At 70.7% G+C, this 55,006-nt stretch carries 54 protein-coding genes, 4 tRNA genes and 2 pseudogenes (1 of these 60 cut by a window edge); 30 read left to right on the top strand and 30 right to left on the bottom strand.

Annotated elements, in window-relative coordinates; translation table 11 throughout:
- A protein-coding gene (locus AB0J58_RS12990) for a helix-turn-helix domain-containing protein (RefSeq protein WP_364214242.1) crosses the window boundary here: on the top strand, positions 1-487 show its 3' portion. Its footprint begins 152 nt before the window's first position; the window shows 487 of its 639 coding nt (coding positions 153-639); the start codon falls outside the window, past its left edge; its stop codon occupies positions 485-487.
- A 62-nt stretch (positions 488-549) separates the two neighbouring features.
- On the opposite strand, the gene AB0J58_RS12985 is transcribed toward AB0J58_RS12990, so the two are convergent.
- On the bottom strand, positions 550-1,242 hold the full coding sequence (locus AB0J58_RS12985) for a TetR/AcrR family transcriptional regulator (protein WP_364214239.1): 693 nt from the start codon (positions 1,240-1,242) through the stop codon (positions 550-552).
- 53 nt (positions 1,243-1,295) lie between these two features.
- Between AB0J58_RS12985 and AB0J58_RS12980 the strand changes: the two genes are divergently transcribed.
- The 3 genes from AB0J58_RS12980 to AB0J58_RS12970 all read left to right on the top strand — a co-directional run bounded on the left by AB0J58_RS12980 (position 1,296) and on the right by AB0J58_RS12970 (position 4,405).
- Positions 1,296-2,450, top strand: coding sequence for an NAD(P)/FAD-dependent oxidoreductase (locus tag AB0J58_RS12980; RefSeq protein WP_364214236.1), 1,155 nt, complete (start codon positions 1,296-1,298; stop codon positions 2,448-2,450).
- A 309-nt stretch (positions 2,451-2,759) separates the two neighbouring features.
- Positions 2,760-3,620, top strand: coding sequence for a DUF692 domain-containing protein (locus AB0J58_RS12975; protein WP_364214233.1), 861 nt, complete (start codon positions 2,760-2,762; stop codon positions 3,618-3,620).
- The gene (locus AB0J58_RS12970) at positions 3,620-4,405 is read left to right on the top strand and encodes a PqqD family protein (protein WP_364214230.1); all 786 of its coding nucleotides are present in this window, start codon (positions 3,620-3,622) and stop codon (positions 4,403-4,405) included. The genes AB0J58_RS12975 and AB0J58_RS12970 overlap by 1 nt, the downstream gene beginning before the upstream one ends.
- Before the next feature lie 384 nt (positions 4,406-4,789).
- Here the strand turns inward: AB0J58_RS12970 and AB0J58_RS12965 are convergent, their stop codons facing one another.
- The gene (locus AB0J58_RS12965) at positions 4,790-4,993 is read right to left on the bottom strand and encodes a hypothetical protein (protein ID WP_364214227.1); all 204 of its coding nucleotides are present in this window, start codon (positions 4,991-4,993) and stop codon (positions 4,790-4,792) included.
- Between the two features lie 188 nt (positions 4,994-5,181).
- Between AB0J58_RS12965 and AB0J58_RS12960 the strand changes: the two genes are divergently transcribed.
- Entirely contained in the window at positions 5,182-5,592 is a 411-nt protein-coding gene (locus tag AB0J58_RS12960; RefSeq protein WP_364214224.1) for an ATP-binding protein, read from the top strand.
- Positions 5,593-5,847: 255 nt separating this feature from the next.
- On the opposite strand, the gene AB0J58_RS12955 is transcribed toward AB0J58_RS12960, so the two are convergent.
- A complete protein-coding gene (locus tag AB0J58_RS12955; protein WP_364214221.1) occupies positions 5,848-6,348 on the bottom strand; it encodes a hypothetical protein in 501 nt (166 codons plus the stop codon).
- A gap of 165 nt (positions 6,349-6,513) precedes the next feature.
- A complete protein-coding gene (locus AB0J58_RS12950) occupies positions 6,514-6,789 on the bottom strand; it encodes a hypothetical protein (protein WP_364214218.1) in 276 nt (91 codons plus the stop codon).
- A gap of 293 nt (positions 6,790-7,082) precedes the next feature.
- On the opposite strand from AB0J58_RS12950, the gene AB0J58_RS12945 reads away from it, so the two are divergent.
- The 7 genes and pseudogenes from AB0J58_RS12945 (at position 7,083) to AB0J58_RS12915 (ending at position 12,781) form a co-directional block, all read left to right on the top strand.
- A complete protein-coding gene (locus AB0J58_RS12945; RefSeq protein WP_343962871.1) occupies positions 7,083-7,421 on the top strand; it encodes a hypothetical protein in 339 nt (112 codons plus the stop codon).
- Between the two features lie 475 nt (positions 7,422-7,896).
- The gene (locus AB0J58_RS12940; RefSeq protein WP_364214438.1) at positions 7,897-8,475 is read left to right on the top strand and encodes a hypothetical protein; all 579 of its coding nucleotides are present in this window, start codon (positions 7,897-7,899) and stop codon (positions 8,473-8,475) included.
- A pseudogene (locus tag AB0J58_RS12935) lies at positions 8,472-9,047 on the top strand (FGGY family carbohydrate kinase); the annotation flags it as partial. The gene AB0J58_RS12940 and the pseudogene AB0J58_RS12935, both read left to right, overlap by 4 nt.
- A 149-nt stretch (positions 9,048-9,196) precedes the next feature.
- On the top strand, positions 9,197-9,733 hold the full coding sequence (locus AB0J58_RS12930) for an FGGY-family carbohydrate kinase (protein ID WP_364214215.1): 537 nt from the start codon (positions 9,197-9,199) through the stop codon (positions 9,731-9,733).
- Positions 9,690-10,244, top strand: coding sequence for a (2Fe-2S)-binding protein (locus tag AB0J58_RS12925; RefSeq protein WP_364214435.1), 555 nt, complete (start codon positions 9,690-9,692; stop codon positions 10,242-10,244). The genes AB0J58_RS12930 and AB0J58_RS12925 overlap by 44 nt, the downstream gene beginning before the upstream one ends.
- The gene (locus AB0J58_RS12920) at positions 10,241-11,671 is read left to right on the top strand and encodes an NAD(P)/FAD-dependent oxidoreductase (RefSeq protein ID WP_364214212.1); all 1,431 of its coding nucleotides are present in this window, start codon (positions 10,241-10,243) and stop codon (positions 11,669-11,671) included. The genes AB0J58_RS12925 and AB0J58_RS12920 overlap by 4 nt, the downstream gene beginning before the upstream one ends.
- A gap of 144 nt (positions 11,672-11,815) precedes the next feature.
- The gene (locus AB0J58_RS12915; protein ID WP_364214210.1) at positions 11,816-12,781 is read left to right on the top strand and encodes a D-isomer specific 2-hydroxyacid dehydrogenase family protein; all 966 of its coding nucleotides are present in this window, start codon (positions 11,816-11,818) and stop codon (positions 12,779-12,781) included.
- 12 nt (positions 12,782-12,793) lie between these two features.
- On the opposite strand, the gene AB0J58_RS12910 is transcribed toward AB0J58_RS12915, so the two are convergent.
- The 5 genes from AB0J58_RS12910 to AB0J58_RS12890 all read right to left on the bottom strand — a co-directional run bounded on the left by AB0J58_RS12910 (position 12,794) and on the right by AB0J58_RS12890 (position 18,657).
- Positions 12,794-13,963: a M20 family metallopeptidase gene (locus AB0J58_RS12910; protein WP_364214207.1), complete on the bottom strand. Its 1,170-nt coding sequence runs from the start codon at positions 13,961-13,963 to the stop codon at positions 12,794-12,796.
- A gap of 251 nt (positions 13,964-14,214) precedes the next feature.
- Positions 14,215-15,582 (bottom strand): MFS transporter, encoded by a 1,368-nt coding sequence (locus AB0J58_RS12905; RefSeq protein WP_364214204.1) that lies wholly within the window; start codon positions 15,580-15,582, stop codon positions 14,215-14,217.
- Positions 15,583-15,762: 180 nt separating this feature from the next.
- Positions 15,763-16,230 (bottom strand): ATP-binding protein, encoded by a 468-nt coding sequence (locus AB0J58_RS12900; protein ID WP_364214202.1) that lies wholly within the window; start codon positions 16,228-16,230, stop codon positions 15,763-15,765.
- 235 nt (positions 16,231-16,465) lie between these two features.
- Entirely contained in the window at positions 16,466-17,422 is a 957-nt protein-coding gene (locus AB0J58_RS12895; RefSeq protein ID WP_364214199.1) for a TIGR03885 family FMN-dependent LLM class oxidoreductase, read from the bottom strand.
- 161 nt (positions 17,423-17,583) lie between these two features.
- The gene (locus AB0J58_RS12890) at positions 17,584-18,657 is read right to left on the bottom strand and encodes a hypothetical protein (protein WP_364214196.1); all 1,074 of its coding nucleotides are present in this window, start codon (positions 18,655-18,657) and stop codon (positions 17,584-17,586) included.
- Positions 18,658-18,906: 249 nt separating this feature from the next.
- On the opposite strand from AB0J58_RS12890, the gene AB0J58_RS12885 reads away from it, so the two are divergent.
- On the top strand, positions 18,907-19,872 hold the full coding sequence (locus AB0J58_RS12885; RefSeq protein ID WP_364214193.1) for a hypothetical protein: 966 nt from the start codon (positions 18,907-18,909) through the stop codon (positions 19,870-19,872).
- A 38-nt stretch (positions 19,873-19,910) separates the two neighbouring features.
- Here AB0J58_RS12885 and AB0J58_RS12880 read toward each other — a convergent pair whose 3' ends face one another.
- Positions 19,911-22,841: a glycosyl hydrolase gene (locus AB0J58_RS12880; protein ID WP_364214190.1), complete on the bottom strand. Its 2,931-nt coding sequence runs from the start codon at positions 22,839-22,841 to the stop codon at positions 19,911-19,913.
- Positions 22,842-23,334: 493 nt separating this feature from the next.
- Between AB0J58_RS12880 and AB0J58_RS12875 the strand changes: the two genes are divergently transcribed.
- From AB0J58_RS12875 to AB0J58_RS12850, 6 genes and pseudogenes are all read left to right on the top strand, one after another.
- A complete protein-coding gene (locus AB0J58_RS12875) occupies positions 23,335-23,691 on the top strand; it encodes a hypothetical protein (RefSeq protein ID WP_364214187.1) in 357 nt (118 codons plus the stop codon).
- A 344-nt stretch (positions 23,692-24,035) separates the two neighbouring features.
- Positions 24,036-24,338: a hypothetical protein gene (locus AB0J58_RS12870; RefSeq protein ID WP_364214184.1), complete on the top strand. Its 303-nt coding sequence runs from the start codon at positions 24,036-24,038 to the stop codon at positions 24,336-24,338.
- Complete coding sequence (gene fdh, locus AB0J58_RS12865; RefSeq protein WP_364214181.1) at positions 24,335-27,589, top strand: formate dehydrogenase; 3,255 nt, start codon at positions 24,335-24,337, stop codon at positions 27,587-27,589. Before AB0J58_RS12870 ends, fdh begins: the two co-directional genes overlap by 4 nt.
- 85 nt (positions 27,590-27,674) lie before the next feature.
- Positions 27,675-28,442 carry a 4Fe-4S dicluster domain-containing protein gene (locus AB0J58_RS12860; protein ID WP_364214432.1) on the top strand — a complete coding sequence of 256 codons (768 nt, stop codon included), beginning with the start codon at positions 27,675-27,677 and terminating at the stop codon, positions 28,440-28,442.
- Positions 28,439-29,473, top strand: coding sequence for an NrfD/PsrC family molybdoenzyme membrane anchor subunit (gene nrfD, locus AB0J58_RS12855; protein ID WP_364214178.1), 1,035 nt, complete (start codon positions 28,439-28,441; stop codon positions 29,471-29,473). Before AB0J58_RS12860 ends, nrfD begins: the two co-directional genes overlap by 4 nt.
- A 173-nt stretch (positions 29,474-29,646) precedes the next feature.
- A pseudogene (locus tag AB0J58_RS12850) lies at positions 29,647-30,129 on the top strand (radical SAM protein); the annotation flags it as partial.
- A 552-nt stretch (positions 30,130-30,681) separates the two neighbouring features.
- On the opposite strand, the gene AB0J58_RS12845 reads toward AB0J58_RS12850, so the two are convergent.
- Together AB0J58_RS12845 and AB0J58_RS12840 are read right to left on the bottom strand one after the other, a co-directional pair.
- Complete coding sequence (locus tag AB0J58_RS12845; RefSeq protein ID WP_364214175.1) at positions 30,682-31,575, bottom strand: DMT family transporter; 894 nt, start codon at positions 31,573-31,575, stop codon at positions 30,682-30,684.
- 246 nt (positions 31,576-31,821) lie between these two features.
- A tRNA-Lys gene (locus AB0J58_RS12840) sits at positions 31,822-31,895 on the bottom strand.
- Positions 31,896-32,126: 231 nt separating this feature from the next.
- Between AB0J58_RS12840 and AB0J58_RS12835 the strand changes: the two genes are divergently transcribed.
- Complete coding sequence (locus AB0J58_RS12835; RefSeq protein ID WP_343962915.1) at positions 32,127-32,498, top strand: PRC-barrel domain containing protein; 372 nt, start codon at positions 32,127-32,129, stop codon at positions 32,496-32,498.
- A gap of 87 nt (positions 32,499-32,585) precedes the next feature.
- Here AB0J58_RS12835 and AB0J58_RS12830 read toward each other — a convergent pair whose 3' ends face one another.
- Complete coding sequence (locus tag AB0J58_RS12830; protein WP_343962917.1) at positions 32,586-33,182, bottom strand: hypothetical protein; 597 nt, start codon at positions 33,180-33,182, stop codon at positions 32,586-32,588.
- A 66-nt stretch (positions 33,183-33,248) separates the two neighbouring features.
- Here AB0J58_RS12830 and AB0J58_RS12825 point away from each other — a divergent pair, with 66 nt between their 5' ends.
- Together AB0J58_RS12825 and AB0J58_RS12820 are read left to right on the top strand one after the other, a co-directional pair.
- Positions 33,249-33,767, top strand: coding sequence for a DUF6328 family protein (locus tag AB0J58_RS12825; RefSeq protein ID WP_364214172.1), 519 nt, complete (start codon positions 33,249-33,251; stop codon positions 33,765-33,767).
- 22 nt (positions 33,768-33,789) lie between these two features.
- Positions 33,790-33,939: a GPGG-motif small membrane protein gene (locus AB0J58_RS12820; RefSeq protein WP_165959640.1), complete on the top strand. Its 150-nt coding sequence runs from the start codon at positions 33,790-33,792 to the stop codon at positions 33,937-33,939.
- Between the two features lie 284 nt (positions 33,940-34,223).
- Here AB0J58_RS12820 and AB0J58_RS12815 read toward each other — a convergent pair whose 3' ends face one another.
- Positions 34,224-34,937, bottom strand: a complete 714-nt coding sequence (locus AB0J58_RS12815; protein WP_364214170.1) for a metallophosphoesterase — start codon at positions 34,935-34,937, stop codon at positions 34,224-34,226.
- Positions 34,934-35,179 carry a BON domain-containing protein gene (locus AB0J58_RS12810; protein WP_343962927.1) on the bottom strand — a complete coding sequence of 82 codons (246 nt, stop codon included), beginning with the start codon at positions 35,177-35,179 and terminating at the stop codon, positions 34,934-34,936. Before AB0J58_RS12810 ends, AB0J58_RS12815 begins: the two co-directional genes overlap by 4 nt.
- Before the next feature lie 158 nt (positions 35,180-35,337).
- Between AB0J58_RS12810 and AB0J58_RS12805 the strand changes: the two genes are divergently transcribed.
- Positions 35,338-36,546 (top strand): glycosyltransferase, encoded by a 1,209-nt coding sequence (locus AB0J58_RS12805; protein WP_364214167.1) that lies wholly within the window; start codon positions 35,338-35,340, stop codon positions 36,544-36,546.
- 114 nt (positions 36,547-36,660) lie between these two features.
- Here AB0J58_RS12805 and AB0J58_RS12800 read toward each other — a convergent pair whose 3' ends face one another.
- The 10 genes from AB0J58_RS12800 to AB0J58_RS12755 all read right to left on the bottom strand — a co-directional run bounded on the left by AB0J58_RS12800 (position 36,661) and on the right by AB0J58_RS12755 (position 44,768).
- On the bottom strand, positions 36,661-36,888 hold the full coding sequence (locus AB0J58_RS12800; RefSeq protein ID WP_030913067.1) for a DUF4235 domain-containing protein: 228 nt from the start codon (positions 36,886-36,888) through the stop codon (positions 36,661-36,663).
- 85 nt (positions 36,889-36,973) lie between these two features.
- Positions 36,974-37,240, bottom strand: a complete 267-nt coding sequence (locus AB0J58_RS12795; RefSeq protein ID WP_343962929.1) for a DUF6458 family protein — start codon at positions 37,238-37,240, stop codon at positions 36,974-36,976.
- 161 nt (positions 37,241-37,401) lie between these two features.
- Positions 37,402-38,238 (bottom strand): MetQ/NlpA family ABC transporter substrate-binding protein, encoded by an 837-nt coding sequence (locus AB0J58_RS12790; protein WP_343962930.1) that lies wholly within the window; start codon positions 38,236-38,238, stop codon positions 37,402-37,404.
- Positions 38,239-38,306: 68 nt separating this feature from the next.
- Entirely contained in the window at positions 38,307-38,993 is a 687-nt protein-coding gene (locus tag AB0J58_RS12785) for a DUF305 domain-containing protein (protein WP_364214164.1), read from the bottom strand.
- A 225-nt stretch (positions 38,994-39,218) separates the two neighbouring features.
- Positions 39,219-40,097, bottom strand: a complete 879-nt coding sequence (locus AB0J58_RS12780; protein ID WP_364214161.1) for a lytic polysaccharide monooxygenase — start codon at positions 40,095-40,097, stop codon at positions 39,219-39,221.
- Positions 40,098-40,405: 308 nt separating this feature from the next.
- Positions 40,406-41,326: an NADP-dependent oxidoreductase gene (locus tag AB0J58_RS12775; protein WP_364214158.1), complete on the bottom strand. Its 921-nt coding sequence runs from the start codon at positions 41,324-41,326 to the stop codon at positions 40,406-40,408.
- 170 nt (positions 41,327-41,496) lie between these two features.
- Positions 41,497-42,705 (bottom strand): enoyl-[acyl-carrier-protein] reductase FabV, encoded by a 1,209-nt coding sequence (gene fabV / locus AB0J58_RS12770; protein ID WP_364214155.1) that lies wholly within the window; start codon positions 42,703-42,705, stop codon positions 41,497-41,499.
- Between the two features lie 7 nt (positions 42,706-42,712).
- Positions 42,713-42,874: a phosphopantetheine-binding protein gene (locus AB0J58_RS12765; RefSeq protein WP_364214429.1), complete on the bottom strand. Its 162-nt coding sequence runs from the start codon at positions 42,872-42,874 to the stop codon at positions 42,713-42,715.
- 95 nt (positions 42,875-42,969) lie between these two features.
- Positions 42,970-43,965: a hydroxyacid dehydrogenase gene (locus tag AB0J58_RS12760; protein ID WP_364214152.1), complete on the bottom strand. Its 996-nt coding sequence runs from the start codon at positions 43,963-43,965 to the stop codon at positions 42,970-42,972.
- Positions 43,962-44,768, bottom strand: coding sequence for a ThuA domain-containing protein (locus AB0J58_RS12755; RefSeq protein ID WP_364214149.1), 807 nt, complete (start codon positions 44,766-44,768; stop codon positions 43,962-43,964). Before AB0J58_RS12755 ends, AB0J58_RS12760 begins: the two co-directional genes overlap by 4 nt.
- Before the next feature lie 159 nt (positions 44,769-44,927).
- Here AB0J58_RS12755 and AB0J58_RS12750 point away from each other — a divergent pair, with 159 nt between their 5' ends.
- Positions 44,928-45,797 (top strand): hypothetical protein, encoded by an 870-nt coding sequence (locus AB0J58_RS12750; RefSeq protein ID WP_364214146.1) that lies wholly within the window; start codon positions 44,928-44,930, stop codon positions 45,795-45,797.
- A gap of 91 nt (positions 45,798-45,888) precedes the next feature.
- Here the strand turns inward: AB0J58_RS12750 and AB0J58_RS12745 are convergent, their stop codons facing one another.
- Positions 45,889-47,787 (bottom strand): sensor histidine kinase, encoded by a 1,899-nt coding sequence (locus tag AB0J58_RS12745; protein ID WP_364214143.1) that lies wholly within the window; start codon positions 47,785-47,787, stop codon positions 45,889-45,891.
- Positions 47,788-48,056: 269 nt separating this feature from the next.
- On the opposite strand from AB0J58_RS12745, the gene AB0J58_RS12740 reads away from it, so the two are divergent.
- Positions 48,057-48,554, top strand: a complete 498-nt coding sequence (locus tag AB0J58_RS12740) for a hypothetical protein (protein ID WP_364214140.1) — start codon at positions 48,057-48,059, stop codon at positions 48,552-48,554.
- A gap of 342 nt (positions 48,555-48,896) precedes the next feature.
- On the top strand, positions 48,897-49,760 hold the full coding sequence (locus tag AB0J58_RS12735; RefSeq protein ID WP_364214137.1) for a hypothetical protein: 864 nt from the start codon (positions 48,897-48,899) through the stop codon (positions 49,758-49,760).
- Here AB0J58_RS12735 and AB0J58_RS12730 read toward each other — a convergent pair.
- The 3 genes from AB0J58_RS12730 to AB0J58_RS12720 all read right to left on the bottom strand — a co-directional run bounded on the left by AB0J58_RS12730 (position 49,738) and on the right by AB0J58_RS12720 (position 52,233).
- Positions 49,738-50,193 carry a DUF488 domain-containing protein gene (locus AB0J58_RS12730; protein ID WP_364214134.1) on the bottom strand — a complete coding sequence of 152 codons (456 nt, stop codon included), beginning with the start codon at positions 50,191-50,193 and terminating at the stop codon, positions 49,738-49,740. The genes AB0J58_RS12735 and AB0J58_RS12730 overlap by 23 nt on opposite strands.
- Positions 50,194-50,354: 161 nt before the next feature.
- Positions 50,355-51,212 carry a 3-methyladenine DNA glycosylase gene (locus AB0J58_RS12725; protein ID WP_364214131.1) on the bottom strand — a complete coding sequence of 286 codons (858 nt, stop codon included), beginning with the start codon at positions 51,210-51,212 and terminating at the stop codon, positions 50,355-50,357.
- Between the two features lie 100 nt (positions 51,213-51,312).
- Positions 51,313-52,233 carry a TIGR03620 family F420-dependent LLM class oxidoreductase gene (locus AB0J58_RS12720; protein ID WP_364214128.1) on the bottom strand — a complete coding sequence of 307 codons (921 nt, stop codon included), beginning with the start codon at positions 52,231-52,233 and terminating at the stop codon, positions 51,313-51,315.
- Positions 52,234-52,331: 98 nt separating this feature from the next.
- On the opposite strand from AB0J58_RS12720, the gene AB0J58_RS12715 reads away from it, so the two are divergent.
- The 4 genes from AB0J58_RS12715 (at position 52,332) to AB0J58_RS12700 (ending at position 54,678) form a co-directional block, all read left to right on the top strand.
- Positions 52,332-52,907: a helix-turn-helix domain-containing protein gene (locus tag AB0J58_RS12715; protein WP_364214125.1), complete on the top strand. Its 576-nt coding sequence runs from the start codon at positions 52,332-52,334 to the stop codon at positions 52,905-52,907.
- Between the two features lie 43 nt (positions 52,908-52,950).
- Positions 52,951-54,372: a hypothetical protein gene (locus AB0J58_RS12710; protein ID WP_364214122.1), complete on the top strand. Its 1,422-nt coding sequence runs from the start codon at positions 52,951-52,953 to the stop codon at positions 54,370-54,372.
- 131 nt (positions 54,373-54,503) lie between these two features.
- Positions 54,504-54,576: transfer RNA gene (locus AB0J58_RS12705), tRNA-Lys, on the top strand.
- Positions 54,577-54,606: 30 nt separating this feature from the next.
- A tRNA-Pro gene (locus AB0J58_RS12700) sits at positions 54,607-54,678 on the top strand.
- Between the two features lie 102 nt (positions 54,679-54,780).
- Here AB0J58_RS12700 and AB0J58_RS12695 read toward each other — a convergent pair.
- Positions 54,781-54,854: transfer RNA gene (locus AB0J58_RS12695), tRNA-Lys, on the bottom strand.
- Positions 54,855-55,006: the final 152 nt, after the last annotated feature.

The following is a 55,006-nucleotide window of genomic DNA, read 5'->3' as shown; positions in this document are numbered from 1 at the left end:
CTTCCACTACGGCAACAAGGGCCGGCTCCTCAAGCACGTCGTCGACGTCGCCTCCGTGGGCGACGACGAGCCCGTCCCGCTGCTCGAACGGCCCTGGTTCGTCGCGCTGAAGGCCGCACCGGACCCGGCGACGGCCGTCCGGCGCTGGGTGCACGAGTCCGGCGCCATCCTCGACCGGGTCGCCCCCGTCCTGGCGGTGGTGCGCGACGCCGCGGCGAGCGATGCCGACATGGCCGCCCAGCGGGCCCGGAACGGCGAGGAACGGCGCACCGCCCACGGCGCGTTCGTCGCCGTCCTCGCCGGGCTGGGCCCCCTGAGACCCGGCCTGACCCGGCGCCGGGCCACCGACCTCGCCGTCGCCCTGCTCTCGCCGGACCTGTTCCTCGTCCTGACCCGCGAATGCGCGTGGACCACGAAGCAGTGGGAGAACTGGGTCACCGACCAGCTCGTCCACGCCCTGCTCCCGGCCCCCGCCAAGGAGCGGTGACGCCGCGCCGCACAGGTCGAAGGTGGCGGTACGCGAGCGCTCGGGAGGACACCCGCTGAGCGTCACGCCGGCGGCCGGGCGAGTTTGGCGGCCACGGCGTCGAGGACCCAGTCCAGGCCGGTCGCGAAGGACGCCTCGGCGTCCACCTCCGTGCCGTCGTGCACCGCCTTGGCCAGCGCCGGGAAGCGGCCCGTGGCCAGCATCCTCATCACATGCGGGCCGGAGGCGCGCTGCCAGTCGCGCTTGGACAGGCCCGTGGCGCGTTCGGCCCTCAGGTTCGCGATCTCGCGCCTGATCGCGCCGGTGAAGTAGGCGCCGACGGTCTCCACGGCGCGCATGACGGTGTCGAGGTCGGCGAGGCCGTCGAGGGCGGCCAGCGTGGCCTCGGTCACGGCGAGGGCGTTCGGCCCCAGGGTCGGACGGCCGCCGAGCAGGTCGGCCAGCCATTCGTGGCGGAGGGTGGCCTGCCTGGTGCGATGGGCGCGGACGCGCAGCACCTCCCGCCAGTCGCCGAGCGGCTCCTCGGGGAGGATCTCGGCGTGGACCTCGTCCACCATGAGGTCGAACAGCTCCTCCTTGGTGGAGATGTACCCGTACAGCCGCATCGGGCCGACGTCCAGCCGGGCGGCGACCTTGCGCAACGACACCGCTTCCAGCCCGCCCTCGTCGGCCAGCGCGATGGCGGCGGCGACGATTCGCTCCCGGTCGAGCGGCGCGGGGCGAGTCGGCGGCTCCGGCCGATCCCACACAGTCATGGATACATCGTACTGTTGCGATACAGTGTCTCAGAAAAATACAGTGTATTTACATGAGACATCGTATCGCCGTGATCGGAGGCGGCCCCGCCGGCCTTACCTTCGCCCGCGTCCTGCACCGCCACGGTCACCCCGTCACCGTCCTCGAACGCGATCCCGCCCCGGACGCCCGTCCCCCGGGCGGCACGCTGGACCTGCACGAAGGACTGGGCCAGCTCGCGCTGGGCAAGGCGGGGCTGCTGGCGGAGTTTCAGGCGCTGTCCCGTCCCGAGGGGCAGGCCATGCGCATCCTGGACACGGACGGGACCGTCCTGCGCGACTGGCGGCCCCGTCCGGGCGACCGGGCCAATCCCGAGATCGACCGCGGGCAACTCCGCGACCTGCTGCTCGGCCCCCTGGACGTTCAGTGGGGGCGGGATGTGACGGAGGTGCGGCCGGGGACCCGGGATGGCGTGCTGGTCCGTTTCACGGACGGGCGACAGGAGACGTTCGACCTCGTGGTCGGCGCGGACGGCGCCTGGTCCCGGGTCCGCCCGGCGGTCTCGTCCGCGACGCCGCACCACACCGGCGTCACCTTGGTCGAGACCTCCCTGGACGACGTCGACACCCGCCACCCCGACCTCGCCCGGCTGATCGGCGACGGTTCCGTGGCCGTGTACGGCGTGAACCGCGCCCTCGTCGCCCAGCGCAACAGCGGCGGCCACGTCAAGGTGTACGCCCGGTTCCGCGCGCCGCTGGACCGGCATACGGGCCCGAACCGGCGCGCGGGCCTGGACGCAGGCCTGGACGCGGCCGACGTCGAGGCCGTGCGATCAAGTCTGCTGGCTCTGTTCGACGGCTGGGCCGCTCCCGTCCTCGACCTCCTCCGCCACGGCACCGCCTTCGTCCGCCGCCCTCTCCACGTCCTGCCCGTGTCCCACACCTGGGCCCACGTCCCCGGGGTGACGCTACTGGGCGACGCCGCCCACCTGATGCCCCCATTGGGAGTGGGCGCGAACCTCGCGATGCTGGAAGGCGCCGAACTCGCCGAGTCCGTCGCCGCCGCCCCCGGCCCTGGCGATCTGGACGAGGCCGTCCGCGCCTTCGAGGAACAGATGTGGGCACGGGCCGGCAGGTGGGCGAAGATCACGGCGGCCGGTCTGGAACGCCTCGTGAGCCCGGACCCCACCGAAGCCCTCGCCCTCTTCGACGAAGTCCAGCCGTCCTGACCGCCAGGCGCGGGAGCACCGGCACCGGCGGCTCACCATGGCCTCAGCGATGAGACGGCTCCGGCGAGGGTCTCGGCGAAGGAGCCTCGGAAGCCGGGGGAAAGGCCCTCCGACCCGCATACCCAAGATCTTCAAAAGGTTGGATCTTCACCGCCACCGGCAATTCATCATCAACGCTTTTCACATTTATCCACATATCAGCTTTTTTCATCATAAATCAGCATTTGCCCGTCATAGGAGTGTGGCGGGAACCGGCCCGGGAATCATTCGGGAGTAGCCGACGATTAGCCGGCAACGCGGGATCCCTGGATGGCGACACACGCCGGATCTTGGGGGTGCACGGTGTTCGAACCGCGCGAGTTGGGCTCAGGCCTGGGTTACCGGGCCGAGCTCGCAGAGATGATCGACCAGCACGCCGACCGGATCGACTGGTTGGAAGTGATCACTGAGCACTTCCTGTTCGCCCCGGCCGACAGGCGGGAACGGTTGCGCGCGCTGGCCACCCGCTTCCCGATCGTGCCGCACGGAGTGGAGATGTCCATCGGATCGGACCGCGAGGTGGACGGGGCCTACCTTGAGGCGCTGGCGGCTCTGGTCGCCGAGATCGACGCGCCCTGGTTCAGCGACCATCTCTGTTTCACCCGGACCGATCAGGTGGCGCTCGGGGTGCTCGTGCCGCTGCCCCGTACCCGGGAGACGGCACGCCGGCTGGGGCACCGGGCGCAGCGGGTGCAGGACGCGGTGGGGGCGCCGTTCCTGCTGGAGAACATCACCTACTACGTGGATCTGGCCGGCCCGCTCAGCGAGGCGCAGTTCATCGCCGAGGTGATGGAGAACTGCGAGTGTCATCTGCTACTGGACCTGACCAATCTCGACATCAACGCCCGCAATCACGATTTCGATCCGCTGGAGTTCCTCGGCACCATCCCGGTGGAGCGGGTGGCGCAGGTGCACCTGGCGGGCGGTGCGGACACCGACGACGGCGAGCCGTCCCTCGACACCCATGGTGAACCGGTACCGCCCCGGGTGTGGGAACTGCTGGCCGAACTGGTGGGCCGCACCACCGTTCGGGCCACCCTGGTGGAACGGGACCGCAACTTCCCCGACGATCCGTACGAGCTGCTGGCGGAGATCGACCGGGCCCGGACCCTGCTGGCGGGGGGCGTCTGATGGGCCTGCTGGAGGCCCTGGCGGCGGTGCTGACCCGCGAGTCCGAGCTGGCGACGCTGCGTGAGCACCCCGCCCGGCTGCGGCGCCGTTACGGGCTGAGCGACGCCGAGCTGGCCATGCTGACCGGCGCCTCCCCCGCGGGACTCCGGGTCACCGGCGAGAGCGTCCGCGGCAAGCTGGTGCAGAAGGTGACGACCTGTCTGCCCGCCACCGTCGCCGAGCTGAAGGCCCACCACCCGGAACTGCTGAACGGATTCGCCGCCGCCACCGTCCGCCGGCCGCGACCGGGCGAGGGGGTCACGGATTCCGGGGAGGCCGGGCAACTGGTGACGTGGATCGACGGCCGGGTGCCGGCGCCACTGGTCGACTTCGCCCGCTACGAACTGCTGTGCGGACAACTCGCCGGTGACCGGCGGGCCGCCCAGGCGGCCGGGGAACCGATCCTCGCTCCGGACGGACCGCTACGTGGGACGCCCAGCGTCTCCCCCGCCGTCCGGGTCGCGTTCTTCGACCACGACGTCACCGCCGAGCCGCCGCCCTCGCGACTGCCCGCCCGGCGCACGTCGATCCTGCTGCGACGCCAGTGGGGTGAGCCGGCGCTCCGGGTCTACCGGATCAACGACGCCACCGCCGCCCTGCTGGGCCGCTGCGACGGCACCCGGAGCGTCGCGGAGGTGATCGCGGAGATGATCGCAGAGGTCGGCGCCGACGCCGAACAGGTCACCGGCATGCTCACCCGGTTCGCGGCGGCCGGAGTGGTACGCCTCGCCCCCGGCCGTTACTGACTCGGCTCCCCATCAGGCTCCGCGCCGACCTCGCAGAGGTCACCCGAACGGCGCGGAAAGCGGCCCGGCAACGGGTCGTCGAGCTGTGGCCCGCCCACGGCGGGTCACACTGCGAAAGGAAACCCATGAGCACAGAGACCCTGACCGAGACCACCGTCGACCAGACATTTGTGTTCGAACCTGTAGTCGATCTCACCTCTGCCCAGGCACCGGATCACTGCGGCGGAAACACCTGCAGTCGATGCGGTCACTAGCCACGACAACGGACAGAGGAGAAGAGGAGTGGGGTCTCGACAACCCCACTTCTCTGCTGTCCGTTGCCGTGGTCGACCGTCTCGGTACCCGCTCACCGCCGAATCAGCCGCCCGTACCTCCAGAAGCCGGTCACCCGCCGCCTCCGGACGAGAAGCCCTCGGCCGAGATCTCCTGGCCGCAGTGGACTCCGCGCACCGTGCGCACGGCGTTGCCGATCACTCCCGTGACGTCGATGCACCTGTGCCGGGCCGAGACGTACATCGGGCCCGCGTACTGCGCGAACCGCCCGTGCTCGTGGGCGGCGTGCCCGCCGCCGGTGAGGCTGAGGGTCACCGCCTTATGGGCCCGACCCTGGAGCCTCGGGCGAGCACCGGCGGATCCCCCGACGGATATCCGCAGGTCTTCTCCCATGCGAGAGGCGGCCGGACGGCTGCCGGAGGCGGCGCGATGAGTGAGCCGGGAACGGCTGGGCAGGTCGGAGTACTCGCGGAGGTCGTCTCCGCGAGTCACTGGGGGGTGGCATGGTGAAGGAGCTGGAAACGCTGGGCCAGGTCGAGTTGCCCGCGGAGGTCACCTCCGTGCCCAAGGCGCGGCGCTACGTCCGTGAGTTGCTGGAGGGCTCGGCGCACGCCCAGACCGACGACGCGCTCCTGCTGGTCAGCGAACTCGTCACCAACGCCGTGTGCCACTCCGACTCCGGACGCGTCCCCGGCGGACGGGTCATCGTGGCCGTCGCCCGCCACAATGGAACGCTCCACTGCGACGTGATCGACGCCGGTTCGGCCAGGCACACCCCCTGGCTCCGTACCGAGGTCGACTTCGACAGCGGCGGGGGACGGGGCCTGTGGCTGGTCCAGAAACTGGCCACGGCCTGGGGCTGGAACGAGATCACCACCGGCCGCGTGGTCTGGTTCCAACTGGGAGGACCATGAACACCACACCGCCGGCCTCCCCGCCGTTCCGCTGGAAAGGGAGGCCGGCGTTTCCTCGATCCGGCCGCCTCGCACCACCTCGGCGGCCTGGGTGCCGGTAGCGCCCGTGCGGACAGGCCGGCCACGCGCGGCCGTCCCTTCTCACACTCGGCCCGTCGTCAGGCGAACAACCCGCCGCCTCACGCGTACCGCGTGGACAGGGATACCGCGGTGGCCCGGCCCTCTCACCGTCCGTAGAACATCACAATGCAAAAATCAGCAGCTGAAGGCGGCGAACTTGGCGTCGAACGAGTAGTGATAGTACTTCCGCTTTGAGATTTCGGTTACGCCGCTGAACGGGCGGTTGCACTGAACGATGACGTCCTTGGCCTCAGCGAGGAGGTCGTCTCCGGAAGTGTCGTCTTCCCATACCTGGACCGTCACCTTCTCACCCGGCGAAAACTTGATAGGGTAATGCGATGGGAATTGGACTATCTGGCCCTCTTCGTCCTCGTTGACGTCGACCGTGCCATTGGTCGGGGCGAAGCGCTGACTTACTCCATTACGCACGACATTGATGAAGACTTCGTCACCGTTGCTAAAGGTCCCCTCCTCGTCAATGTCGTGAGCGTAGACGGTGATGCCGAGTTCGGTTTCGACGAGGGCGGGGGCGGCGGTGACAGGAGCGGCGCCGGCCGGGGCGGCGGTGGCAAGGGCCAGCACCCCAAAGAGGCCTAGCATCGACAGAACAGTACTGGGCTTGGAACGCGCGAGCATGGTTTCCTCTTTTATTCGGTCGATTTATCCCATCGATCGCGGCCAAAGCTTCCGCAGCCTCCTTGGAGGAGGCTTGCAGATAGCTTGGAGTCCGCCCGGTGGACACCTGACCTCCATAAAACCCTGTTTCCCGAAAGCCGGCCGGCGAACACCATCTGGCAGCGCTCACTCAAGTCCGGGTCGGCGGCGGCGTGCAGCACGTACCGGGGGCCTGTCCACGTTCACCGTACGGCCGGCGTCCACCGGTCGCTCGTAGTACGCGGCCATGCCGTCGCGTATAGCCTCGCCCCCCGCCAGGAGGCCTGGAAAGGCGCGGCCGGCCGGAACGAGCGGCGCCTCGAAAACGCCGTCCGCGGTGAACATCTCGGCCGGCGCGACGGCGTTCCCGGTCATCCCGGCCCAGACACAACGCTCGAAGATCTCCTGCGGGGCCGAGGACACGGCGAACCCCTTCGCTCGGGGAGCACGAAAGGCTACAACACGTTCCCTGAATCGGTCTCGCGCCGAGGCCTCAGAAGGCGCCGTCCACGCCGGACGAGCCGCCGTGGCCTTCCGCTTTTCCTGGAAGTCGCCAGAACAAACGGATTCGCAGGGAAATTTGCGTCAAATATACCTACTTCAAGAATGAGAAAGCAGACAATCAGCTCCCCGACTCCAAAGGGTTCGCCTTATATCGTGCCTGGTGCCCATGGCCGCAAAGTGATCCGACTCGCGGCCCTTCAGAGGAGGAACCCATGTACGGAAAGCGACAGTTGATGGTGCTCGGCCCGGCGCTTCTCGCGGCCCTGGCCCTTGGACCGGTCCCGTTCTCGCACGCCTCGGCCGCGCCGGACCCCGCGGTGCCGGCGGCGAGCACCCTGCCGGCCAGGGTGACGGAGCCGACCCCACCGGCCAGGGACCCGAGAGGCGGATACTGGAACGGTTACCGGGACGGCTACCGGGCCGCCGGCCAGGACTGCTCAAGGCCAAGGGCGAAATCAGGAGAACTGCCCGGCCTGGCCCTGAGGATAAGTGACTACGACAGAGGCTGGCTGGACGGCTACGACGACGGCCACGACCGATTCTGCAGATAATCGCGAACAAAATACTCCACCGGTCGGCACCGAACGACAAAAACGCGCGGTCAAGCGCGTTTCGCCGGCCGTGAACGAAGCAGCGGAGCTCCAGCCGAAGGACTTTCACGGGCTGGGGCTCCGCTGTTCGCATACTCTGCCGCCGCTCGCGAAGTCCCTCTGACCAAAGGGCCCTTCGCCCCGACACACGCGAGCACGGAACCCCGCGCGGCGCGCCACCCCGGCCGCGTCGCGCGAAGAAGAGGGCCCCAGGCGGACCTCCTCGGGGCACGCTCGGCGGCACCGGCTTCCGTCTCGCCGTCGGCCTCCGATCCGGAAACCGGCGCGGTGGCGCACCTGTCGTCGTCCGGCCCGCGCCGCCGGTCGAACGGCCCTCGATGCCCGCGGATGACCGGGAACGCCCGAGGCGGCAACCCGGCGAGAGACCTCCCAAGGGCTTACGGTCCGCTTATGAGCCGAGGCCAGAAGGCCCCGCATCGCCCGCCGGCAGGCGGGGACCTCGGTAAAGGTTTCCACTACCAGTGGATGTCCCGGCTGGCCAACCCCGTGCTCGGCTGGATCATCGGCTGGGTCTGGTTTCGAGTCGGCGGCCAACCTCGCCGAGGAGACCAAGGACCCGGCCCGGGTCGTCCCCCGCGCCATGTGGCAGGCGGTTCTCGCCTCCGGTGTGCTCGGCTTCCTGTTCCTCGTCGCCGTCACCCTGCTGCCGGCGATCATCTACATCGGAACCGTCGTCCTGTACGTGGTCAAGCGGAAGTCGCTGCGGCCGAGCAAGGGGTTCGCCCTGGGCCGCTGGGAGATCCCGGTGATCATCGTCGCGCTGATCTGGCTGGTGTTCGAGCTGCTGCTCTTCCGTGACTCCTCGTTCGTGGAGTCCTGGGTCTACGTGCTCCTCATGCTCGCCCTCGGCGCCGTGTACTTCGCCTACCTGCTGCTCACCAGGGGCGCCAAGGGCCTGGTGATGCCGGACATGCACTCCATCGACGCGGAGCTGACCGCCGACGCCTCGGGTACGGCCAAGGGCAGGCACGCGGAGGGGACCCACCGACGGTGACCACGGTACTGGCGATAGATCAGGGAACATCCGGCACCAAGGCGATCGTCGTCGACGCCCGCGGTGAGGTGCTCGGCCTCGTCGAGCTCCCGGTCCGCCCCACCTACCTGCCCGGCGGCGGGGTCGAGCAGAACCCCCGGAAACTGCTCGACTCGGTGCTCAACGCCGGCCGAGCGGCCGTCGCGCGGGCCGGGGTGCGGATCGACGCCGTCACGCTGGCGAACCAGGGCGAGACCGTCCTGGCGTGGGACCCCGCCACGGGGGAACCGCTCTCGGCCGCCATCGTGTGGCAGGACCGCCGCTCGGAGAGCATCTGCGCGGAGCTGGAGGAGTTCAAGGACCGGATCGCCGCGACCACCGGGCTGATCCTGGACCCGTACTTCTCCGCCCCGAAGATGGCCTGGCTACGCCGGAACGTGACCGGGGAGGGGGTGGTCACCACCTCCGACTCCTGGATCATCCACCATCTGACCGGGGAGTTCGTCACGGACGTCGCCACGGCCGGCCGGTCGCTGGTCACCCGGCTCAACGACGGCGACTGGGACCCGGAGCTGCTGGAGCTGTTCGGGCTCGGCACCGAGCGCCTGCCGCGCATCGTCTCCTGTGACGAGGTGGTCGGCCGCACCTCCGCGTTCGGCGGGAACGTCCCCGTCGGCGGACTCGTGGTCGGCCAGCAGGCCGCCCTGCTGGCCGAGAACTGCCTGAACCCGGGCGAGGCGAAGTGCACCTTCGGCACCGGCGCGTTCCTGCTGGCCAACACCGGCACCTCCGCCGCGCGCTCCACCGCCGGGCTGGCCGCCTCGGTCGCCTGGCGGGTCCGGGGGAGACCTCGTACTGCTTCGACGGCCAGGTCTACACGGCCGCCTCCGCCGTACGGTGGATCCAGGATCTCGGCTTCATCCGCGGTGCCGCGGACCTGGACACGGTCGCGGCGGCGGACGCCGAGGGGGTGCTGTGCGTGCCGGCGCTGGCCGGCCTGGCGGCCCCCTGGTGGCGTCCCGACGCCAAGGCCTCGTTCTCCGGGCTGACCCTCTCCACCGGTTCCGGGCACCTCGTGCTCGCCGTGCTGCAGGGGATCGCGGCACAGGTCGCCGAGCTCGGCGACCTCGTCGCCGCCGACCTCGGGCAGCCGCTGACCCGGCTGCGGGTGGACGGCGGGCTCACCCGCAGTCGACCGCACCGACACCGGGACCTCGGAGAAGGGATTCGAGTTCCTGCTGGGCAAGGGCGAGAAGCTGATGCCCGACCTGCTGCTTGAGGAGGTCACCGCGACCTACGCGGGCCTGCGCGCGGCGAGCGACCATCCCGACTACCTCATCGAGGCCGACGCCGGGCGGCGCTACGTGCTGGTCGGCGGGATCCGCTCGACCGGCCTGACCGCCGGCATCGCCATCGCCGAGCACGTCGCCGGCCTGGCCCGCGACGCCGGGCTGGCGCTCGTACCACGGGAGAGGCTGCCGGAGCCGCCCCGCATGTCCAACCTCGGCGAGGCGTTCACCCGCCCGTACCAGGACGCCGCCCGGATCGCCGCCGACCCCGCCTACGGCAAGGTGGTCTGCTTCTGCGAGCGGGTCACCGCCGGCGAGGTCCGCGACACCTTCCGGTCGCCGATCCCGCCGGCCACCCTGGAGGGGCTGCGCCGCCGCACCCGGGCGATGAACGGGCGCTGCCAGGGGTTCTTCTGCGGCGCCGAGGTCAAGAAGCTGCTGGAGAGCAGGGGCGAGAGCACCTGCGAGCAGCGCCACGCACCGCTGGAGGCCGGCCGATGACATCCGGTGACATCACCACCCTCACCCCGGCCGTCGTCATCGTCGGCGCCGGCCCCTCCGGGCTGAGCGCCGCCCGTGAACTCGCGCCGAGGATCAACGGTGACGTCCTCGTCCTCGACCGGGAGAGCACGGCCGGGGGCATCCCCCGGCACAGCGACCATCCCGGCTACGGGATCAGGGACATGCGGCGCTTCATGAGCGGTCCCGCCTACGCCAGGAGGCTCGTCCGGCAGGCCGAGGCCGCCGGTGCGAAGATCCTGACGAACGCCACCGTGACGAACTGGGCCGGTGACCGGACGATCGAGGCCACCACCCCGCGTGGCCGCGTCCGGGTCGAGGCGCGGGCCGTCATCCTGGCGACCGGTGCCCGGGAACGCCCACGACCGGCCCGGCTCATCCCCGGAGACCGCGCCCACGGCGTCTACACCACCGGGCACCTGCAGAACCTCGTCCACCTGCAGCACGGGAAGGTCGGGAAGAGAGCCGTCGTCGTCGGCGCCGAGCTGGTCAGCTGGTCGGCCGCGCTGACCCTGCGCGAGGCCGGTTGCCGGACCGTCCTGATGACCACCGAGTATCCCCGGCCGGACTCCTACTCCCTGTTCAGCGTCCCCGGCCGGATCCTCTTCCGTACCAGGGTCGCCACCCGTACCCGGGTGACGAAGGTCATCGGCCGGCCGGAACTGCGGGCCGTCGAGATCGGGGACCTCGACACCGGCAGAAGGCGGGTCGTCGAGTGCGACACGCTCGTCCTCACCGGTGACTGGATCCCCGACCACGAGCTGGTACGCGCGGCGGGAATCACCATGGCCCCCGGCACGAACGGCCCGCTGGTCGACAACGCGCTGCGTACCGACAGGCCGGGCGTGTTCGCCGTGGGCAACCTGCTCCACCCGGTCGACACCGCGGACATCGCGGCGATCGACGGCGCCCATGTCGTGCGCGCCGTCATCGCCTGGTTGCGCGGCGGCGGCACCCCGGCCGAGCAGGTGCGTCTCATCGCCGACGCGCCCTTCCGCTGGGTGGCGCCGGAGATCTTCCGCCCGAAGGATCCGGCCCCGGCGCGCCGCCGCCTGCTGCTGTGGAGCGACCGCTACATCCCGTTCCCCCGGATCGTTCTCCGGCAGGAGGGAGGGTCATCGCCCGGAAGCGGCTGTGGTGGCCGGCGGCTCCCGGCCGGGTGTTCCGCATCCCGGCGAGCGTCCTCACCGCGGTCAGGCCGGACGCCGGTCCGGTGCACATCGGCGTGGAGACCTGACACATCCCCGGTGAGCGGCCCCCGGCCACACCGGTCGGGGGCCGCTCACGTATCCGGCGTCGTCCGGGAGCGCGGGTCGAGGCCGCGCCGGGGCCGGGCGGCCTGGCACCGCTCACCCGTGGGGCGTCAGTCAGGTCCCAGCACAGAACACGGTGCGGCCGTGCCGGCGTAGATCGGCGTCCGGTCCGCGGCCTCGCTCGGTGACATGGCGAGGAGGACGGGTGGATCCAGGATTCGAGGCGGGCTTCCGGGAGTTCGTCGTCGAGTGCGGGACGCCGAGAAACCCGGCCGGTGGGCCACCTACAGAATATCGGTTATGGAAGCCCGAATCGCGATAGCCCCGTCCCCGGGGGCGGGAGCGGCCTACGACCGCCCCAACTCCCCCGGCCTCGACCTCCTGCGTCTCGCGGTCGAGGAGGCCGTGTCCGGCGGCGGGGGCGTCAACGCCCCACTCGCCGAGGCGGACGGGCTGGTGTGGCTCATCCCCGGTGAGCCGGAACTGCTCCGCTCGACTCTGGACGCCCACCCCCGGATCGGCTGGGTGCAGTTCCCCTGGGCGGGGGTGGAGAGGTTCACCGCGTCCGGTGTGCTCGACCGCCCCGTGGTCTTCAGCTGTGCCAAGGGGTCGTTCGCCGGGCAGGTCGGCGAGCACGCGCTCACGCTGATGCTGGCCTGCCTGCGCAACCTCGCCCGGCAGGCGCGTACCCCTCGCTGGTGCCCGGTCGATCCCAGGTCCCTGCACGGCCGGCGGGTGACGATCCTCGGCGGCGGCGGTATAGCGGGTGAGCTCATCCGGCTCCTGCGGCCGTTCGAGTGCCGGATCCGGGTGATCCGCCGCCGGGCGGAGAGCATCGAGGGCGCCGAGGAGACACTGCCGCCCGGGGCCCTGCACGCGGTGCTTCCGGAGACCGACATCCTGGTGCTGGCCCTCGCCCTGACGCCGGAGACGACCCACGTCATCGGCGCCGTCGAGCTGGCCCTGCTGCCGGCGCACGCCGTCGTCGTCAACGTCGCCCGCGGCGCGCACATCCGGACCGACGCGCTCGTCGAGGCCCTCCGCGCCGGGACGATCTCCGCCGCCGGGCTGGACGTGACGGACCCGGAACCGCTCCCCGAGGGGCACCCGCTCTGGGCCGAGGACAGGGCGCTCATCACCTCGCACTGCGCCGACTCCGCCGAGTACGTCACCCGGATGTTCTGCGAGCGGGTGGAGCGGAACGTGCGCAACCTGCGGGCGGGCCTCCCGCTGGAGGGGGTCGTCGATCCCGCCGCGGGGTACTGACCCGCGACCGGATCAGTGGCCCTGGCCCGCGCCGATCACCTGCGCGGCGCCGAGGTAGCCGGCCAGCAGGCTCTCGGCGAGCGCCCGCACCGTGTCGTCTCCGGGCAGGAAGTACGGGCTGTGCAGTCCCGCCTTCGTGTCGGTGCCCACGAACAGCATCAGCGACGGCACGACCGACGCGAAGTGGGCGAAGTCATCGGCACCGCAGGAGCGCAGCGTGGCGGGCATGTGGTGGGCGGCGTCGACGAGGATGCAGCCGGTCTCCTCGGCGAGGCGGGCGTCGTTGACGAGCACCGGATCCCCGTAGGTGATCCGCATCTCCGCCTCGCAGCCGTAGGCGCGGGCGACGCCCTCGGCGAGCTCGTGGAAGCGCTGGTGCAGCTGCCGGCGCCAGGACTCCGACATCGTACGGATGGTGCCGCGGGCGGCGGCCTGCCCTGGAATCGCGTTCGGAGCACTGCCCGCCACCACGGTCCCGAAGGTGACCACCGTCGGTGTCATCGGGTCGGCGTCGCGGCTGACCAGTTGCTGGGCGGCCACGATGACCTGGGCGAGTGCCAGGATCGGGTCGCGGGCCAGATGGGGATAGGCCGCGTGCCCGCCGTGGCCCTTGACGATGACGGTGAACTGGTCCGCGGAGGCGTTGACCGCGCCGGGAGTGCAGGCCGTCTGACCGGCGGCGAGCACCGGCTGGACGTGTGCCGCGATCATGGCGCCGATCAGGTTCCGCTGGAGCGCGCCCGACTCGACGATGTCACGGGCGCCGGAGGGAGGACCCTCCTCGCGAGGCTGTAGCACCGCGACCATCGGCGCCGGCGCCTTCACGTGGTCGATCGCCCTGGTCAGCGCGACCAGGGCGGCGAGGTGGACGTCGTGGCCGCAGGCGTGCATGGCACCGTTCTGCGAGGCCCAGGGCACCCCCGTCTCCTCGGGGATCGGCAGGGCGTCCAGCTCTCCGCGCACCCCGACGGCCAGGCCGTCGCCGCCGACCCGGAGGAGCGCGCCGGTCCCGGCCACCCGCTCCATCGCGCTGCCCTCGGGCAGCGCGTCCAGCACCCGTTTGAGCGTCGGCTCCTCCTGGCCGGACAGGCACGGCTCGGCGTGCAGTTCCCGGCGCAGCCGGTAGGCGGCGGGCAACTCGGCGTGGAGCGCGTCGCGGAGCCGCGCGCCGATCTCGCTCACCGTCTTCCCCCGAGACCGCGGGGGCGGCCGTCCCTCATGCGCCCTCCCCGCCGAGCACGCGGGCCACGGCCGGGCCGATGCCCCCGCTCACGCCGTCGACCACGGCGATCCTGTCGGACGGGTGCGAATCCATCAAATACTCCTCTGTGGTCGGCGGCCCGGTGATCGGGCATGACAAAGCTCGTCATACCCTTCTGAACCCCCTGAACCACTCGGAGCGTCGGAGGGCCCGGCGCCGGCGCCGCCGCGGCTCATCCTGTGAGGCGAGGATCCCTGGGCGGGTCACCGGCCGCCTCACCGTCCGCATCGCCCGTCACGATGTCGCCTGTCACGACACCGTCTGTCACGACAGCCCCTGTCACGACAACCCCTGTCACGCTGCCCGCACGCCCGGCCCGGATGCCGTACGCGAGGGTGACCGCGACGACGGCGATCGGGAAGGCGGTGGCGACGAGGATGCCGGCGCGCAGACCCGAACCACCGTCGTCGGGGAGCACGGCCGACAGATCACCCAGAAGCCCGGTGGCCGCGGCGGAGGCGTCCGCGGCGGCTCCGGCGATCCAGGGGCCGGCCGCGCCGCCGGCGTCGCCGAAGACGGCCAGCACGCCGAACATGGCCGCGCCGCCGAGCGGGAAGCGGGCGGCGGCGAGGCTGAAGGTCCCCGGCCACAGCAGGCTGACGGCCAGGCCGCACACCGCGCAGCCGACGAGGCTGACCACCGGGTCGGCGGACAGGCAGGCCACCAGGTAACAGACGGCCGCCAGCGCGCCGCACGAGGTCATCGCGGGTACCAGCGGGATCCGCTCGCCCCACAGTCCGTAGACGATGCGTCCGACGCCCATCAGGACCGCGAACAGGCACGGACCCGCCAGGTCGCCCCAGACTTTCGAGACCCCCAGCCCCTCCTCCGCGAAGAGGGAGGACCACTGCGACATGGTCAGCTCGGCCGCGCCGGCGCAGAGCATCAGCACGACGGCCGCGGCGAAGGCGGGGGCGCGGAAGAGTTCCCGCAGTGCGGTGCGGTGTTCGTCCGGAACGGTCGCGGGCAGCGGCACCTTCAGGAAGACCACCATGTTGACCAGCGGTATGAGTGCCCAGGCGACGGGCAGGACCTGCCAGGCGCCCTGACCGATCCAGGCCAGCAGCAGGGTGCTGCCCGCCACCACCGCGACCTGTCCCCAGCAGTAGAAGGAGTGCAGCAGGCTCATCGCCGCGGCCTTGCCCTCCTGCGGGCTGGGCAGCGCGTCCACGACGGGGCTGACGAGCACCTCCAGCAGACCGCCGCCGACGGCGTAGACGACGATGGCGGCGCACAGTCCCAGGTACGGGGAGGGTGACAGCTCCGGGACCACCGCCAGCGACACCAGCCCCAGCGCCGACAGGACATGGGCCAGCACCAGCAGGATGCGGTAACCGGTCCGGTCCACGAACTTCACGGCCACGATGTCGGTGACCAGCTGGGTGGCGAAGTTGAGCAGCACCAGCCGGCCGAGCATCTCCAGCGGCAGCTGGTAACGGGTCTGGAAGACGATGAACAGCAGCGGAGCCAGGTTGTTGACGATCGCCTGGGTGACATATCCCGTGTAACAGGCGCGACGGGTGTGGTCGTACGTGGTCATGGGCGATGCGTGTCTCTCCCTGGGGGCCGGCTGTCCGCAGCCTATGGGGAGATACGCCGAGATTGCGCGTCCACCTGCCGGGGTGCGGGAACACGCTCCGCCGGGCGGCCCGCATCCGGCGCGTGACCGTCCATCGGCACGCACGCGTACGGGTTCGAGGTGGAAGGCCCGGGACCGCCGTCAGAGCCGCAGGGCCGGGATGCCGGTGGGATGAGGGCGGGCGGGCTCGGGGAGGCCGAGGACGAACCAGACGGTCTTGCCGCCCGAGGGGGAGTAGGTGACACCCCAGTCGTCGGCGAGGGCGTCGACGATCTGCAGGCCCCGGCCACCGGTGGCCTCCATGTCGTGGGCGCACACGCGGGGCGCGCCCGCCCCGGGGTCGAAGAGCTCGCCGTGGACCAGCCCTCCGCCACCGCGGATTCGCAGTGCGCACGCGGCACCGCCGTGCTTGACGGCGTTGGTGACCAGCTCGCTGACGACCAGCACGCAGTCGTCTATGAGGTCGTCCGCACCCCACAGGGAGAGCTCCCGGCGAACCATCGAACGGGCGTCACGCACGCTCGACGGAGCGGCGGACAGCAGGCACTCGGCCGCGCACTCGGGGGCGGCGTCGAGGTACGCCGCGGATGAGCTGTGGTGGAGAGACACCGCGCCTCCTTCTGATGGGAGCGCTCCCACAACAAAGGTAGAACATCTAACCGCATCTGTGAATTGATTTCGCCTTAATTGTTTCCGTCCTATGTCGCAAAAGTGAGGAAAATTCACTTCATTGGTCGCCGCGGGAGGTCACCGGATATCGCCCGGACCTCTTCGGCGCGGATTCCCCAGGCCACCGGGGTGGCCGCGGCCCGTCCCCGGCGGGCCACGGCCGCCGCACCGGAGGTCAGCGCAGCTGGGGAAGGACCTTCGCGCCGAACGCGTCGATGAAGGCGTCCTGCTGCCGGCCCACGTGGTGCAGGTAGATCTCCTCGAACCCCAGGTCCGCGTACTCGTTGATCCAGGCGGCGTGCCGGCCCAGGTCGGAGGAGACGTTGACCGCCTCGGCCACCTTCTCCCGCGAGACGTCCGCGGAGACCACGTCGAAGAGTTCGGCGGTCTCCAGATCCCAGCTCACCGGCGGGGAGAAGACGTTGCTCCGCCACTGGTCGTGGGCGATGTCCATGGCCTCGTCCTCGTTCTCGGCCCAGCTGAGGTGGACCTGGAGTGCCGTCTCTCCGCGGCCGCCGGCGTCCCGATAGGCACCGACGACCTCGCGCAGCCGGTCGACGGGCCCGTTCACGGTGATCAGTCCGTCGGCCCACTCCGCGCACCAGCGGGCCGTCTCGACACTCACCGCCGCGCCGACCAGCTTCGGCGGGACGTCCGGGCGGCTCCACAGGCGGGCGCGGTCCACGGTCACCAGGCCGTCGTGGCTGACCTCCTCCCCCGCCAGCAGCGCCCGGATGATGTCGACGCACTCCCGCAACCGCCGCTTGCGGACCTCCTTGCGCGGCCAGCGCTCGCCGGTGATGTGCTCGTTGCTCGCCTCGCCGGTGCCGAGCGCGGCCCAGAAGCGCCCGGGGTACATCGCCCCGAGGGTGCCGATCGCCTGGGCGACGATCGCGGGGTGGTAGCGCTGCCCGGGGGCGTTGACCACGCCGAACGGCAGGCCGGTCGCCTGCAGCGCCGCGCCCAGCCAGGACCAGGCGAACCCCGACTGCCCCTGCCGCCCGCTCCACGGGGAGAAGTGGTCCGACGACATCGCCGCCTCGAACCCCGCCTGCTCGGCCCGGGTGACCGCCTTCAGCAGTTCTGCCGGATGGATCTGCTCGTGTGAGGAGTGAAAGCCGTAGGTCGTCATCGTCCCCGGCTACCCGGAAGAGGGGCGTCCATTCCGGAAGGACGCGCCCGAGGGACGGCGGCGGCCGGTGCGGGCGGGGGCCGCGGCGCCACGAGCACGGACGCGGACCACAGAGACGGCACGGTCCCGGCCGGGGTCCGGCCGGGATCGTGCCCGCGGTCTCAGAAGGCCGAGGTGTAGGTGACCAGGGACGGGTAGTCGAGGCGGGTGCCGGCGCTGTAGCAGACGACGTTGCGAACGTACGCGGTACCGCCGCTGGTGGCCCAGAGGGTCTGCAGGTTGCAGAACTCCGGACCGGGTCCGTACGCGGTGACCTGGACGTGGTCCGGCAGGACTCCCACGATCGGGAAGAGCACCATGCGCTGGCCGACTCCCGAGCTCTGGACGGTGTTCAGCCCGCCCTGGGAGTTGTAGTTCACCGCCGGGGGAACCGGTCCGTACGGGCCGGGGTTGGCCGGGGTGTTGTCGAAGGTGTAGGCGAAGTTCTTCGGCGGGATCGCCGCGCCGGTGATGGCCCGCTCTCGCTGGTAGGTAAGGGTCCAGCCGGTGTTGAGCGGCGCGCTGGTCGCGTTGTGACAGCGCACCTGGACCGTCTGCACGCCTCCGCTCGGGATCCAGCCGGCGACCTTGCACCGGGCGGGCTGAACGGAGTCGACCGCGGTGACCTGCAGGTTGCCGGCGAAGCCGGCCGAGCCCAGGCCGGGCAGGGTGACCGTCCAGGAGCCTCCGCCGCCGGCGACGGCGTTCCCCGCCCCGGCCGAGTTGAACTGGTTGACGATGGAGGTGCCGTCGTAGTACACGTAGCCGAGCGCCTCCGGCGCGGGCAGCAGGCCGGTGCTCTCCTCGAAGACGATGCTGTACGGGGTGGAGATCGGGGCCCCACCGTAGCGATAGCACTGCACCGCCACCACCAGGTCGGCCCCCGCGGGTCCCCACTTCTGCACCTGGCACCAGTAGGCGGTCTGGGAGATCGCCGTGACGTGGACCACGCCCTTGGTGGTCGCGATCTGCGGGAACCTCACGAACGTCTGCCCTACCCCGCCTGGGGAGACGGTGACGTTGAAGCCTCCCGGCCAGCTACCGGCCTGGTGGCTGGGGTTGGGGATACCCGAGGTGACGTCGACGACGGCGAAACCCCATCTGTCGGGGACGGCCGCCTGCGCGGCCGTGACGCCCGTCGCCAGCATGGCGACGACACAAAGGATTCCTGTGATCACTCCGAGTAACTGACGCACGCGGTTCTCCATCGGCTCGGGGGGTTGGGCGACCAGACGTGACGGTGGCACCGGGAGCTCGGCGCAGAGAATGGACCGTCTGGGATCACAATTCGCTCCGAGTTCTTGATAACCCGCGCGGCATCCCTTGAGAAGACCCAACCTTACCGGGAGGATGACCCATCTTCGCTGATCAGGTCAGTGTTCGGACCAGATGAGCGGATCTTCCCAAAGGCGATCAACGGTCATTTCGCCGAGTACCGTATGAACATGCACAGCCGATCCGCCAGGATCCATGAGACAGGGTGTGAGACCGTGCCGGAGCACGAACCGAACGTTCCGCGTGTCATGTGGCGACTGCTGGAGCCTCTGCACGCCGTCACCTACTTCGCCCCGGAGGCTCGGGCGGCGTCCGACGCGGTCGGCATGCGCGGCTTCTGGATGGGGTACTTCGCGACCAGGGCGGCGCCGCTCGGACCGGTCGGCCCCGACGTCGTCACGGCCGCCTTCCACGGCTTCCCTCCGGCCAAGGTCTCCAGGGCACTCCCCGACGCGTGGACGTTCGCGACCCCCGGCGACGTGCTCCGCGCCCGTCTCGACGGGGCGAGGGCGGCGCTGCGGAACCTGCTCACCGACGAGGTGGCCGGCCCGGACGACCTGCGCGCGGCGGCCGACCTCGCCTGGCGGGCCGCCCGGCTCGCCGACACCGCCGGCCGGGTGCTGAGCGCGGCCAACCAGGCACTGCCGGCGCCGGACGAGCCGCACCTGCTGCTCTGGCAGGCCGCGACCACGCTGCGCGAACATCGGGGAGACGGGCACGTGGCCGCGCTCGTCGCCCACGGCGTCTCCCCCACCCAGGCCCACCTGCTCAAGGTCGCCGCCGGGGAGACGGACCTGGACCTGCTGCGCGTGGCACGCCCCTGGCCGGACGAGGAGTGGGAGTCCGGTGCCGCCGCCCTGCGCGAGCGCGGATGGGTCGACGCCTCCGGCGCTCTCACGGCCGAGGGCACCCGGGTGCGCGCGCGGATCGAACGGCTGACCGACGAGGCCGCGGCCGGTCCCTGGCGGGCCCTCGGTGACGAGCGGACCTCCGTCCTCGCCCGGCTGCTCCGCCCGCTGACCGAGGCCGTCGTGAAGGCGGGCATCCCGCCGACGCTGAGCCCGATCGGCCTGCCGGCCGGAGGCGGGAACGGCCGGGAGCTCCCGCTCCCGGCCTTCCCCTCGAAGATCGGCTGAGGTCGGGGGCGGCGGGAGACCCGCCGCCCCGTCGTGGGTCAGCTGAACGGCAGCCGTACGAGGGACTGGTTGCCGACGCCGAGGGCGGTGGTGCCGTTGCCGATGGCGCTCCAGACCTCGACCTTCACCTGGCCTCCCGACAGGTTGCCGAGCGTCCCCGAGGCGGACTGCGGCCCCGCACCCTGCGTGTAGTGCTCCCAGCCCGTCACCGGGTCGGTGGCGAAGTAGGCGTAGGTCTCCACCCTGTCCCAGCTCCCGTTGCCGGTCAGATCGTAGGAGACGCGGATCTGGGTGCCGTTGGCGACCGTGGTGCCCGCGTCCACGAAGAGGTCGAACGTGGTGGAGCCGCCGCTGTAGGTGCCGGTGAGGCCGGTCGCCGTGAAGACCTGCGCGTTGGTCGGGGTGCCGTCGCGGTTGCCGTTGGCGGCGGCCAGCGTGACGGTGCCCGCGCTGCCCGCCGTGCCCGGCAGCCCGCCACCGGACTGCAGGTAGCGCGTCGCGGTGAAGGGGCCCACCGTCGGGGTCGGGGTCGGGGTCGGGGTGGGCGTGGGAGTCGGGTCGGGGCCGGTGGTGCCTCCGCCGGCGTTGCCGCCGCTCCAGGTGAGGGCTCCCGAGGTGGCGGTCTTGCCCGCGGGCACGTTGAGCGTCGTGCCGTTGGAGAAGGTCACCGTGATCGCGCTGCCGGTGATGTTGGACGCGACATAGGTCCGGGCGCCGTTCTTGCTGAACACCTTGGCCAGCGGGTGGTTGGCGGTCACCGAGTTGTCCACGTTGCCCAGAGCGGCCAGGTTGCGGATCCAGTGGAAGGTGTGGGCCCTGCTCTCCCCCTCCTCCGGGGTGAAGCCCCCGTTGGCCCTGAGGTTCGCCAGTGCCGTGTCGCCGTTGCCCAGGGCGAGGAACTCCCAGATGATGTCCTGCCACACCGTGGGCGGGCCGCCGTTGTTGCGTACCAGCTCGTTGTAGTTGGTGGTCACGTAGCCGGGGTTGTCGCCCAGGTAGAAGTGCCCGCCGGTGACCGGGAGCATGTTGATGCCCTGGATCATCTCCGGCTCGGCGCTGAACCAGGTGGCGTAGGCGGCGCCGGAGCCCCAGACCATGCCGACGGTGCTGTGGCCGAAGGCGGCGGGGAAGTTCTGGTCGCGCACGTCGAACCAGTACTCCTGGATCGCCGCGTTCTGGGTCGTGTAGATGTAGATGCCCGCGTCGCGGACCGCGGTGTTGCCGGTGGCCTGTCCCCACTGGATGAGGGCGTTGGCGAAGTTCATGCCCTCGGACGAGGACTCCTGGTTGTTGCCCGAGCCGAACGAGCCGTGCCCGGCCGCCCAGTCGTGGCCCGCGTAGATGTCGAAGTCACGCAGGTACGGGAAGCGGGTGTCGTTGCGGTCGTAGTTGTTGGCGTCGCGGATCAGCAGGTCCACCATGCCGCCGTACTGGCTGCTCTTCGCCCAGTCGGGGTCGAACTTGGCCAGGGTCGCGGCGGCCGCGATGTAGTAGCCGTAGTGGAAGTGGTGGTCGTTGAGCTCCAGGTCGGAGCCGTACGAGGCCGGGTAGCCGAGCAGGGTTCCCCAGGCCGGGTTGTAGTAGAAGACCCGGCTGGTCTTGCCGGGCGAGGCGGTGAACCAGTCGTTGAGGCGGGTGCGGATGGCGTTCAGCGCGGCGGTGCGCACCGACGTCAGGTTGAGCTGGTCGGCGATCTCCGCGATGCGGGCGGCCCTGCCCAGGCCCTTGCCCGTCCAGTAGGTGTCGTCGCCGCGGTTGTCCATCGGGTTGCCGAGTTCGGCGTTGAGGTGGTTGGTGATCGTGGTGAGGTCGGCGCCCGAGTTGTCGGCCACCGCGGGGACCTCGGGCAGCACGCCGGTGTACTTCATCGACGTTCTGAACTGCGTACCGGTGACGATCTTCATCTGGCCGCGCGCCGAGACGTAGGTCTGCGCCAGCGGCGTCGAGCCGGTCAGGTGGTTCCACTGGTGTGGGTAGAGCGCGATGACCGTGCCGGTCGCGCTGCCCTGCCTGGCCGTGGTGGTGAAGGCGTACGTCGTGGTGAGCGTGCTGTTGGACGGCGTGTAGGAGTACGAGACCCGGGTGCCGGTGACGTGCGCGTGCGCGTACTGGCCGTAGGTGTTCGCCAGGGTCGCGCGGTCGCCGCCCGCGGGCAGCGCCGCCACCGAGAAGAAGCCCTTGCCCGCGAGGGACGAGCTGATCGTCGTGCCGCTCACCGACCAGGTCGCGCCGGTCGGGGCGTAGGCGACGTAGTCGCGGCCGCCCGCGGTGAAACCGATGGTGGCGCCGCTGTTGGACCAGACCGAGGGGGTGCCGGCCGCGGTGATCTGCGCGTCGCCGCCGGTGATCTGGAAGTAGGCGAACGGCAGGCCGTGGCCGATGGTGGCCTTCATGGTCCGGCCGCCACCGCTCCAGTACGGGGTGACGGTCCAGTCGCTCCAGCCGTCGACCTTGACGTCCGGCGAGTTCAGGCCCGCGACACCGACCCTGATGTTCTCGACGTACGGGTAGTGGTACTCCCCCACCCCGGTGGCGGTGCCGCTGATCTGCGGGGTGGTGTTGTAGGAGAAGCCGAGGCCATTGCCGAAGGTGTCGTAGGAGATCGGGTGGGCGTGCAGCGGCTCGCCGTACGCGCAGTCGGTCTTCTTGAACAGGATCGACGACCACCAGTCGTTGGTGGGCACGGCTCCGGCGGGGGCGTTGGCCGTCACCCACTGGCGGGGGTTGGTGGAGAGAGAGCCGCAGCCGGTCGGCAGCGAGCGGCCGGCCGGGAGGGTGTCGGCGTAGCTACCGGCGCCGACCGTGGCCGCCTCGGCGGAGTGGGCGGCGCCGAGGCCGAGCAGCCCGGCCACCAGCGCGACGACCACGCCGGCGGCGAGGCGCCTGCGGCGGGTCCGGATGCGGTGGGCGAGTCGTCCTTCGCGGGGATACGCGTTGTCCGGACCCGTGGTCCGGATCGAGGGATCCATTGGGGGGTGCCTCCGGGGAAAGGAGTCGGGCTCCGAAGCGGACCGGAATGAGAGAGCGCTCTCTCACCGCAAAGTAACGGCCCGCGTCACAGCAGTCAACGTTTCGCGTTGGTAACGAATGAGTAAAGAGCAGATATGCAGGCGGGACGGCATAGGCCCAGAAAACAGGGCGTTCCATCGCATGACACCCGCACCTCGCCCCCGCAGGCGACACATCGTCCCCCTGGCCAACAATCAAGAAATGGGCCTACCCTGATCTGAGAGCGCTCTCAGCACCGATCGACATCCAGCGCCGGCCGACCGCCGGCCACACCCGCTTCCAGCCCCCCGCGCGGCCTTCTCCGCCGGACCCGGAACCTCCGCCCGCGCGCGCCTGCCCATCGGCGGGGCGGCCGCAACTGGCGAGACGGTGACAAAATCAGGGCTGGACACACAGCGTGATGGCTAATTTACTGTGCGTGACCATCCAGGCACTCCCGTCCCAGGAGAGATCATGCGAAGCAGGAAGCTCATGACCGTCACCCTGAGCGTCGCCCTCGGCATCGCGAGCCTGACCGCGATAACCGCCTCCGTATCCGCCGCCGCCGACACGGAGGCCGCGGCCGACTTCACGGGCTACCAGATCGTCAAGCTCCCGAACGCCAACGTCCCCAACTTCCAGCGCCGCGTGGTCCGCTGCCCCGCCGGGAAGAAGGCCGTCGGCGGCGGCGCCGAGGCACAGGGCAACCAGGCCGTCCTGGTGGGTTCCTTCCCCACCGATGACGGCGGCGGCTGGATCGGCCTCGGCCGCCAACCCGGTTACAACGACGTCGGCATCAGCGTCTACGCGATCTGCGCCAACGTCGGCTGATCACCACCCCGGAGATCGCGGGTCCAGGTCCTGGCCGTGCCGGTCAGGACCTGGACCCGCGATTCGCCGGCAGCGACCCGGCCGACCGGATGCCGTTCACCGACCGGAATCGCCTAAACCACACAGGCGACTACGTACCATTACTCCCAGAGTCCCCCATGATCACGAGGATGCGACTCGACAACCGCGGTGGATCGGCCGCGGGTGGCTCATGCCGCCCTTCGATCTCCGAGTCGCGCGTCGGCCGCGGGGTCGCAGAGCCCAGCCGATTCCTTGACGCTTTTCTGGCGGTGCGCACAGCCTGGGCCGGGCATCGATCCGCAAACGGTCACCAAGGGGGACAGATGCCGGGCAAACAGCGGATCCTGCGGCTGCTGGCGCGCGGACAGGGCTATGTGGAGATCGGCGAGATGCTCGGCATGCCGCCGGGGCGAGCCTACCTGGTCGCGACCGGCGTGCCCGCCGACGGCGGCGACACGGTGACCCGGGAGCAGCGCGAGCGCCCCGGGATGCTGCCCTCGCGCAGCCAGCGTCTGGTCAATCCACGGGAGGTGAATCCGTCGGCGCGGGGCAACGTGCACCAGTGGATGCGCCGGCGCGCCTGGTCCGACCCGCAGATGCGCGCCGACGCGGGACAGGCTCGATGAGCCGGCGCGTCCCGTTCCGCCCCTGGCCGGTGTTGCGCCAGCTCACCGGCCCCGACCGGCTGGGAAGGGGGGCTGCCGTCAAGTCGCGGCGCAGCGAGGAGACGACCGCGCGCACCGCGTCCGCCGATCGGGTGGTCAAGTCCGTGTGCCCCTACTGCGCCGTCGGCTGCGCCCAGAACGTCTACGTCCGCGGCGAGAAGGTGGTGCAGATCGAGGGCGACCCCGACTCTCCGGTCAGCCGGGGGCGGCTGTGCCCCAAGGGGGCCGCGAGCCTCCAGCTCACGACGGGGCCGGGGCGCCATCACAGGGTGCTGTACCGGCCGCCGTACGGGCGCGACTGGCAGGAGATCGGACTCGACGAGGCGATGGAGATGGTCGCCGACCGGATCATCGCCACCCGGCGCGCCACCTGGGAGTGGGAACGCGACGGCAGGCGCACCGCCAGGACCATGGGCATCGCCGCCCTCGGCGGGGCCACCCTGGACAACGAGGAGAACTACCTGATCAAGAAGCTGCTGACCGCGCTCGGGGTGGTGCAGATCGAGAACCAGGCCCGGGTGTGCCACAGCTCGACCGTGGTCGGCCTGGGCTCCTCCTTCGGCCGGGGCGGCGCCACGACCTTCATGCAGGACCTCCAGCACTCGGACTGCATCGTCATCGAAGGCTCCAACTTCGCCGAAGCTCATCCGGTGGGCTTCCAGTGGGTGATGGAGGCCAAGGCGCGCGGCGCCGTCGTGATCCACGTGGACCCCCGATACACGCGCACCAGTGCCCTGGCCGACCTGCACGTGCCGATCCGCGTCGGCACCGATGTCGCCTTCCTCGGCGGAATCATCCACCACGTGCTGGAGAACGAGCTGTACTTCCGCGAGTACGTCCTCAACTACACCAACGCGGCCACCCTCATCACCGAGGAGTACCGCGACACCGAGGACCTCGACGGGCTGTTCTCCGGCTTCAACGCCGACACCCGCCACTACGACTTCGAGACCTGGCAGTACCAGGGCATGCGGGTCGTGGCCGCCGCCGGCGACCGGGACGAGGACTACGAGCGGCACGGCGAGGGCAGGCGTTCCATCCGTGCCGCCGGGCGGGGGGAGACGCACGGCTCCGGAGGAGCGGCGCTGGAGGGCACCCCGCACAGCGACCCGACGCTGCGCGACCCGCACTGCGTACTGCAGATACTCAAACGGCACTACGCCCGCTACACCCCCGAGATGGTCGAGCGCGTCTGTGGCGTCCCGCCGGAGCTGTTCGCACAGGTCTGCCGCCATCTGACGGAGAACTCCGGCCCGGAGCGCACCGCCGCCTTCGCCTACGCCGTCGGCTGGACCCAGCACACCGACGGCTCCCAGTTCGTCCGCGCCGCGAGCATCCTGCAGCTCCTGCTGGGCAACATCGGCCGGCCGGGCGGCGGCATCCAGGCGCTGCGCGGGCATGCCAGCATCCAGGGCTCCAGCGACATCCCCACCCTGTTCAACCTGCTGCCCGGCTACATCCCGATGCCGCACGCGCACGAGCACGAGCGCCTGGACGACTTCGTCCGCGCCGACGCGCCGGGCAAGGGCTACTGGGCCGGCATGCGCGCCTACACGGTCAGCCTGTTGAAGGCATGGTGGGGACGCGCCGCCACCCCCGGCAACGACTTCTGCTTCGGGCACCTGCCGCGCCTCACCGGCAGCCACAGCACCTACGACACCGTCATGGCGCAGCTCGACGGCACCTGCAAGGGCTACCTGCTGTTCGGCGAGAACCCCGCGGTCGGCTCGGCCAACGCCAGGATGCAGCGGCTGGCGATGGCCAACCTCGACTGGCTCGTCGTGCGCGACTTCACCCTGATCGAGAGCGCCACCTGGTGGAAGGACGGCCCGGAGATCGAGACCGGGGAACTGGCCACACAGGCCATCGGCACAGAGGTGTTCTTCTTCCCCGCCGCCGCCCACACCGAGAAGAGCGGCAGCTTCACCAACACCAACCGGATGCTGCAGTGGCACCACCAGGCGGTCGAGCCGTCCGGCGACGCCCGCAGCGACCTGTGGTTCATGTACCACCTCGGCCGGATCATCCGCCGCAGGCTCGCCGGCTCCACCGACCCCATGGACGCCCCGATCCTGGATCTCACCTGGGACTACCCCACCGAGGGGCGGGTCGCGGAGCCGGTCGCCGAAGCCGTGCTCGCCGAGATCAACGGCTGGGACGCCGAGGGCCGCCCCCTGTCCGCGTACACCGCCCTGAAGGACGACGGTTCGACCGTGTGCGGCTGCTGGATCTACTGCGGCGTGTACGCCGACGGCGTCAACCAGGCCGCACGCCGCAAACCGGTCGAGGAGCAGGACTGGATCGCCGCGGAGTGGGCCTGGGCCTGGCCCGCCAACCGGCGCGTGCTGTACAACCGGGCCTCCGCCGATCCCGAGGGCCGCCCGTGGAGCGAACGCAAACGGCTGGTGTGGTGGGACCGGGCCACCGGCAGGTGGACCGGCCACGACGTGCCCGACTTCGACGCCGCCAAGGAACCGGGCTACCGCCCGCCCCCCGACGCGACGGGCGTCGACGCCCTGTCGGGCATCGACCCGTTCATCATGCAGTCCGACGGCAAGGGGTGGCTGTTCGCGCCCGCGGGCGTGGTGGACGGCCCCCTGCCCACGCACTTCGAGCCGCAGGACTCGCCGGTGCCGAACCCGCTGTACCGGCACCAGCGCAACCCGGCCCGCATGATCTATCCGCACGAGCACAACCGCTACCACCCGACGGCCGGCGAGCCGGGCGCGGCGATCTTCCCCTACTGCGTCACCACCTACCGGCTGACCGAGCACTTCACCGCGGGCGGCATGAGCCGCGGCATACCGTATCTCACCGAACTGCAGCCCGAGCTGTTCTGCGAGGTCTCACCCGAGCTGGCCGCCGAACGCGGTCTGGAGCACGGAGGCTGGGCCACGATCGTGACCGCCCGCAACGCCATCGAGGCCAGGGTCCTGGTCACCGAGCGCATGACGCCGCTGCGGCTCGACGGCCGGGTGGTGCACCAGATCGGGCTGCCGTTCCACTGGGGGTCCAACGGGCTCAGCCGGGGCGACGCGGCCAACGAGCTGAGCTCGATCAGCCTGGACCCCAACTCCCACATCCAGGAGGTCAAGGCGTTGTCCGCCGACATCCGCCCCGGGCGGCGCCCGCGGGGCCCGGCACTGACCGAGTTCGTCCGCGACTATCGACTGCGGGCCGGCATCACCGGCTCGACCGGCACGGAGGTATGAGGCCGTGGCCTTCGACCTGGACCTGGCGCTCGCCGCGCCGTACGATCCGGCGAGCGCGAGCGGCTACGCCGAGCACCCGGAGCGGATGGGCTTCTTCACCGACACCAGTGTCTGCATCGGCTGCAAGGCATGCGAGGTCGCCTGCAAGGAGTGGAACGCGATCCCCGACGACCCGCTCGGCTTCACCGGTATGTCCTACGACAACACCGGCGGCCTGGGCGCCTCGACCTGGCGGCACGTCGCCTTCATCGAGCAGCCGGGCCGCACGGCCGGGGCCGACGGCACCGAGTTCCGCTGGCTGATGTCCTCCGACGTGTGCAAGCACTGCACCCACGCCGCCTGCCTGGACGTCTGCCCCACCGGGTCGCTGTTCCGCACCGAGTTCGGCACCGTGGTCGTGCAGGAGGACATCTGCAACGGGTGCGGCTACTGCGTGCCCGCGTGCCCGTACGGCGTGATCGCCCGCAGGGAGCGGGACGGCCTGGCCTGGAAGTGCACCATGTGCTACGACCGGCTCGGCGTCGGCCAGGAGCCGGCCTGCGCCAAGAGCTGCCCGACCGACTCCATCCAGTTCGGCGAGCTGTCCGAGTTGCGGGCGCGCGCCGAGCGCAGGCTCGCGCGGTTGCACGAGGCCGGCGTGGGCTCGGCCCGCCTGTACGGCCACGACCCCGGCGACGGCGTCGGCGGGACGGGCGCGTTCTCCCTGCTGCTGGACGAGCCGGAAGTGTACGGCCTGCCGCCCGATCCCGTGGTCACCACCAGGGACCTGTCCGCCATGTGGCGGCACGTCGCCCTGGCCGCCACCGCGCTGCTCGCCACCGTCGCCGTCACCGGTCTGGGGAGCCGCTCATGACCGCCGCCGACAGAGCGAGCCAGACCGACGTGCGCCTGGACGACGCCCGCGACCTGCGGCCCGAGCGGGAGGCGATCACCCGCCCCGCCGGCCCCCGGGCACGGGGCGAGCGGTCGACGGTGCCCAAGGCCGGGTTCCGCTCCTACTACGGCCGCCCCGTCCTGCAACCGATCCCGTGGACCGACCACGACATCGCCGGCTATCTCTTCCTCGGCGGGCTGGCCGGAGCCTCCTCCACGCTGGCCGCCGCGGCGGACCTGACCGGGCGGCGATGCCTGGCGCGGGCGGCCAAGGCCGGTGCCGCCTGCGCGCTCGGCGGCTCCCTGTACGCCCTCATCCACGACCTCGGCCGTCCGGCCCGGTTCCTCAACATGCTCCGGGTGTTCAAGGTCACCTCGCCGATGAGCGTGGGGGCCTGGATTCTCGGCGCGTACGGGCCGCCGACCGGCCTCGCCGCGCTGACCGCCGTCACCGGCCGCCTGCCGCGGACCGGGCGCGCGGCGACCGCCACCGCCGGGCTGATCGGCCCCGCCCTCGCGACCTACACCGCCGCGCTCATCGCCGACACGGCTGTGCCGGTGTGGCACGAGGCGTACCGCGAACTGCCCTGGCTGTTCGCGGGCTCCGCCGCTGCCTCGGCCGGTGGCCTGGGCATGCTGGCCGCCCCCGTCTCCGAGGCCGGCCCCGCCCGGAATCTCGCCGTGGCGGGCGCACTGGCCGAGTACGCCGCCGCCCGCCGGATGGAGCGTCGGCTCGGCATGGTCGCCCGCCCGCTGGGAACGGGGCGGGGCGGCGTCCTGCTGCGCCTGGGCAAGGCCCTGAACATGACCGGGGCGGTGGCCGCGCAGACCCTCGCCCGCCGCGACAGGGCCGCGGCCGTCGGCGCCGGAGCGGCTCTGCTGGCCGGAGCCCTGTGCACCCGCTTCGGCATCTTCCACGCGGGCCTGGAATCGTCCCGGGACCCGCGGTACACCGTCCAACCGCAACGCGCCCGCCTGGAGGCGGCGACCGCCCGGGAGAGTGGGTCGTGAACCGGTTGAAGTCCTACCTGCCGCTGACAGCCATCGTCGTCCTCACCTGCGGTACGGCGTGGTGGGCCGCTCGTCACGGACCCCGGCGAGGCCGGTACGACAGGGTTCGATGACGCGCGGCCGGCGCCCGCGCGTTACGCTCCCGGCCCTCCTGTTTCTGGCGGACCGCTTCCGTGAAGCGCGCCGCTGGACGCCCTGAGGCCGCCGCCAGGCGGCTCCGCTCGGGGACCGCCGGCGTTGTGCTCGATCCCGCCGCCTCCGTCGAGTTCACCCGCGGCCGCCCCTGGGACTGCTCGTTCTGCAGCGCCTGGACCTTCTACGGCCGCAGCTACCGGAAGCTGTCGCCGGAGGCGGCCGCGGAGGAGGTGGCCTCGATCCGGGAGCCGGGCGTCTTCATCGTCGACGACGTCGCCTTCATCCGCGCCGAGCACGGCGACGCCATCGCCGCCGAACTGGAGAAGCGGAGGGTACGCAAGGAGTACTACCTGGAGACACGCGCCGACGTGCTGCTGCGTCACCCGGAGGTGTTCCGGCGATGGCGGCGGCTGGGACTGAACTACATGTTCCTCGGCATGGAGGCACTGGACGAGGAAGGGCTCGACCTGTACCGCAAGCGGACCAGCCCCGACCAGAACGTCAAGGCCCTCGAACTCGCCCGCGCCATGGGGCTCGCCGTCGCGATCAACCTCATCGTCGACCCGGCCTGGGACACGAAGCAGTTCAAGCTCGTCCGCGAGTGGGCGCTGTCGGTACCCGAGATCGTCAACCTCACCGTCATGACGCCCTACCCGGGGACGGAGATCTGGCACACCGAATCACGCAACCTCACTTCGCGCGACTACCGGCTGTTCGACATCCAGCACGCCGTGGTCCCGCCGGCGCTTCCGCTGCGCGAGTTCTACCGGGAGCTGGTGAGGACCCAGGCGGTGATGAACCGCAAGCATCTCGGGGTGGCGGGTGCGGCCAAGACGCTGGGGATCATCGGCCACAATCTGCTGCGCGGGCAGACCAACTTCGCCAGGGCGATCTGGAGGTTCCGCTCCGTCTACAACGCCGACCGGCAGCACGGGGATCATCTCCGTGAGGTCCGCTACGAGTTGCCGGTACCCGACCAGCGCCCCCTGAGCCCGGCCGACCGGCGGGAACTGTACATCCACCAGCGGCCTCACCGACCCGGATCGTGCCCGTGCGGAACATCGGCGAGATCATCACCGCTCCCTGCCCGGACGCCGATGGGTGCCCTGCTCGGATTTGGCCAGGAACGGCGAGCGGCCCAGGATGACGATTCCCGCCACCAGCGCGATCAGGCCCGCGACCTCGCCCGCGAGGGCGAGTGGGTCCACGCGCAGGCGCTCGCCGAGGATCGCCACGCCCAGCACGATCCCGATGACGGGCTCGGCCGCGGTGGTGGCCGGCAGGGAGACGCGCAGCGGCGCGGCGTCGAAGGCGCTCTGGTTGAGCAGGATGCCCAGCACCGCGACCACGAGCAATGTGTACGGCTGCCAGATGGTCAGCAGCCCGGTGAGTCCCTGCCCCGCCCGCTCCAGCGTGACCAGCGAGGCGCGGGTCAGCACGTCCTGGATCCCGTACAGCGTGCCCGCTGCCGCTGCCAGCAGCATCGCCTTGACCGGCAGCGCGGCTCGTACCGCCACCAGCACCAGCACGGCCGCCAGGATCAGCGTGGCCAGGATGGCCACCCATACCACCGAGGTCGAGCCGGGCACGCCGCCGCCCTGCGGCTGCCCGGACAGCAGGAATATCGCGACTCCCCCGCTGACCAGCACCGCTCCCAGCCACTCCCGCCGGCCCAGGCGCTCCCGGTACGCGACCGCCGCCACGGCCAGGGCGAAGATGAGGTTGGTCGCCAGGAGCGGTTCGACGCGGGCGACGTCGGCACGCTGCAGGGCCAGCGCGCCGAGGACCTGGCCGAAGATCATCGCGGCGATGCCGCGTAGCCACAGCGGTTTGCGGATCAGGTCCAGGAGCAGGCGCGGGTGCAGCATCTCCCCCAGCGGTTCGGTGTAGGCCGCGTGCTGCTGAGCCACGAACCCCAGCCCGAGCAGGCTCGCGGCCGCCAGCCCCAGCAGCACGGTGACGATCATGGGACTGACGCCTGCCAGCCGCCTGCCTGCCGGTCCCGCATCGCCACCCCCACGAATCCGCCGCATGAACCCAGGGAGGTATTTACCCACTTGTCCGATGACGTGGCGATGTCCGAAGAAACAGGATCACGCGGAGATCAACTCATCCACCACTCCGCTGGAGGTGACCGCGCACCCGGGCCCGGAAACGACTGTGGGCACCCCCGCCGGAAGCGAGGATGCCCATGTCGTCGGCCTGTACCAGAGTGCGCCGCCAGGGACTCGAACCCCGGACCCGCTGATTAAGAGTCAGCTGCTCTAACCAACTGAGCTAGCGGCGCCCGACCTCGACAAGACTACCGGACCCGGCGCTGTAGTCCGTACATGAGCCGACATATGAGCATGTGATTTCGCGGAATGGAGCGGGGGATGGAATCGCGCGGCCACCTGCGGTTCGAGAGGGGCAGGGCGGTGTTCCGTACCGGCCGGCTCGGACGGATCCCGTTTAGGGCTCCTCGCTCGGGTACTTGGTCCGGAGCCCGGAGAATCCAAGTCAAAGGAGATGTTCGATCATGCAGCCTGAGCTCTGGAACTACCGCGCCGACGTGTACGGCCAGGACAGGACGCTCGATGTCGCCGGGTACCACGTGGAGGCCACCGACGGGAAGATCGGCTCTGTCGACGAGGCGACGTACGAGGTCGGCGAGAGCTACCTCGTCGTCGACACCGGCCCGTGGATCTTCGGCAAGAAGGTCCTCCTGCCGGCGAGCACCGTGACCCAGATCGACCCGCAGGAGAAGAAGGTCTACGTCGCGCGCACCAAGCACGAGATCAAGGGCGCGCCCGAGTTCGACGAGGCCAACTTCAAGGAGCCCGCCTACCGGGACCGCGTCGGCGAGTACTACGGCCGCTTCCCGTTCGGGAGCGGACCGGGCACCGTCTGATCCGGAACGCCGGAAACGAGAGGGGCCCCGCCATCTGGCGGGGCCCCTCTCGTTTCCGGTGCCGCCCCCGGAGGCCCGGCCGGCGTTTCAGGGCCAGGTCGGGTCGCCCGAGGAGTCGAGGGAGTCGGGGATGACGTCGAGGCGCCCGAGAAGGGTGAGGAAGGTGGAGGCGTACGGGGAGTCCTGCACGACGGCGGCGACGCGGTTCCAGTCGACCTGCTCGCGCAGCGCACGGACCTGGGGCAGCAGCGAGCCGTAGTCGCAGGTGTGCTCGGAGAACGGCAGCAGCCACGAGATGACCAGGTCGGTGGCCTCCAGGACGGGCAGGATCACCGCCGAGGTCTTCATCGGCTCGGCTCGCTTCAGCAACTCCGGGGTGATCGGATGGTCGCAGATCGAGAAGATCAGATCCACCAGCCTGCCCTCGTCGAATGCCTTGACCAGCCAGTCCTCCGGCGGCTTGACCGTCTCGAAGCCCAGCTTGGCCAGCGCTTCGAGCGCGAGCGGCACGTCCTCGACAGGGAGGACGAAGTCGACGTCGTGCAGCGAGGGTGCGGCTCCGCGCGCGTACGCCGCGCAACCTCCGGCGAGCGCGAACCTGACATCCGCCTCTTTCAGCCCACTGCTCGCCCGCTTCAGCGTTTCCAGGATTGCGTCCGTGACCTCATGACTGTGGCTTCCCATGGCTCACGCGTACCCCATAGCCTCCACGGTAGGCATGCCGGACTTTGACTCGGGTAAACGGAGCGTATGGTTCAGGTCGAACATACGCAAAAAGAAACCCCCCATCCCGGAGAAAGCCGTAAGGAACGCGTCGACCGCGAGCTCGGCGAGCTTCTACAGGGCCTGCGCGTCGCGGTCACCGGCGTGCAGGTGCTTTTCGCCTTCCTGCTGACGCTGCCGTTCGCCGCGGGCTTCAACAAGGTGGACGCCCTGGGGCACTGGCTGTTCTTCATCGCCCTGCTGAGCGCCGCCATCGCGTCCGTCTGCTTCATCACCCCCGCCGCCCAGCACCGCCTGCTGTTCCGGACCGGGCTGAAGGAGAAGATGCTGCACCGCGCCAACGGACTCGGCATAGCGGGGGCCGCCGGGCTCGCGATCGCGATGACGAGCTCGGTCGCGCTGGTCGCGGAGACGGTCATCAACGCCTGGCCCGCGGCGGTGTTCGGCGGAGCCGTGGCCCTGTCCAGCGCCTGGCTGTGGTTCGTTCAGCCAATAATTGATCTGTACCGAACAGAGGATGACGATGACGAGGATGTTAAGTCATGAATTGTGAGGGCAGAGGCCGGTTATGGCTACTCTACTGTGGATCATCGCGGTTATCCTCGTCATCTCCGGGATCTATGTGATCCTGGCCCGTCGCGACCTCCTCTGGGGGATCGTCCTCATCGTCCTCGGTTTCCTCGTCGGCCCCGGGGGTGTGAGCATCTTCAATGTCTGACGCGGGCCCCGCGCTCGCGAAAACACCTGTTCGATGTCAGCCCACTAGATTATTCGACGCGAGTTTCGCGCTCGTAGAAACGCAAGTCGCCCCGAACTCCCAAGAAGCCTCGCGGGCCGGGTCTCCCCCGGCCCGCTTCTTCATGTCCCCCCTCCCCCACCGCCGACGGCCCCCGCGGCGGTGCGCCCGGTGGCGCGGGGGAGGGGGCGGCGCCCGTCTGCCCCCGCGCGCCGCTTGACCGCGACGCGACAGGAGGATCCCCGGCCTTCAGGCCCGGGAGGGGTTCAAAGGAGGTACACCCCGTACGCCCGGCCCAGCACCGGCAGCGCCACGTTGCGCACCCGGATGCCGCCCGGGGTGACGCCCTTCTCCGTACCGGCGTGCGCGTGCCCGTGGATGATCAGATCGGCCCCCTCGGCGTCGACCGCCTCGGCCAGCAGGTAGCTGCCGAGGAAGGGGTAGATCTCCAGCGGTTCCCCTTCGAGGGTGTCCTTGACCGGCGAGTAGTGGGACAGCACGATCCGGTAGTCGGCCTCCATCTCCTTCAGCGCCACCCGCCAGCGATCGGCGATCCGCTTGGTGTGGCCGACGAACGCCTTGATCTCCGGCTCGCCGAAGTCGCTGGCGCACTTGCCCGCGTAGCCTCCGCCGAAGCCCTTGCCACCGGCCACGCCGAGCCGCACCCCGTCGATGTCGATCACTGTCGCGTCGTCGTGCAGGACCTCGATCCCGGCCCCGCGCAACAGCGCGGCGATCTCGGCGGGCCGGTCGGAGTGGTGGTCGTGGTTGCCGAGCACTGCCACCACCGGGATCGGCAGGTCGCGGAACTCCTCCACCACCACCTCCCCCTCCTCCATGGTGCCGTGCCGGGTCAGGTCGCCGGCGAGCAGCAGCACGTCGGCCCGATCCTCGATGCCGTCGAGCCGCCTGCGGTAATTCCCCCTGAGACTCTCGTCCAGGTGCACGTCCCCGACCGCCGCGATCCGCAGCGCGCTCACAGTTGCTCCTCCCTCACCGGCTCCACCACGCTCACGACATCGATCTCGTTGTGGACGGCCAGGCCGGGGGCCGCCTCCCCGGCCACCTTGGCGATCAGTTCGCGGCGGTCGGCGCTGGTGACCTGGCCGCGCAGGTAGAGCTGATCACTTCGGACGTCCACCCGGACGCCGAGTTCCGTGGTTCTCTCGTCCTCGGCGAGCGCGCGCTGCACGCGCGCGGCGACGTACTGTGGAGCCTCCATCGTCGAACTCCCTTCCGTCCAAAAAAGCTCGCCTTCCCGCGAAACCCAAGGTCAAACACGTTTAAAACCTCCGCTGAGGGCAGAGGAGGCCGCTGTGCCCAGGACGCGGGCACGCCTGCCCAGCATGACCCGGCGGAGACGTGCCTATGAAGATCGCCATGGTTTCAGAGCATGCCAGCCCCCTCGCGACCGTCGGCGGAGCCGACGCCGGAGGCCAGAACGTCCACGTCGCCGCCCTCTCCATCGCGCTCGCCGCGCGCGGGCACGAGGTGACGGTCTACACCCGCAGGGAGTGCGCCTTCCAGCGGGAGAGCGTCGCCCTGGCCCCCGGGGTCACGGTGGTCCACGTCCCGGCCGGCCCGGCCATGACCCTGTCCAAGGACGACCTGCTCCCCTGGATGCCGGACTTCGGCCTGTGGCTGGCCAGGCGCTGGAACGCCGCGCCGCCCGACATGGTGCACAGCCACTTCTGGATGAGCGGCCTGGCGGCCCTGGTCGCCGCGAGGGAGGTCGACGTCCCCGTCGCGCACACCTTCCACGCCCTCGGTACGGTCAAGCTCCGCCACCAGGGCGCGGCGGACACCAGCCCGCGCGAGCGCCTCGGGATCGAGGCGATGATCGCCCACCAGGCGGACGCGGTCGTCGCGACCTGCGCCGACGAGGTGGCGGAACTGCGCCGGATGGGCGTGCCGCACCGCCGTACGAGCGTCGTGCCCTGCGGCGTCGACGTGCGCTCCTTCACCCCGGTGGGCCCGCGCGCCGATCTCGGTCCGGGCCCCGTCCTGCTCGCCATCGGCCGTCCCGTGCCCCGCAAGGGCGTGGACACCACGGTCCAGGCCCTCGCCCACGTCCCCGGCGCCAGGCTGCTCGTCGCCGGCGGCCACCCGGACGACCTCGAGGTGGGCCGGCTCTCGCGGGCGGCCGTCAGGCACGGCGTGGCGGACCGCGTCAGGTTCCTCGGCAAGGTGGCCCGCGAGCGCGTCCCGGTCCTGATGCGCTCGGTGCACGCCGTGGTCAGCATGCCCTGGTACGAGCCGTTCGGCATCGTGCCGGTGGAGGCCATGGCCTGCGGGGTGCCGGTGGTGGCGTCCGCGGTGGGCGGGCACCTGGACACCGTCGTCCCCGGGGTCACCGGCCTGCTGGTCCCGCCTCGCGAGCCGCGCACGCTGGGGGACGCGCTGCGCCGACTGCTCGCCGCGCCGGGCCTGCTGGCGGCGTACGGCGCCGCCGCCGCCGTACGGGCACGCTCCGACTACGACTGGAACAAGATCGCCGCCCAGACCGCCGCCGTGTACGCGGGGGTGCTCTCCTCCCGCGTCCCGGCATGGCGGAAGAGCGGCGCCCGCTCGTACCCGGGCGTCGCCTGACGGCTCCCCGGTCCCGGAACCAGGACGGAAAACCAGAAAGGCCCCCGGTCCCGTCGGGACCGGGGGCCTTCGGCCGGAGATCGGGCGCCGGGCCCCGGAGGGCCCGGCAGGCGATCACTTGCCGGTGGCTCTGTGGATGCTGCGCGCCGCGGAACGGTCGATCGCGGCCTTGACCACACCGAAGATCGCTCCCTGGATGGCAGCCGCCACGAGAACCTCTCGCCAGCCGTACTCATCCGATGTCGCCTGGGGCGCGTCGTCCTTGCCCGACGCGAACTTCCAGACCTGCTTGAAGACGGCTCCGGCGATCGCGCCACCGAGCATTCCACTCGCGGCGCTCATACTGCGGGATACGACCCTGCTCAACGTCTCGCCCTCCGTTCGATTGACCGGAAGGCACGCCTACCCTTCCGGACCGGTACCTAACTCACACGACCGGGGGGTCGTTGTAGTGCCGCTCCTCGTAGACGCGACGGTGGGTGACCGGGTCCTCGACCACGGTGGTGGCCGTCGAGTCCGCCACCGCCCGGCGGGCGATGCTGAGCCGGTACACGGCGAACAGGAGCCATGCGAGACCGCCGATCATCAGGATGACACCGACGATGTTGATGTCGAATCCGGCGATGTCGAATTCGACCGCCCAGGTGAGAATGGCGCCGAGCATGATGAGAATGATGCCGCCTGCGATGGTCATGGGATCTCCTCCTTCGAGCCAACGCATCACATCTATCCCCCACACGGCTCCCAAACGTCACCCGGCGGAGACAGCTGCCGACCACGGCGTTCCCCCGGACGTCACGGGCCTGACGACCTCGGAAAAGTCGTCAGGCCCGTGGGTCGCCGGCGCGGAGCCGGTCACTGGGCGGGCAGGACCGCGCCCTTGTACCTGTCCTCGATGAACTTCTTGACCTCGGCTCCGGCCAGGATCTCGGCGAGCTTCTTGATCCGGGGGTCGTCCACCTTGGCGGGGACGGTGACCAGGCCGTTGGCGTACGGGTTGCCCTCGCCCTTCTCCAGGAGCAGGGAGTCGGTCGCGGGCTGCAGCCCGGCCTCCAGGGCGTAGTTGCCGTTGACGATCGCGGCGTCCACGTCCTCCAGGGAGCGGGGCAGCTGGGCGGCCTCAAGGGGCTTGAACTCCAGCTTCTTGGGGTTGTCGGCGACGTCGCGCTCGGTGGCCTTGACGCCGACGCCCTCGGCGAGGGTGATCAGGCCGTTGTCGGCCAGCAGCTTGAGCGAACGGCCGAGGTTGCTCGCGTCGTTGGGCACGGCCACCTGGGCGCCCTCGGCGAGCTCGGAGACGTTCTTGATCTTCTTGGAGTACAGGCCGAGCGGCTCGATGTGGACCGGGGCGACCCAGCTGAGCTGGATGTTCTTGCCCTTGGAGAACTCCTCCAGGTACGGGATGTGCTGGAAGTAGTTCGCGTCCAGGTTGCCCTCGTCGAGCTGGGTGTTGGGCTGGACGTAGTCGGTGAACTCGACGATCTCCAGGTTCAGCCCGGCACCGGCGGCCAGGTTGTCCTTGACGTACTTGAGCACCTCGCCGTGGGGTACGGGGTTGACCCCGACCTTGAGCGGGGCGTCGGCCTTCGGCGTGCCGTCGGCCGGTTGGGCCGTGTCGGTGGACGTCCCCCCGCATCCGGCCAGGGTCCCGGCCAGGATCAGTCCGGCCACGATCCCGAATATCTTGCGCATGATTCTCCCCCAATTCCCCTTACAGCTGGTAGGAAATATCTCACAGAAGCGGGGAAAGGGACAAATCCTTACTTGTCACGCAAAGCAAGCATCTGCGCGATCTGCGCTGTACGCGAGATATCGACGCGTTTCGCCATCTCAGTGACCTTGGCGTGCAGCCCGGTCGCGACCTCCACCTTGGCCATCTGGGAGGCGTCGTCCTGCTGGGCGATGAGCATGTCGAGGAACCTTCTCTCGAACTCGGCCGGGGGCGCCGCGATGAGCGCCGCCACCTCCTCCTCGCTCACCCCGGGCATCCCGCCGTGCGCGGCGTGCTCGTCGTCCGGCGCCGTCGCGGGCTGCCCCCAGGCGGCCAGCAGGCCGGACATGGTGCTGGACTCGCGCTCCTGGGTCACGCCGATCGCCTCGGCGAGCTCGGAGACCTCGGGGCGGACCTGCCGCTCCCGCGCCAGCCGCACCAGCCGCACCACCTGCGCGTTGTGCGGCACCATCATCTGCAGGAACATCACGTCGGGGGCGTTGAAGGCGACCCCCTCGGCGGTCCCCGTCGGCGGGGCGGGCGACGGGCCGGGCACCCCCTGACCCGTACCGTGTCCGTCGTGCGCGTCGTGGCCGGAACCCTGGCCGGCACTCCGGGCGGCGGCGCCGTGCCCCGCGTGACCGGACGCGCCGCCCCGAAGCTCCTGGATGCTGTGGGCACCGCAGCCCGCGAGCAGCAGGACGCCCAGGACGACCACCGGGGTCGCACGTCTCATCGAATACCTCCAGGGTGGAGACCCCGGACTCTGACCCGGGGGAGGAAGCGCGGCGCGGTGCCGCGTGTCTCGGCGTGGTGCTCGGTGTGCTGTGCGGCGGCGAGGACCGGTCCGCCGTGCGCGTGCCGCGCGGCGCTGCTCCCGGCGGGCCGCCGGAACCGGTGCGGTACCTCGGGGAGAACGCCCGGCCGGGGCGGTGGCTCGTCCCGGCCGGACGTCAACGGGTCAGACGCGCTGCCAGAGAGCCGGCACGTTCGGCGGCTCCCAGCCCGCCAGCGCGGTGTGCGCCTGCAGGCACCGGTAGGTCACGCCCCCGTAGGTCACCGTGGCGCCCGCCGCGTAGGCGGTGCCCGCCTGCCAGGTGCCGCCCGGCTGGCTCGTCGGGGTGACGGTCGGGGTCGGCGTCGGGGTCGACGTGGGGGTCACCGTCGGGGTCACTGTCGGGGTCGGCGTGGGACTGGGATTGCCTCCCCCGCCGAAGTTCACGTCCGAGCAGGTGTAGAAGGCCTCGGTGCTGCCCACGACGCGCTGCCAGATCGAGAAGATGAGCTGGCGGCCGCTCCGCTGTGGGAGGTTGATCGTCCAGTTGGTGAACGTGCTGGGGTTCTGGTTGTTGAAGGTCCTGATGTGCTCCAGGTCCGACCACTTCAGCGGCTGGGTCGGGTTCCAGCTCTGCTTGGTGATGTAGAACTCGAAGTTGCTGTTCGCGTGCGGCGCGGTCGCGTGGTAGGTGACCGTCAGCGGTCCCGGGGAGACCTGGGTGGCGGGCCAGTCGGCCCTGGTGAGGTTGAGTCCCCGGTACTTGTCGCGCCCGGCGCCGCAGAGCTGGCCGTCGGGAATGATCTGGCGGTGGTTGCCGCCGGCTTCGAGCCGGGACACCTCGTGCCAGTCGTAGAAGGCCTGGGTGCCTCCGGCCGCGACGGCCGCCTTACAGGCGTCGGACTTGGGGGTCTCCGGCCCCTCCGTCTTGCAGACGTAGGCCCGGCTGGGCGGGTTCGACATGGAACCGTGGGCGACCGCCGCGGTGGACGGCAGCAGCGCGAGCAGGGACCCTACGCTGAGCGCCGCGGCGGCACCGGTGGCCACCTTGTGTCGCAGATGCACGTGGACTCCTCCTGGGTTGGGGAATGGAGGCAGGACATGTCCAACGAGCCGACGGATAGCACGTTATTAACAAGAAACCTTACTAAGAGTCCGTCCCATAATGCCAGTCGAACGAGGATACAGATCCCTGACCGGCACGATCCCAGGCCTCCTGCGAGTGGGTCCCGCGCCCCCGGTGAGCGCGCGCCCCCGCCCGATCGCGCCTCCGCTCACCGGAAACCCGAGCCTCGGTCCAGCACGACCTCGCCCCTGCCGTGCCCGGTCCCGAGCTTCCGGAGGCGCCCCTGTTCCCCCCGGAAGCCCCGGCCTCAGCCCACGACCAGCACGACCTTGCCCCTGCCGTGCCTGGTCCCGAGCTCGCGATGCGCGTCCGCGGCCCGCTCCAGCGGGTAGGTCCTGCGCACCGGGAAGACGAGCCCGCCCTCGGCGTACAGGGCGGCGAGCTCGGCCAGGCGGGACGCCAGCCGCTCCCCCCTGGTCCGCTGCGCCCCCAGCTCGGCGGCCCTGTCGTGCTCGACCAGGGTGAGGAGGCGCTCCTTCTTCACCAGTTCCAGGGAGATGTCGAACGCCTCGCCGCCCGCGCCGTCCAGCACCATGTCCACCCCGCCGGGCGCCAGGTCGCGGATCCGCTCCAGCAGTCCCTCGCCGTACGCGACCGGGATCGCGCCGAGCTCGCGCAGGTAGTCGTGGTTCTCCTCGCGCGCGGTGCCGATCACCGTGGCCCCCCAGAGCCGGCCGAGCTGGACCGCGGCGGTGCCGACCGCGCCCGCGGCGGCGTGCACCAGGAGCGTGTCCCCCTCCCCCACCCCGAGCTGCCGCAGCGCGATGTGGGCGGTCTGGGTCCCGGCGGTGAAACCGCCCGCCACCTCCCAGGGCATGCTCGCGGGCTTGGGCGTGACGTTCCCCGCGGGCACGACCACGTATTCGGCATAGGCGTTGAGCAGGGTGAAGCCCAGCACCTCGGCGCCGACGAAGATCCCGTCCACGAGCCCCGCCACGCCCTCCCCCAACTGGTCGACGACCCCGGAGAACTCGTTGCCCGGCACCCGGGGCAGTCCCCCGTCCACTCCCGGCGGAGTCCACCCCTCCCTGACGGCCAGGTCGAACGGCTGCACGCCCGCGGCCCTGACCCGCACCCGTACCTGCCCCTCGCCGGCCTCCGGCGTGGGAAGCTCCGTCACCCGCAACACCTCGGGACCGCCGAACTCGAAAAAAGCAGCTGCCTTCACAGGGTTCCCCTTCACTCGTGTACGCCGCTGCCCAGCCTGCAACCTCAAGCATGATCGAGGTCAACACGCGCGCTCCGGATCCCGGCGTGAAGGGGGGACCACCGTCCGTCGTACGGCGACCGCGCGGAGATCGAACACGGAAACCGGAGCACGTCTCCTCCAGTCGGTCGCTACTCGGCAGGGGTGGGCCAGAGCAGGTCAGGCTCGCTCGGCACGAGGTAGTTCACACCGGGCACGTCGAAGCCGTACAGACGGCGCACCTCGGAGGTGAACCAGTCGATATCGGCCAGGTCGCCGACGGTGTCGGGGGCGACGGCCTCCCACCGCTCGGTCACCTGCTCCTGGATGAGCGGGTGCAGTTCCCATCCGTCCAGGCGGATGCGTCCCTGGTCGTCGAGGTCGAGCGCCTGGGCGCCGGTGAGCCGGTCCCACAGCTCGACGGACTGCTGAAGCGGGGACTGCACGGCCTCGCCGAGGGCGCCCCGCAGGAGGCTGACGTACAGGGCGATGCCGGGGATCGCGGTGGACGCCTGGGTGACGGCGGCGCCGTTGACCGATGTCATGGCCCGCCCGCCGACCTGGGCCAGATCTCCGTTCAGCGTGAGCGCGGTCTCCTCCAGGTGAGCCTTGGCCGCACCGATGGTCCCGTCCCGGTAGATCGGCGCGGTCAGGTGCGAGCCGATGTAGGACAGGGCCACCGTGGTGAACCCCTGGCGCAGCAGGCCACGGCCGGCCAGGGCGTCAACCCACAGGGCCCAGTCCTCGCCGCCCATGACCTTGATGGTGTCGGCCCGCTCGGTGTGGCTACCCGGTTCGACCCAGATCTCTTTCAGCGCCGGTTCGTCTCTGCCGACATCGAGGGTCTTGGTGCTGTAGCCCTCGCCCAGCGGCTGGATCACCGACTGGTGTGTCTGCCCGGTGACGGGGTCGGTGCGCCGAGGCGCGGCGACGCTGTAGATCAGGTAGTCGATGCCGCCGAACCGTTCGGCGAGCAGGTCGAGTACCTGCTCCTTGGTGGTCTCGGCGAAGGCGTCGCCGTTGACGAACGACCAGTCGCGGCCGGCCTTGGCCGCGAGTTCGGCGGTCGCGATGGTGCGGTACCAGCCCGCGGTGGCCGTGCGACGCCCGGTGGGCGGGCGCTCGAAGCACAGGCCGACGCCGTCGAGGCCGTAACGACGGATCCCCGCGATCGTGGCCGCCATCCCGTAGCCGGCGCTGGAGCCGATGATCAGGGCGACCGGACGGCGCTCGGCCTTCTCGTCGGGGATCGCGGGAGCGACACGGTCCCACATGTCGCCGACGATCTTCTCGCATCCGGCGGGGTGGGAGTCGAACAGCAGGAACCCGCGCCCGCGGGGTTCGATAAGTCGTTCCGTCATCGTGTGCCTATCTGGTCGGGTCCGCGGGCGGGTCGGAGCCCGCGAGACGCTGAATGATCCTGACGAGGTCGCCGACCGTGTGGGCCTGGCCGGTGTCCTCGTCCGGGACGGTCACCTGGAACCGCTTTCCGAGCCGTCGAATCAGTTCCGGCAGCGAGAGGCTATCGATGCCCAGGTCGTTCCGCGGGTTCAGAGCCGGATCGGCGCAGTCGCGTGGCGCACGTCGTCTTCTCGGTCTCGGCGCGGGGAATGTCGGCCGGGGCGTCAGGCGATCCGATCCAGATCCGCCGGCCGGACCGCGCCGCGGAGCGGAAGGCCCCGCGCCAGCCGCTCGACCTCCGCGACCGCGAACTCGCCCAGGCGGCGCAGCTCCCTGCCCCTGGCTCCGCTGAGGTGCGGGGTGACCAGCACGTTCGGCAGGGCGAGCAGCGGATGCCCGAGGGGCAGCGGTTCGGGGTCGGTCACGTCGAGGACGGCGCCGATGCGACCGGTGGCGCAGTGCCGTACCAGGGCGTCGGTGTCGATCAGGGAGCCCCGGGCGGTGTTCACCAGCACCGCGCCGTCGCGCAGCAGCGCGAGGCGGCGCTCGTCGAGCAGCCCGCGGGTCTCCGGCAGCGCGGGGGCGTGCACGGTGACCAGCTCGGCCTCGCGGCAGAGATCGTCGAGCGGCACCGGCCTGGCCCCGAGGTCCGCCGCCTGGGCGGGACCGATGTACGGGTCGCTGAGCAGGATGTGCGCGCCGTGATCGCGGAGCCGTTCCATCACCAGCCGCCCGACCCGGGAGGCGCCGATGACGCCGACCACCGCTCCGACCAGGCCGCCGCCCTCGCTCGGCGTCGCCACTCCGGGCAGCGGGTCGCCCGACCAGCCCCGCGTGGAGTACGCGCGCGCCTTGACGATCGCCTGCTTGGCGGCCAGCACGAGCATCGCCAGGGTGAACTCGGCCACCGGCCGCGCGTTGGCCTCGGCCGCCGAGGAGACCGCGATGCCCCTGTCGAACACCTCGGCGGTGAGGTGCCCCTTGACGCTGCCTGCGGCGTGCACGACCGCCCGCAGCCGTGGAGCCGCGGCCAGCACGTCCGCGTCGATCCTCGGACACCCCCAGCCGGTGATCAGGATCTCCACGTCGAGCGGCCCGTCGAAGGATTCGATCACTCGCTCGTCCGTCCGCGTCACCAGCGACAGCCGGTGCCGCAGGTCGGGGGGGAAGAGCTCGGGCAGCAGCAGGGGCCGCATGGCGAACGCCGCGGGAGTGGTCATCGGTCGGTGACCGGACGCCCCGCCGACAGCGGCGCGTTCCCCGGGGACACCGTCGGAGTCGGCGTGGGGGCGAGCCCGGCCGCGTAGCGGAGCCCGCCGTACAGGTGCGCCCGGAAGTCCGGCTCGGTGTAGGACTCGATGGTGTGACCAAGGCCGGTGTACCAGGCCCGGCCGCCCCGGTACGGCCTGCACCAGGCGATCGGGTGGTCCGCTCCCATCGACCCGCCCGAGTAGGTCGACTCGTCCAGCGTGGCCAGCACGTGGACGGCTGAGCGTGGGTTGGTGCGGTAGTCGTACAGCTCGTCGGTGCGCACCCAGGTCGCCGGCAGGTGGGCCGTCGAGGGGTGCGTGCGGTCCTCCACCCGTACGGTCGCCCGCTGGATGGCCGGGTGGGAGGAGAAGTAGGCGCCGACGAGGCCGCCGTAGAAGGCCCAGTCGTACTCGGTGTCGGCGGCCGAGTGGACGCCCATGTATCCGCCGCCGCCCGCGATGTAGGACTCGAACGCCGTCCGCTGCGCGGCTTTCAGCACGTCGCCGCTGGTCAGCAGGAAGACCACCGCCCGGTATCCGGCCAGGTCCGCCGTGCTGAAGGCGGCGGCGTCCTCGGTGGCGTCGACGGTGAAACCGTTCTCGGCCGCCAGCCCGCGCAGCGCGGTGACGCCCGCGGGGATGGCGTCGTGCCGGAACCCCGCGGTCTTGGAGAAGACGAGCACCTTGCAGGCCGGGTCCGCTGCCATGGCCGGCGCCCCCAATCCGATCGTGACGACGAGCAGTGCGGTGATGACCGCGATGACATTACGCACCGTAGACCTTCGTCCCCCACGGGGAGTAGCCCCGGACGGTGCCGTACGCCCGCACGTACAGGGTCATCCGAGGGCGACGGCACGCTTCTGTCCGGATGCGGACATGGTGACAACCGGATAATTTCCTAGTACGTCTTCCCTAACGCCACATTTGTCGCAATGGGAGTCGCCTTGCGGGTCCGATCCGTTCTCTCCGTCACCGTCCTGGCCGTTGGCCTGGTCCTCCTCCTCCAGCCGGCCGGCGCCGCCGTCACCGAGGTGCGGCAGGACTCGGGTGTCCTCACCGGCATCGTGGAATACCAGTGCACCACCACCGGCTCGGCCGAGAAGCAGGACATCAAGGTCGAGGTCGCGCTGACGATGCCGGCCACCGCCACGACGGGCGAGCAGATGAGCATCGGCTGGCAGGGGACCTACGCCGAGGGCACCGGGTTGAAGGCACCCGCGACGGGACTGACCACCGGCACCGGCCTGTACGCGTACGCGTCCATCAGCGAACTCCCCGGACTGACCTCCGCCACCGGGGTGGGCACGCTCACCACGGTCGCCGCGAACCAGGTCATCCCGCTGCCGACGGTTTCGGTCAGCCTGAAGACGACCCCGTCCAACGCGGGCACGGCGACGGTGCGGCCGGCCGCCCTGAACTTCGGGACCGCCGCCAACGCGCCGTCGATCGAGTGCGAGGTACAGAACCGGGCCGCCCTGACCACCTACCCCCTCACGGTCACCGCGGCCGACCAGACGGGAACGGAGCCCGAGACCGATACCGGAACCGAAGACACCGAGCCCGAGACCGACGCGGAGACGGAGCCGGAGAGCGATACGGGGACCGATACGGGGACCGACGGGAACGGCAAGGTGCGGCAGACCCCGTCGGGGCCCGCCGCGACCGGGGGTGGCGGTGAGCGCGGGCCCGACGGGCGGGTGTTCCTGCTGACCGGCTCCCTGCTCATCCTCACCGCCACCACGGGGCTCCTGCTGCGACACCGCGCCTGGAGAGGACCCGGCCCCACGAAACCGGTCCGCTGACGACAGAAGTCCATGCTTCTCACCACTACGCTGTGCGCGCGCCGCGGGCCGGCTCATCTCCCGGCCACCTGTACCCACCGGCCCGCACCGGTCATACCGGGACGGGGAGAACAGCCTCGACCACGGTGCCGCCGTGCTCGCCGCCACGGATCGAGCAGGTGCCGCCCACCTCGACGGCCCGTTCGCGCATCGTCGACAGGCCGGAGCCCGAGCCCCGAGCCGGCTCGCCGACGCCCACCCCGTCGTCGGTGACCCGCACCCGCAGGTCGCCCGCCCGCTCCAGCGCCACGGTGATGACCTCCGCGCCGGAATGGCGCCGGGCATTGGTCAGCGCCTCCTGCATGATCCGGTACGCCGCGATCTCCACCGCGGGCGGCAGTCCCTCCAGGCTCCCCTCGACGGTGACCGGCACCTCCAGCGCCAGCAGCCGGACCGACTGCTCCAGCCCAACCGTGTCCAGGGTGCGGGGCCGGAGGCCCTGCACCAGCTCCCGCATCTCCCCGTTCACGGCGTCCATCCCCACCCGGAGATCGGACAGCAGCCGATGGGCCAGCTCGGGGGATTTCCCCAGGGATCGCCGCGCCGCCTCCAGCCCGATCGCTATCCCGGTCAACCGGCTCCCCAGCCCGTCGTGCAGGTCCCGGTGCAGCCGCCGCCGCTCCTCCTCCCGCGCCCCGGCCGCCTGTTCCCATGAGCGCCGCAGGTCATGAGCCATCTGTACGGCATGCGCGACGTCGGCGACGATCGGCACCAGGACGGCCAGCATCCGCCGCTCGTACGCCCGGGGGAAGCGCCGCGCCCCGGGCGGGCCGAGGAGCAGCGTCCCGGCGGGTTCACCGTGCCACATCAGGGGGATCTCGCGGGGGGCGTCCCCGAGCTCGCCCACGGCGTGGCTCTCCTCGGCCTGGACCGCCGCCCCGGTCACCGCCAGGCCGTCGGCCACCGCCCGCACCGCCGCCTCCAGCGCCTGGGCGGGACCGGCGTGCCGAATCTGCCGCCGCAGGGCTTCGGCGTGCACATGGGGATCGCCGCTCCTGCCGTACAGAAGCCGGTCCAGCAGGCGCTGCAGGCGCCGCTGGACGGGCAGGAACGACAGGCCCGCGAGGATCGCCGCGACCACGCCGAAGAGCTCGCCGTAGTCGGCCAGGAAGAGTCCGGCGAGCGCGCCGGCGGCCAGGTACGCCGTGGCGACGAGGACCACCAGGGCGCCGCCGACCAGGGCCCGGCTGGCGAGCGTGTCGATCGAGTAGAGCCGGTAGCGGAGTACGGCGACGGCCACCGCGATCGGCACGGCCGCCTCGCCGATGGTGTCCAGCCAGAGGTAGTCCCAGCCGAGGATCTCGTTGAAGGCGAGGTTGTCGAAGGCCACGACGGGCGCCAGCCAGGCGATCTGCCGCCGCACGTCCGGGTCGGCGCGCCAGAACCGGACGAGCAGCACGAGCAGGCTCACCCAGAGCAGCGGCCCGCAGATCGCGACGGACACCTGGTCCAGGCGCGCGAACAGCCCGCCGGACTCGTGCAGCCGCGGGATGCCGATCGCCAGCAGGAGCAGCTGCCACGAGATCAGCGCCAGGTAGACCCAGCGCCATCGGGGCCGCAGCAGGCCGGCGTCCGGGTGCGCGAGCGGCAGCATGAGCGCCGTGCAGGTGGTGGCGGCGTTACGGAAACAGACGAGCCAGTAGAGCGGCGGCGGGAGCGGCACCGCGCCCTGCCCGTACACCTCGTACAAGGAGACGGCGAGCGTCACCCAGCCGTTGGCCGCCCCGACCAGCAGGAGCAGCCAGCCGACGATCAGTCCTGGCCGGCGCAGCACGATCAGCATGCCCAGCGGGGTGCTGAGCAGCGCCTGGACGCGGGCGGTGTCGGCGATACCGGGCGGCCTGGGGTTGATCGCGAGCTCGATGACCAGGTGCGCGGCCAGCGCCGCGAGGCCGAGCGCCCCCAGGGCCAGGGCCACGGCTCGCACCGCGTAGTCCACTCTCCGCCCCATGGATCCCTCCAGGAGGGGATTCTGGGGCCTGTGCCGACCTGTCAGCAAACTCTGACGACCAGGTCAGGCCCCGAGTGACGATCTACCCGGCCTTCGCCTCGTCCGTCGCGACGCCGTTCCCCTGCTCGGCGTCGGTCTTCGGTCCGATGCTGCCCTCCCGCTCTCCTCCAGACCTTCGCGATCGCCCTCGTACCGACCCCGCCGAGTGAGCCGCCGGAGAGCCGGGCTCCACGAGAAGTCAGGTGCGGCGGTGTGGACGTGACGGAGTGGTGCGCGCCCAGCTCTTCGCCGGGCCCGGCATGCCGGCGCACTTCGCGCTGCTGGCGCTCTGCACCGCCGGTCGCACCAAGGGCTCGTTCGCCTTCGAGACGGCTGCCCTGGCCGAGCAGATCGACGCCCACCTCGACGTCCTGCGCGGTGCCCGCGAGCTCGGCCACCGGATCTCCGCCGTACGCGTGCTCCTCACCGACCTGACCGAGGGGCGGCATCGCCAGGCCCTACGCGGACACGTCCTGGATCGGCTCGCGCGGGCGCATCCGGGCACCGCGTTCGCCTTCGACGACGACCGGGTGAGCGGCCGCGGCTACTACGACGGCGCCTGCTTCGAGATCCGCGCCACCACCTCCACCGGGGACGACCACAACCTCGGCGACGGCGGATTCACCACCTGGACCGCCGGCCTCCTCAGCGACGCCAAGGAACGCCTCCTCATCAGCGGCCTCGGCCTCGAACGCCTCTGCGGCCTGTTCCACCGGCACACCAGATAGCTGCGATCGCCTTCCTAAGATCCTCGCGTATGAGACAACCGTCAGAGCATGTCGGCGCCGCCCCCGAAAAGAGCGGGCAACAGCCGAGCCCCCTGACGCGCACCCTCGCCAAAGCCGCCGCACCACTGCGGAGTGATAACCAGCCCGAGCACGGCCCCGCGTTCCTGTCTTTTCAAAAGAGTGGACATCTCGAACTTATCATCCGCATCGCAATGCCCTTCGCGAACAGCGGCACGATAAAGCGGATACCCGATAGCGCAATATCTGGCCGTCCTTTAATTCCCAAGAGAGAAGTAAAGATATTCTCTGGAGGTCGATTCGAACGTCACCTTGGAGGACTTCATGGCGGAGCAGCATTCCCTGTTCGGCCCCGATTTTGGAACAATCCACAAAAAACCAAAAGAAGCACATTTTCAACGCATAAGGGTGCTTATAACCGTCAAAGCTGCCCCTAATCCCTCTGAGACCTACGGCGAGACCGTGTGCGTTGCCGCTCTCAGGCTTGACCTAGATCAACCGGGATGGATACGACTGTATCCAATTAATTTTCGCGAACTGGGCAGCAGCCACCGATTCCGTAAATACGACATCGTCACTCTGGAGGCAAAGCCCAACACCGGCGACCCCCGAGCAGAGAGCTGGAGGCCCCGATCCGACAAGGTCGTGGTGGAGAAGCACCTCGACGGGTGGCCCAAGCGCATGGCATACCTCGACGACTACATCGAGGGCTCCATGTGCGATCTCATCTCAGGGGCCAAGAAGCGGCCAGTCGGCCGCTCACTGGCCGCAATCCGCCCTATGGAGATCATCGGACTTGACATCCAACCCCACCCCGGCTGGACGCCCGACGAACAGCGAAAGATCGATCAGTACGTAAGCCAGCTCGGCCTCTTCGACACCGGTCCCCGCACCGCTCTTCAAGCCCCCCGCTTCAAGGCGTGGTACCGCTACCGCTGTCAGTCCGCCAGTTGTAACACCCACCGCCAGGGCATCTATGACTGGGAACTGGTGGCTTTGCAGCGCTCCGTGCGTGATCGCGATGATGCGGGAGTCAAGCAGGCCATCCGTGACAAGTTCTGGGATCTGATGAACGCTCCGGATCGCGACACCATTTTCTACCTCGGTAACCAGCAGGCCCATCCGCAGAGCTTCATCGTTCTGGGCGTGGCCTATCCTCGGCGAATCAGGCCGGTACGGCGCGACTGAATCGCTCACGGACGGCTTCCAGAACGAGATCGCGATGACAGCGGTGCTCGTCGGCCTCGAAGCACATGACCGCTACCGCCTGCCGCCGGGCTGCTTTCACGATTCGGTCCAGGCATTCGCTCGCGTCAGCATTGACGAGCTGGCCGGCGTAAACGTCTCGGGCCGCGCCCAGCTCGGCCGGGCCGCCGCCGAACCCCGCCCTGTTCCATTTGGGGTTGCCGAGTTCTCGCATGTGCTCGTAGGCGATGCCCGCATCGGCAAGCGCACCCGCCAGAGCGGTCTTGCTGAATCCGCGTTTCCGGGAGATCGGATTCAGCCGCACATCGACCAGCAGTGTCGCGTCTTCCCGGTGGAGCCGTCGGATGAACTCATCAAGGTCGCATCCCTCGTATCCAACTCCGGTCAACCGCACATGCTGCTCGATCGTAAGCATGAATCGCACCCTCTCACGCCTGATCACACCCGTCACACGGATCCGGCAAAGCCGCAGCGGCTCTCCTCCGCTCAAGGATCTCGCACTGGCCTGAGCTGTGCGGTACCGGATGGCCTGAGTCCCGTTCGGCGGGCAGGCCGTGAACCTCGCGGCGGTGCCGGTCAGGTCAGGGCCAGCAGCCGGTCGCACTCCTGTAGCAGGCGGCTGCGGAGGGGGGCGGAGCGTTCGGTGAAGGCGCGCTGGGCGGTCGCGTACTCGGCGCGGCCCTCGGCGGTCTCCACCTGGATCGGCCGGTAGCCCAGAGCGCTCAGGTCGTACGGGCTGGCCCGCATGTCCATGGTCCGGATGTCGCGGGCGAGCGCGAAGCAGTCGGCGACCAGCTCACTGCCGATCAGCGGCGACAGCTTGTAGGCCCATTTGTAGAGGTCCATGTTGGCGTGCAGGCAGCCCGGCTGCTCCAGTTCCCGCTGGCGTTCGCGGGTCGGCTGGATCACGTTGAGCGGGCGGGCGGGCGGCGTGAAGAAGCGGAACGCGTCGAAGTGGCCGCACCGCACTCCGCGCTGGTCGACGATCTCCTCGATCCGCTCGGGGGAGAGCCGGAGCGGGAAGGAGGAGTGCCGGATCTCCACCTCCGGCGTCCGGTAGACCATCGCCCACTCGTGCATCCCGAAGCAGCCCAGATAGGGCGGACGGCTCGCGGTGGCGGCCAGCAGTTCTCTCGTCCAACTGATCGCGGCTGTGCGCTGCGGCAGCACCAGCTCAAGGTCCAGCACCGCGCCTTCGGCGCAGTCGCGGTAGTTCGCCCCGTAGGAACTCGCCCCCGCCAGGATCACCTCGGCCCCCGGATGCCATCGCAGCAGGCGTCCGGGCCGGAAGGTGTAGTAGGTGAACAGGAAGTCCTCGACCGGGTGGGCGACCTGCTCCCGGCCACGGCGCAGATGCGGTTCGATCCAGGTTCCGACCCGGTCCCGATGCGCCGAGGCCCGGCCCCGCCACTCCTGCTCGCTCAGCACTTCCACCCCCGCATCGTAGGAAAACCCGGCCGCTGAGCGGTAAACGGAGCCTGCTCGCGCCCGGCCCATCCCGCCGGGCGATCATCGAACCGATCTGCTCTCGCCACTACAGGGCTGTCAGGGCGGACAGCTCACGCCACTCGGCCAGCGGGATCTCGCCGGGGCGTGCGGTGAGCACCTGCAGGCACACGTGGTCCGCGCCCGCGTCGAAGTGGGCTCGGACCCGCTTCTCGATCGCCTCCACGTCGCCGTAGGCCACGATCGCGTCCATCAGCCTGTCCCCGCCGTGCGCGATCTCGTCCTCGTCGAAGCCGAGCCGGCGTAGATTGGCGATCTGGTGTGGGGCGGCGCCGCGGTAGAGGGACACGTGCTCCCTGGCCACCTCTCGCGCCCTGTCCAGGTCCGGGTCCAGCACCACGGCCTGTTCCACCGCGAGCAGCGCGCCCGGCCCCATGATCTCCCTGGCCCGCGCGGTGTGCTCCACGGGCACGAAGTACGGGTGCGCGCCCAGCGTGCGCCGGGCTGCCAGCGCCAGCATCTTCGGGCCCAGCGCGGCCAGCATCCGGTGTGGCGGGTACGGCGGCGCGGGCGAGTTCAGCGGGATGGCGTCCATCGCGTCGAGGTACGCGCCCATCGTGGCCACCGCCCTGCCCCGGCTGGGGATCGCGTAGCCGTCCATCTGGATCGGTGTGTCGCTGACCCGGTGCCCGCCCAGGCCCAGAACGTACCGGCCCGGGTGCGCCTCGTTGAGCGCCCGTTCGGCGGCGGCCATGGAGATCGGGTCGCGCAGCGCGATGTTGGCGATGCCCGCCGCCACCGTGATCCGCTGGGTCGCCGAAAGCAGCAGCCACGCCTGGCTCACCGAGTCGCGCCCGAACCCCTCGCCGAACCACACCGCGCCGTAGCCCAGTTCCTCGATCTCGGCCGCCGCGTCGCGCACCTCGCCCGCCGGCCCGCCGTCGAAGGCGAAGGTCCAGATGCCGACCCTGCCGAGGTGCGGGGCATCGTCCTTGCGCGTGCTTGTCATGGGTCTCCTGTCCCATTCGGGCTTTCCGGAGAGGTTCTCCGGATATTCCGGGGACTATAATACGGAGAGTCTCTCCGTTTCAACTCCCGAGGGGTCCCGTGCAGACGCGGCCGATGCGCGCCGACGCGCGCCGTAACCATGACCTGCTGGTGGCGGCGGCCATGGCCGTGATCGCCGAAAAGGGGCCCGACGCGTCCCTGAACGAGATCGCGCGGCGGGCCGGGGTGGGGCCGGGCACGCTCTACCGGCACTTCCCCACCCGCGACGCGCTGCTCGCGGCGGTGTTCCAAGGGCGACTGACCAGGCTGTGCGCGCAGGCGGAAGAGCTGGCCGAGGCCATGCCACCCGGCGAGGCGCTGGTCGCCTGGCTGCGCCTGCTGATCACGCACGCCATGACCGACCACGGGCTGGGCGCGCGGATGATGCTCGCCACCTCCTCGGCCGGGGTGGACTGCTGGGCGATGCTGCGCGGTGCCGCCGAGCGCCTGCTCCACCCGGCTCAGCGGGCCGGATCCGTACGGGCGGACGTCGAGTTCGTCGACCTGGTCGAGCTGACCGCGGGCATCGCCCAGGTGACCGCCGATCCCGGTAGGGCCGAGCGGCTGCTCACATTGACGCTCGACGGCCTGCGCCGACCTCGCGACACCACCGAGCAGACAGCTGCGACCGGATAAAACCAGTCGAAGTCGGTTCGAACCAGCCGGGATCATGGCTCCCATGACGTTCCGCAAGGACAAGGACAGAGACCGGTCCCGCCGACAGATCCTCGCCGAGTTGCACGACTCGCTGGATCGGCGATACCGGCCCGAGGACGTCGCCGATCTGGTGCTGCGAGCACTGGACGGGCAGCTGTCGCGGCGCGAGCGTGTGGTGCTGGAGCGTGCGGCCGAACACTCCTCCCGCCGCAAGGGCCGGTTCTCCTCGATGTCCACCGATTACGCGAGGCCGGTGGGCGGTGCCCGGCAGGTCGCGGCGGCGAGCCGCCTGTTCGAGCGGTTGGTGGAGGTCGACCCCGACGATCCCGAGTCGCTGCTGGAGTTCGCGGCGAGCGTGGGGCACGAGATCCGCTGGACGCCGGACCGCGGTGACTTCCTGGCCGACCGGCTCAACCGGGACGCCCGGGCGGCGGCGGGCATGGATCTGTCCAAGCGGCAGTACAACCGCCGGTTCAGGTTGCTGGGCCGGATCGCCGCCAAGGCGGGCACGCTGAGCACCGAGCGGGACAAGCGGCGCCTGCTCATGGTGGGTGTCACCGGCTTCGCCGCGGACATCCCCCTGGAGCGGTTCGTCACCGACGTCGACGCCGCGTGCTTCGTGGCGTACTACACCGCGCGGCGCAAGGTACGCCGGGAGTTCAGCCTGTCCGGGCGGGAGAACCCGTTCGACGAGATCGCCCAGGTCCTGCTCGGCCGGTGCACGGACCGGAGCGACTGGTGGATGATCGCCCAGGCTCGGACGACCCCTGACGTCCTGGGACGCCTGACCGACGAGGAGCGTGGACGGCTGCTTGGCCAGTGGTCGGCCGCCATGCGGCACAGCGCCGACCTGCTCCGTGCCCGCTGGAACCCCGGCACCGACCGCACCACGATGATCGTACGGCCCGGCGACGACTCCACCACGTGGAACAACCTGGCGGTCGCCTACAACGCGGCCCGGGCCGGCTGGTTGGCCTGCCTGGCGTCGCTGGACGCGCTGGAGTTGCTCCAGGGGGCCTGTCCGGGCAAGGTGATGCGCCTGATGGCCGCCGACCTGGCCGCCTGGCATCACGGTACCGGCGGCGACGTCGACCCCAACACCGCGGTGTGGGCGGCGCTGCCGCCGCCCTGGCAGGTGCTGGACGGCACCGCGGCCTGCACGCGTGCCGACGTGGAGGCGGCCTGCCGTGCGGCCGGGCTGGACCCGGCGCGGACGGGCTGGACCGCGCCCGCGGCTCGACGTGGGGTGGCGGTGTTCCGGCCGACGCCCGAACTGGTGCACGGAGTGAGCGTCGCCGATCCGGTGTGGGCGGCCCTGCTGCGGCGTGCCGGGGTGTTCAGCGGCAGGAGCGTGAAGCCCGAACTGGCTGACGACGCCCGTCACGGGCTGGCCTCCGGGGTGGTGGTCAGCGATCTGCCCGCCACGGACCTTCCGGGAAAATAGGTCGGCGGCCCTGCTGTAGGTAAGCGGTGGCGCCGCCGGGCCTCGGATCGGACGAACGCCGGTGCGTGCCCGTCGGCGATGCCGTTATTCGGTGGCGTCCGCCACGCGGTATCGAGCACACTGGGGTGCGGCCCGCTGTAGTTCAGTGGTAGAACGCCTGGCTCTTCATCCAGGTGGGCGCCGGTTCGAGCCCGGCCGGCGGTGCCGCACACGATGGACCACGATGGACGTGGCCTCGCTGTAGCTCAGAGGTAGAGCGCCCGGCTCGGGACCGGGTGGACGCCGGTTCGAGCCCGGTCGGCGAGGTCCTCCAACGAACGTTCCAGGTGGCCGGAGGGCTCGTCGCCAGATCGGCCCGCATACGAAGAGAAGCCCAGGCCGACGATGCCGGCCTGGGCTTCTCGCAAGTGCGCCGCCAGGGACTCGAACCCCGGACCCGCTGATTAAGAGTCAGCTGCTCTAACCAACTGAGCTAGCGGCGCTTGCGACGGAGGTAACTCTAGCAGCAGCTCCGGCGCGATCGCACCCCGGTTGTCCGCCGCCCGGCTCCCCGCGAGAGGCTCGGGGCCGGGCCGTTCTCGGCGGTCCGGCCCGCACACAGGATCGGGGCCGGACGGTCCTCCGACCGTCCGGC

It is taken from the genome of Streptosporangium sp. NPDC049644, assembly GCF_040675205.1.
Classification (GTDB): domain Bacteria; phylum Actinomycetota; class Actinomycetes; order Streptosporangiales; family Streptosporangiaceae; genus Streptosporangium; species Streptosporangium fukuiense.
This window is presented reverse-complemented; position numbering and strand designations above follow the sequence as displayed.

Coding starts and splice junctions, on each gene's coding strand:
- AB0J58_RS12985 (WP_364214239.1), bottom strand. CDS start 1,242: ATGACTGTGTGGGATCGGCCGGAGCCGCCGACTCGCCCCGCGCCGCTC.
- AB0J58_RS12980 (WP_364214236.1), top strand. CDS start 1,296: ATGAGACATCGTATCGCCGTGATCGGAGGCGGCCCCGCCGGCCTTACC.
- AB0J58_RS12975 (WP_364214233.1), top strand. CDS start 2,760: ATGGCGACACACGCCGGATCTTGGGGGTGCACGGTGTTCGAACCGCGC.
- AB0J58_RS12970 (WP_364214230.1), top strand. CDS start 3,620: ATGGGCCTGCTGGAGGCCCTGGCGGCGGTGCTGACCCGCGAGTCCGAG.
- AB0J58_RS12960 (WP_364214224.1), top strand. CDS start 5,182: ATGGTGAAGGAGCTGGAAACGCTGGGCCAGGTCGAGTTGCCCGCGGAG.
- AB0J58_RS12955 (WP_364214221.1), bottom strand. CDS start 6,348: ATGCTCGCGCGTTCCAAGCCCAGTACTGTTCTGTCGATGCTAGGCCTC.
- AB0J58_RS12945 (WP_343962871.1), top strand. CDS start 7,083: ATGTACGGAAAGCGACAGTTGATGGTGCTCGGCCCGGCGCTTCTCGCG.
- AB0J58_RS12920 (WP_364214212.1), top strand. CDS start 10,241: ATGACATCCGGTGACATCACCACCCTCACCCCGGCCGTCGTCATCGTC.
- AB0J58_RS12915 (WP_364214210.1), top strand. CDS start 11,816: ATGGAAGCCCGAATCGCGATAGCCCCGTCCCCGGGGGCGGGAGCGGCC.
- AB0J58_RS12905 (WP_364214204.1), bottom strand. CDS start 15,582: ATGACCACGTACGACCACACCCGTCGCGCCTGTTACACGGGATATGTC.
- AB0J58_RS12895 (WP_364214199.1), bottom strand. CDS start 17,422: ATGACGACCTACGGCTTTCACTCCTCACACGAGCAGATCCATCCGGCA.
- AB0J58_RS12885 (WP_364214193.1), top strand. CDS start 18,907: ATGCACAGCCGATCCGCCAGGATCCATGAGACAGGGTGTGAGACCGTG.
- AB0J58_RS12880 (WP_364214190.1), bottom strand. CDS start 22,841: ATGGATCCCTCGATCCGGACCACGGGTCCGGACAACGCGTATCCCCGC.
- AB0J58_RS12875 (WP_364214187.1), top strand. CDS start 23,335: ATGCGAAGCAGGAAGCTCATGACCGTCACCCTGAGCGTCGCCCTCGGC.
- AB0J58_RS12870 (WP_364214184.1), top strand. CDS start 24,036: ATGCCGGGCAAACAGCGGATCCTGCGGCTGCTGGCGCGCGGACAGGGC.
- fdh (WP_364214181.1), top strand. CDS start 24,335: ATGAGCCGGCGCGTCCCGTTCCGCCCCTGGCCGGTGTTGCGCCAGCTC.
- AB0J58_RS12860 (WP_364214432.1), top strand. CDS start 27,675: ATGGGCTTCTTCACCGACACCAGTGTCTGCATCGGCTGCAAGGCATGC.
- nrfD (WP_364214178.1), top strand. CDS start 28,439: ATGACCGCCGCCGACAGAGCGAGCCAGACCGACGTGCGCCTGGACGAC.
- AB0J58_RS12845 (WP_364214175.1), bottom strand. CDS start 31,575: ATGATCGTCACCGTGCTGCTGGGGCTGGCGGCCGCGAGCCTGCTCGGG.
- AB0J58_RS12835 (WP_343962915.1), top strand. CDS start 32,127: ATGCAGCCTGAGCTCTGGAACTACCGCGCCGACGTGTACGGCCAGGAC.
- AB0J58_RS12830 (WP_343962917.1), bottom strand. CDS start 33,182: ATGGGAAGCCACAGTCATGAGGTCACGGACGCAATCCTGGAAACGCTG.
- AB0J58_RS12825 (WP_364214172.1), top strand. CDS start 33,249: ATGGTTCAGGTCGAACATACGCAAAAAGAAACCCCCCATCCCGGAGAA.
- AB0J58_RS12820 (WP_165959640.1), top strand. CDS start 33,790: ATGGCTACTCTACTGTGGATCATCGCGGTTATCCTCGTCATCTCCGGG.
- AB0J58_RS12810 (WP_343962927.1), bottom strand. CDS start 35,179: ATGGAGGCTCCACAGTACGTCGCCGCGCGCGTGCAGCGCGCGCTCGCC.
- AB0J58_RS12805 (WP_364214167.1), top strand. CDS start 35,338: ATGGTTTCAGAGCATGCCAGCCCCCTCGCGACCGTCGGCGGAGCCGAC.
- AB0J58_RS12800 (WP_030913067.1), bottom strand. CDS start 36,888: ATGAGCGCCGCGAGTGGAATGCTCGGTGGCGCGATCGCCGGAGCCGTC.
- AB0J58_RS12795 (WP_343962929.1), bottom strand. CDS start 37,240: ATGACCATCGCAGGCGGCATCATTCTCATCATGCTCGGCGCCATTCTC.
- AB0J58_RS12790 (WP_343962930.1), bottom strand. CDS start 38,238: ATGCGCAAGATATTCGGGATCGTGGCCGGACTGATCCTGGCCGGGACC.
- AB0J58_RS12785 (WP_364214164.1), bottom strand. CDS start 38,993: ATGAGACGTGCGACCCCGGTGGTCGTCCTGGGCGTCCTGCTGCTCGCG.
- fabV (WP_364214155.1), bottom strand. CDS start 42,705: ATGACGGAACGACTTATCGAACCCCGCGGGCGCGGGTTCCTGCTGTTC.
- AB0J58_RS12760 (WP_364214152.1), bottom strand. CDS start 43,965: ATGACCACTCCCGCGGCGTTCGCCATGCGGCCCCTGCTGCTGCCCGAG.
- AB0J58_RS12750 (WP_364214146.1), top strand. CDS start 44,928: ATGGGAGTCGCCTTGCGGGTCCGATCCGTTCTCTCCGTCACCGTCCTG.
- AB0J58_RS12745 (WP_364214143.1), bottom strand. CDS start 47,787: ATGGGGCGGAGAGTGGACTACGCGGTGCGAGCCGTGGCCCTGGCCCTG.
- AB0J58_RS12735 (WP_364214137.1), top strand. CDS start 48,897: ATGGCGGAGCAGCATTCCCTGTTCGGCCCCGATTTTGGAACAATCCAC.
- AB0J58_RS12730 (WP_364214134.1), bottom strand. CDS start 50,193: ATGCTTACGATCGAGCAGCATGTGCGGTTGACCGGAGTTGGATACGAG.
- AB0J58_RS12720 (WP_364214128.1), bottom strand. CDS start 52,233: ATGACAAGCACGCGCAAGGACGATGCCCCGCACCTCGGCAGGGTCGGC.
- AB0J58_RS12710 (WP_364214122.1), top strand. CDS start 52,951: ATGACGTTCCGCAAGGACAAGGACAGAGACCGGTCCCGCCGACAGATC.